Origin of the sequence: Niveispirillum sp. KHB5.9, from assembly GCF_048066115.1 — a bacterium.
Lineage (GTDB): Bacteria > Pseudomonadota > Alphaproteobacteria > Azospirillales > Azospirillaceae > Niveispirillum.
Window position 1 is genome coordinate 115,344 of the sequence record NZ_JBLTYX010000013.1, and the last position, 54,830, is coordinate 170,173.

55 protein-coding genes and 1 tRNA gene (2 of these 56 cut by a window edge) are annotated in these 54,830 nt (G+C 65.8%); 36 read left to right on the forward strand and 20 right to left on the reverse strand.

What is annotated here, in order from left to right; genetic code table 11:
• Window positions 1-200 carry the 5' portion of a polymer-forming cytoskeletal protein gene (locus ACM9HJ_RS20140; RefSeq protein ID WP_416573553.1) on the reverse strand. The gene continues 562 nt to the left of window position 1, outside the view, so only the first 200 of its 762 coding nucleotides appear in the window; it begins with the start codon at window positions 198-200; its stop codon lies beyond the left edge, outside the window.
• Window positions 201-263: 63 nt separating this feature from the next.
• The gene (locus ACM9HJ_RS20145; protein ID WP_416573554.1) at window positions 264-944 is read right to left on the reverse strand and encodes an EI24 domain-containing protein; all 681 of its coding nucleotides are present in this window, start codon (window positions 942-944) and stop codon (window positions 264-266) included.
• Between the two features lie 129 nt (window positions 945-1,073).
• Between ACM9HJ_RS20145 and ACM9HJ_RS20150 the strand changes: the two genes are divergently transcribed.
• Window positions 1,074-2,060 carry an adenosine kinase gene (locus ACM9HJ_RS20150; RefSeq protein ID WP_416573555.1) on the forward strand — a complete coding sequence of 329 codons (987 nt, stop codon included), beginning with the start codon at window positions 1,074-1,076 and terminating at the stop codon, window positions 2,058-2,060.
• A 138-nt stretch (window positions 2,061-2,198) separates the two neighbouring features.
• On the opposite strand, the gene ACM9HJ_RS20155 is transcribed toward ACM9HJ_RS20150, so the two are convergent.
• Complete coding sequence (locus tag ACM9HJ_RS20155) at window positions 2,199-2,969, reverse strand: ABC transporter ATP-binding protein (protein ID WP_416573556.1); 771 nt, start codon at window positions 2,967-2,969, stop codon at window positions 2,199-2,201.
• 80 nt (window positions 2,970-3,049) lie between these two features.
• On the opposite strand from ACM9HJ_RS20155, the gene ACM9HJ_RS20160 reads away from it, so the two are divergent.
• The 4 genes from ACM9HJ_RS20160 (at window position 3,050) to rfaE1 (ending at window position 7,694) form a co-directional block, all read left to right on the forward strand.
• Window positions 3,050-4,375: an ActS/PrrB/RegB family redox-sensitive histidine kinase gene (locus tag ACM9HJ_RS20160; RefSeq protein WP_416573557.1), complete on the forward strand. Its 1,326-nt coding sequence runs from the start codon at window positions 3,050-3,052 to the stop codon at window positions 4,373-4,375.
• Between the two features lie 55 nt (window positions 4,376-4,430).
• Window positions 4,431-5,012 (forward strand): ActR/PrrA/RegA family redox response regulator transcription factor, encoded by a 582-nt coding sequence (locus tag ACM9HJ_RS20165; RefSeq protein WP_416573558.1) that lies wholly within the window; start codon window positions 4,431-4,433, stop codon window positions 5,010-5,012.
• Between the two features lie 283 nt (window positions 5,013-5,295).
• The gene (locus ACM9HJ_RS20170) at window positions 5,296-6,171 is read left to right on the forward strand and encodes a hypothetical protein (protein ID WP_416573559.1); all 876 of its coding nucleotides are present in this window, start codon (window positions 5,296-5,298) and stop codon (window positions 6,169-6,171) included.
• Window positions 6,172-6,242: 71 nt separating this feature from the next.
• Window positions 6,243-7,694 carry a D-glycero-beta-D-manno-heptose-7-phosphate kinase gene (gene rfaE1 / locus ACM9HJ_RS20175; protein ID WP_416573560.1) on the forward strand — a complete coding sequence of 484 codons (1,452 nt, stop codon included), beginning with the start codon at window positions 6,243-6,245 and terminating at the stop codon, window positions 7,692-7,694.
• Between the two features lie 18 nt (window positions 7,695-7,712).
• Here the strand turns inward: rfaE1 and ACM9HJ_RS20180 are convergent, their stop codons facing one another.
• Both ACM9HJ_RS20180 and ACM9HJ_RS20185 read right to left on the reverse strand, forming a co-directional pair.
• Window positions 7,713-7,931, reverse strand: a complete 219-nt coding sequence (locus ACM9HJ_RS20180; protein WP_416573561.1) for a DUF1150 family protein — start codon at window positions 7,929-7,931, stop codon at window positions 7,713-7,715.
• 217 nt (window positions 7,932-8,148) lie between these two features.
• Window positions 8,149-8,634 (reverse strand): Hsp20 family protein, encoded by a 486-nt coding sequence (locus ACM9HJ_RS20185; protein WP_416573562.1) that lies wholly within the window; start codon window positions 8,632-8,634, stop codon window positions 8,149-8,151.
• A 357-nt stretch (window positions 8,635-8,991) separates the two neighbouring features.
• On the opposite strand from ACM9HJ_RS20185, the gene dapE reads away from it, so the two are divergent.
• The 16 genes from dapE to ACM9HJ_RS20265 all read left to right on the forward strand — a co-directional run bounded on the left by dapE (window position 8,992) and on the right by ACM9HJ_RS20265 (window position 23,970).
• Window positions 8,992-10,146 carry a succinyl-diaminopimelate desuccinylase gene (gene dapE, locus ACM9HJ_RS20190; protein ID WP_416573563.1) on the forward strand — a complete coding sequence of 385 codons (1,155 nt, stop codon included), beginning with the start codon at window positions 8,992-8,994 and terminating at the stop codon, window positions 10,144-10,146.
• Window positions 10,143-10,688: a hypothetical protein gene (locus ACM9HJ_RS20195; RefSeq protein ID WP_416573564.1), complete on the forward strand. Its 546-nt coding sequence runs from the start codon at window positions 10,143-10,145 to the stop codon at window positions 10,686-10,688. Before dapE ends, ACM9HJ_RS20195 begins: the two co-directional genes overlap by 4 nt.
• A 140-nt stretch (window positions 10,689-10,828) precedes the next feature.
• On the forward strand, window positions 10,829-11,992 hold the full coding sequence (locus ACM9HJ_RS20200) for an ATP phosphoribosyltransferase regulatory subunit (RefSeq protein WP_416573565.1): 1,164 nt from the start codon (window positions 10,829-10,831) through the stop codon (window positions 11,990-11,992).
• Between the two features lie 80 nt (window positions 11,993-12,072).
• On the forward strand, window positions 12,073-13,365 hold the full coding sequence (locus ACM9HJ_RS20205; protein WP_416573566.1) for an adenylosuccinate synthase: 1,293 nt from the start codon (window positions 12,073-12,075) through the stop codon (window positions 13,363-13,365).
• A gap of 259 nt (window positions 13,366-13,624) precedes the next feature.
• Window positions 13,625-13,825, forward strand: coding sequence for a 50S ribosomal protein L35 (gene rpmI, locus ACM9HJ_RS20210; protein WP_029012316.1), 201 nt, complete (start codon window positions 13,625-13,627; stop codon window positions 13,823-13,825).
• Window positions 13,826-13,837: 12 nt separating this feature from the next.
• Window positions 13,838-14,200, forward strand: coding sequence for a 50S ribosomal protein L20 (rplT, locus tag ACM9HJ_RS20215; protein ID WP_416573567.1), 363 nt, complete (start codon window positions 13,838-13,840; stop codon window positions 14,198-14,200).
• Window positions 14,201-14,327: 127 nt separating this feature from the next.
• The gene (locus ACM9HJ_RS20220; RefSeq protein WP_416573568.1) at window positions 14,328-14,570 is read left to right on the forward strand and encodes a FitA-like ribbon-helix-helix domain-containing protein; all 243 of its coding nucleotides are present in this window, start codon (window positions 14,328-14,330) and stop codon (window positions 14,568-14,570) included.
• The gene (locus ACM9HJ_RS20225) at window positions 14,567-15,019 is read left to right on the forward strand and encodes a type II toxin-antitoxin system VapC family toxin (protein WP_416573569.1); all 453 of its coding nucleotides are present in this window, start codon (window positions 14,567-14,569) and stop codon (window positions 15,017-15,019) included. The genes ACM9HJ_RS20220 and ACM9HJ_RS20225 overlap by 4 nt, the downstream gene beginning before the upstream one ends.
• 11 nt (window positions 15,020-15,030) lie before the next feature.
• The gene (gene pheS / locus ACM9HJ_RS20230; protein ID WP_416573570.1) at window positions 15,031-16,107 is read left to right on the forward strand and encodes a phenylalanine--tRNA ligase subunit alpha; all 1,077 of its coding nucleotides are present in this window, start codon (window positions 15,031-15,033) and stop codon (window positions 16,105-16,107) included.
• Window positions 16,108-16,188: 81 nt separating this feature from the next.
• On the forward strand, window positions 16,189-16,443 hold the full coding sequence (locus ACM9HJ_RS20235; protein WP_416573571.1) for a type II toxin-antitoxin system Phd/YefM family antitoxin: 255 nt from the start codon (window positions 16,189-16,191) through the stop codon (window positions 16,441-16,443).
• Between the two features lie 2 nt (window positions 16,444-16,445).
• Window positions 16,446-16,901 (forward strand): PIN domain-containing protein, encoded by a 456-nt coding sequence (locus ACM9HJ_RS20240; protein WP_416573572.1) that lies wholly within the window; start codon window positions 16,446-16,448, stop codon window positions 16,899-16,901.
• Window positions 16,902-16,988: 87 nt separating this feature from the next.
• Window positions 16,989-17,366: a GerW family sporulation protein gene (locus ACM9HJ_RS20245; RefSeq protein WP_416573573.1), complete on the forward strand. Its 378-nt coding sequence runs from the start codon at window positions 16,989-16,991 to the stop codon at window positions 17,364-17,366.
• Window positions 17,367-17,440: 74 nt separating this feature from the next.
• Complete coding sequence (locus ACM9HJ_RS20250; RefSeq protein ID WP_416573574.1) at window positions 17,441-18,445, forward strand: cupin-like domain-containing protein; 1,005 nt, start codon at window positions 17,441-17,443, stop codon at window positions 18,443-18,445.
• Between the two features lie 180 nt (window positions 18,446-18,625).
• Window positions 18,626-21,019 carry a phenylalanine--tRNA ligase subunit beta gene (gene pheT / locus ACM9HJ_RS20255; RefSeq protein ID WP_416573575.1) on the forward strand — a complete coding sequence of 798 codons (2,394 nt, stop codon included), beginning with the start codon at window positions 18,626-18,628 and terminating at the stop codon, window positions 21,017-21,019.
• A 599-nt stretch (window positions 21,020-21,618) separates the two neighbouring features.
• Window positions 21,619-23,304 carry a methyl-accepting chemotaxis protein gene (locus tag ACM9HJ_RS20260; RefSeq protein WP_416573576.1) on the forward strand — a complete coding sequence of 562 codons (1,686 nt, stop codon included), beginning with the start codon at window positions 21,619-21,621 and terminating at the stop codon, window positions 23,302-23,304.
• A gap of 81 nt (window positions 23,305-23,385) precedes the next feature.
• On the forward strand, window positions 23,386-23,970 hold the full coding sequence (locus ACM9HJ_RS20265; RefSeq protein ID WP_416573577.1) for a YceI family protein: 585 nt from the start codon (window positions 23,386-23,388) through the stop codon (window positions 23,968-23,970).
• Here the strand turns inward: ACM9HJ_RS20265 and meaB are convergent.
• Complete coding sequence (gene meaB / locus ACM9HJ_RS20270; RefSeq protein WP_416573578.1) at window positions 23,912-24,904, reverse strand: methylmalonyl Co-A mutase-associated GTPase MeaB; 993 nt, start codon at window positions 24,902-24,904, stop codon at window positions 23,912-23,914. The two genes, ACM9HJ_RS20265 and meaB, sit on opposite strands and share 59 nt — an antisense overlap.
• Before the next feature lie 181 nt (window positions 24,905-25,085).
• Here meaB and ACM9HJ_RS20275 point away from each other — a divergent pair, with 181 nt between their 5' ends.
• Complete coding sequence (locus ACM9HJ_RS20275) at window positions 25,086-25,466, forward strand: hypothetical protein (protein ID WP_416573579.1); 381 nt, start codon at window positions 25,086-25,088, stop codon at window positions 25,464-25,466.
• Between the two features lie 4 nt (window positions 25,467-25,470).
• Here ACM9HJ_RS20275 and mtgA read toward each other — a convergent pair whose 3' ends face one another.
• Window positions 25,471-26,169, reverse strand: coding sequence for a monofunctional biosynthetic peptidoglycan transglycosylase (mtgA, locus tag ACM9HJ_RS20280; protein WP_416573580.1), 699 nt, complete (start codon window positions 26,167-26,169; stop codon window positions 25,471-25,473).
• Window positions 26,170-26,271: 102 nt separating this feature from the next.
• On the opposite strand from mtgA, the gene ACM9HJ_RS20285 reads away from it, so the two are divergent.
• Window positions 26,272-26,910 carry a glutathione S-transferase family protein gene (locus ACM9HJ_RS20285; RefSeq protein ID WP_416573581.1) on the forward strand — a complete coding sequence of 213 codons (639 nt, stop codon included), beginning with the start codon at window positions 26,272-26,274 and terminating at the stop codon, window positions 26,908-26,910.
• Window positions 26,911-26,973: 63 nt separating this feature from the next.
• Here ACM9HJ_RS20285 and ACM9HJ_RS20290 read toward each other — a convergent pair whose 3' ends face one another.
• Window positions 26,974-28,176, reverse strand: a complete 1,203-nt coding sequence (locus tag ACM9HJ_RS20290) for a peptidoglycan-binding protein (protein WP_416573582.1) — start codon at window positions 28,174-28,176, stop codon at window positions 26,974-26,976.
• Between the two features lie 183 nt (window positions 28,177-28,359).
• Between ACM9HJ_RS20290 and ACM9HJ_RS20295 the strand changes: the two genes are divergently transcribed.
• From ACM9HJ_RS20295 to ACM9HJ_RS20325, 7 genes are all read left to right on the forward strand, one after another.
• Window positions 28,360-28,434: transfer RNA gene (locus ACM9HJ_RS20295), tRNA-Gln, on the forward strand.
• Window positions 28,435-28,707: 273 nt separating this feature from the next.
• Window positions 28,708-29,994, forward strand: a complete 1,287-nt coding sequence (locus ACM9HJ_RS20300) for a hypothetical protein (protein ID WP_416573583.1) — start codon at window positions 28,708-28,710, stop codon at window positions 29,992-29,994.
• Between the two features lie 301 nt (window positions 29,995-30,295).
• A complete protein-coding gene (locus tag ACM9HJ_RS20305; RefSeq protein ID WP_416573584.1) occupies window positions 30,296-31,282 on the forward strand; it encodes a hypothetical protein in 987 nt (328 codons plus the stop codon).
• Between the two features lie 446 nt (window positions 31,283-31,728).
• Complete coding sequence (locus ACM9HJ_RS20310) at window positions 31,729-32,736, forward strand: sulfate ABC transporter substrate-binding protein (protein WP_416573585.1); 1,008 nt, start codon at window positions 31,729-31,731, stop codon at window positions 32,734-32,736.
• A 195-nt stretch (window positions 32,737-32,931) separates the two neighbouring features.
• Window positions 32,932-33,786: a sulfate ABC transporter permease subunit CysT gene (gene cysT, locus ACM9HJ_RS20315; protein WP_416573586.1), complete on the forward strand. Its 855-nt coding sequence runs from the start codon at window positions 32,932-32,934 to the stop codon at window positions 33,784-33,786.
• 1 nt (window position 33,787) lies between these two features.
• Window positions 33,788-34,657: a sulfate ABC transporter permease subunit CysW gene (cysW, locus tag ACM9HJ_RS20320; RefSeq protein WP_416573587.1), complete on the forward strand. Its 870-nt coding sequence runs from the start codon at window positions 33,788-33,790 to the stop codon at window positions 34,655-34,657.
• Between the two features lie 13 nt (window positions 34,658-34,670).
• Complete coding sequence (locus tag ACM9HJ_RS20325; protein WP_416573588.1) at window positions 34,671-35,714, forward strand: sulfate/molybdate ABC transporter ATP-binding protein; 1,044 nt, start codon at window positions 34,671-34,673, stop codon at window positions 35,712-35,714.
• 58 nt (window positions 35,715-35,772) lie between these two features.
• On the opposite strand, the gene ACM9HJ_RS20330 is transcribed toward ACM9HJ_RS20325, so the two are convergent.
• Complete coding sequence (locus ACM9HJ_RS20330; protein WP_416573589.1) at window positions 35,773-36,066, reverse strand: DUF1244 domain-containing protein; 294 nt, start codon at window positions 36,064-36,066, stop codon at window positions 35,773-35,775.
• A gap of 212 nt (window positions 36,067-36,278) precedes the next feature.
• Between ACM9HJ_RS20330 and ACM9HJ_RS20335 the strand changes: the two genes are divergently transcribed.
• Window positions 36,279-36,443, forward strand: coding sequence for a hypothetical protein (locus ACM9HJ_RS20335; protein ID WP_416573590.1), 165 nt, complete (start codon window positions 36,279-36,281; stop codon window positions 36,441-36,443).
• 99 nt (window positions 36,444-36,542) lie between these two features.
• Here ACM9HJ_RS20335 and ACM9HJ_RS20340 read toward each other — a convergent pair whose 3' ends face one another.
• The 6 genes from ACM9HJ_RS20340 to ACM9HJ_RS20365 form a co-directional block, all read right to left on the reverse strand.
• Window positions 36,543-37,316 carry an N-formylglutamate amidohydrolase gene (locus tag ACM9HJ_RS20340; protein WP_416573591.1) on the reverse strand — a complete coding sequence of 258 codons (774 nt, stop codon included), beginning with the start codon at window positions 37,314-37,316 and terminating at the stop codon, window positions 36,543-36,545.
• 46 nt (window positions 37,317-37,362) lie between these two features.
• Entirely contained in the window at window positions 37,363-38,829 is a 1,467-nt protein-coding gene (locus ACM9HJ_RS20345; RefSeq protein ID WP_416573592.1) for a coniferyl aldehyde dehydrogenase, read from the reverse strand.
• A gap of 57 nt (window positions 38,830-38,886) precedes the next feature.
• The gene (locus ACM9HJ_RS20350) at window positions 38,887-39,408 is read right to left on the reverse strand and encodes a hypothetical protein (RefSeq protein ID WP_416573593.1); all 522 of its coding nucleotides are present in this window, start codon (window positions 39,406-39,408) and stop codon (window positions 38,887-38,889) included.
• A gap of 6 nt (window positions 39,409-39,414) precedes the next feature.
• Entirely contained in the window at window positions 39,415-39,945 is a 531-nt protein-coding gene (locus tag ACM9HJ_RS20355) for a hypothetical protein (protein WP_416573594.1), read from the reverse strand.
• A gap of 139 nt (window positions 39,946-40,084) precedes the next feature.
• Window positions 40,085-40,924 (reverse strand): ChbG/HpnK family deacetylase, encoded by an 840-nt coding sequence (locus ACM9HJ_RS20360; RefSeq protein WP_416573595.1) that lies wholly within the window; start codon window positions 40,922-40,924, stop codon window positions 40,085-40,087.
• A gap of 10 nt (window positions 40,925-40,934) precedes the next feature.
• Entirely contained in the window at window positions 40,935-41,921 is a 987-nt protein-coding gene (locus tag ACM9HJ_RS20365) for an ABC transporter ATP-binding protein (protein ID WP_416573596.1), read from the reverse strand.
• 205 nt (window positions 41,922-42,126) lie between these two features.
• Here ACM9HJ_RS20365 and ACM9HJ_RS20370 point away from each other — a divergent pair, with 205 nt between their 5' ends.
• Window positions 42,127-42,315: a zinc-finger domain-containing protein gene (locus ACM9HJ_RS20370; protein ID WP_416573597.1), complete on the forward strand. Its 189-nt coding sequence runs from the start codon at window positions 42,127-42,129 to the stop codon at window positions 42,313-42,315.
• Between the two features lie 110 nt (window positions 42,316-42,425).
• Here the strand turns inward: ACM9HJ_RS20370 and ACM9HJ_RS20375 are convergent, their stop codons facing one another.
• Window positions 42,426-43,265 (reverse strand): CAP domain-containing protein, encoded by an 840-nt coding sequence (locus ACM9HJ_RS20375; RefSeq protein WP_416573598.1) that lies wholly within the window; start codon window positions 43,263-43,265, stop codon window positions 42,426-42,428.
• Window positions 43,266-43,475: 210 nt separating this feature from the next.
• Between ACM9HJ_RS20375 and ACM9HJ_RS20380 the strand changes: the two genes are divergently transcribed.
• The 3 genes from ACM9HJ_RS20380 (at window position 43,476) to ACM9HJ_RS20390 (ending at window position 48,494) form a co-directional block, all read left to right on the forward strand.
• Window positions 43,476-43,805, forward strand: a complete 330-nt coding sequence (locus tag ACM9HJ_RS20380; RefSeq protein ID WP_416573599.1) for a hypothetical protein — start codon at window positions 43,476-43,478, stop codon at window positions 43,803-43,805.
• Between the two features lie 348 nt (window positions 43,806-44,153).
• Window positions 44,154-45,266 carry an efflux RND transporter periplasmic adaptor subunit gene (locus tag ACM9HJ_RS20385; protein WP_416573600.1) on the forward strand — a complete coding sequence of 371 codons (1,113 nt, stop codon included), beginning with the start codon at window positions 44,154-44,156 and terminating at the stop codon, window positions 45,264-45,266.
• Between the two features lie 84 nt (window positions 45,267-45,350).
• Entirely contained in the window at window positions 45,351-48,494 is a 3,144-nt protein-coding gene (locus ACM9HJ_RS20390) for an efflux RND transporter permease subunit (RefSeq protein ID WP_416573601.1), read from the forward strand.
• A gap of 187 nt (window positions 48,495-48,681) precedes the next feature.
• Here the strand turns inward: ACM9HJ_RS20390 and ACM9HJ_RS20395 are convergent, their stop codons facing one another.
• From ACM9HJ_RS20395 to ACM9HJ_RS20405, 3 genes are all read right to left on the reverse strand, one after another.
• Window positions 48,682-51,216, reverse strand: coding sequence for an ATP-binding protein (locus ACM9HJ_RS20395; RefSeq protein WP_416573602.1), 2,535 nt, complete (start codon window positions 51,214-51,216; stop codon window positions 48,682-48,684).
• A 254-nt stretch (window positions 51,217-51,470) separates the two neighbouring features.
• Entirely contained in the window at window positions 51,471-51,860 is a 390-nt protein-coding gene (gene irrA, locus ACM9HJ_RS20400) for an iron response transcriptional regulator IrrA (protein ID WP_416573603.1), read from the reverse strand.
• Window positions 51,861-52,030: 170 nt separating this feature from the next.
• Window positions 52,031-53,209 (reverse strand): hypothetical protein, encoded by a 1,179-nt coding sequence (locus ACM9HJ_RS20405; RefSeq protein WP_416573604.1) that lies wholly within the window; start codon window positions 53,207-53,209, stop codon window positions 52,031-52,033.
• A 118-nt stretch (window positions 53,210-53,327) separates the two neighbouring features.
• Here ACM9HJ_RS20405 and ACM9HJ_RS20410 point away from each other — a divergent pair, with 118 nt between their 5' ends.
• A complete protein-coding gene (locus ACM9HJ_RS20410; RefSeq protein WP_416573605.1) occupies window positions 53,328-53,942 on the forward strand; it encodes an alpha-ketoglutarate-dependent dioxygenase AlkB family protein in 615 nt (204 codons plus the stop codon).
• Between the two features lie 112 nt (window positions 53,943-54,054).
• Here the strand turns inward: ACM9HJ_RS20410 and ACM9HJ_RS20415 are convergent, their stop codons facing one another.
• A protein-coding gene (locus ACM9HJ_RS20415; RefSeq protein WP_416573606.1) for a GIN domain-containing protein crosses the window boundary here: on the reverse strand, window positions 54,055-54,830 show its 3' portion. Its footprint extends 436 nt past the window's final position; only the last 776 of its 1,212 coding nucleotides appear in the window; its start codon lies off the right edge, out of view; its stop codon occupies window positions 54,055-54,057.

A 54,830-nucleotide genomic window follows, 5' to 3' on the forward strand; every position in this document is an offset into this window, starting at 1 on the left:
ATCGTCGTCCTCGGGCTGGTGTCGGAACCGGTAGCGGTGCTGGGTTCAGCGGTGGGAATGGGTGTTGTCTCGACCGCCGCCGGCTCTGTCGGGTCGGGCCCGGAAGCGGTCCCCGCATCGGCCGGGGGTGCGGGCGGCACCGGCGGCTCGGGCGGGGTGGGCGTGGCCGGGGCCACGGGCGGTCTCTGGCGTCGGAACATGTCTTCTTGCCCCCAATGTCTCATCGGCTAAAGCGGGGTGTCGGCCCATATTCAGGGGCCGGTTCACGCGGGCGGGGCGACCGGCAACTCACGCCGCATCCCTTCGACGAGATGCGCCATGAAGGCCGCCGCCAGCACGGGCACCAGCAGATTGACGAGAGGAAGCGACGAAAGAAAGGCGATAATGATGCCTGCCGCAAAAAGACCCATGCGCTTCTCATTTCGGAGCAGGCGCACCCCGGCGGGGGTAAGCCGTCGCGCGGCCACCAGCTCGAAATATTCGCGGCCCACCAGATAGCCGTTGACCAGGAACCAGACGAACAGGTTGAGCACCGGGATGAAATAGAAGGGCAGGGCCAGCAGGTTCAGCAGCACGACCAGGCCCAGGAATTTCAACGCCTCCCACAGCGACCGCCAGGCCGGAATGCGGTGCGGCGGGGGCAGATGCGGATAATGCCGCCGCTCCACCGCATCGACGATACCGTCCAGCATGGTGGCGGAGACGGCGATCATCACCGCCGGGAACATCAGCCAGGCCAGCACCAGCGCCGCCAGCCCGCCCAGCAGGTCGATGCCCGTTTCCACCCAGCCGATATCGAACAGCGATGTATGGGTCAGCAGCCAACCGAAGCCGGTCAGCAGGCCGATGAACAGGGCGATGGTGCCCAGTGCGGACCAGATCAGCACGCGGGTGAAGGACGGATCGGGCAATTGCCCTACAGCGCGCGCCAGTTCCCGGATCATACGGCACATCCCCCTGATCGCCCGCACCCATGCGCGGGCCCGTTCCATATGGGGATGCATGCGCACTTGCCGCAAGACGCGGCCTGCCTATACTCCGCGCCAATTCTTATCGTTTTGTGGAGGCCATTCGTGGCGGCAGTTTATGATGTGGTGGGTCTGGGCAATGCGATCGTCGATGTGATCGCCAAGGCCGATGAGGATTTCCTGACCACCAACGGCCTGGTGAAGAACGCCATGCGCCTGATCAGCGCGGACGAGGCCGACGCGCTGTACGCCAAGATGGGGCCGGGCCTGGAAATGTCCGGCGGTTCGGCCGGCAACACCATGGCGGCCCTGGCGTCGCTGGGCGGCAAGGGTGTGTTCGTGGGCAAGGTCGCCCATGACCAGCTGGGCAAGGTCTATCGCCATGACATCCGTGCGGCCGGCGTCGTGTTCGACACGCCCGACCTGATGGATGGCAAGCCCACCGGTTCCTGCCTGATCCTGGTGACGCCCGACGGCCACCGCACCATGAACACCTTCCTGGGCGCCTGCCTGGACCTGACGCCCGACGATATCGACGAGGGCGTGATCAAGTCGTCCAAAGTCGTCTATATGGAAGGCTATCTGTGGGACCCGCCGGCCGCCAAGCAGGCCTTCCTGAAGGCCGCCGCCCTGGCCCACGCGGCCGGCCGCAAGGTCGCCCTGTCGCTGTCCGACCCGTTCTGCGTGAACCGCCATCTGGAAAGCTTCCAGGATCTGGTGAAGAACCATGTCGACATCCTGTTCGCGAACGAGAGCGAGATCGTCGCCCTGTTCGGCGGGGATTTCGACAGCGCCGCCGCCGAGGCCCGCCGCCATGTCGAGGTCGCCGTGCTGACGCGTGGCGAAGAGGGCGCCACCGTCCTGGTCGGGACCGAGACCTATTCGGTTCCGGCGGAGAAGGTGGCGAAGGTGGTGGATACCACCGGTGCCGGCGATCTGTTCGCGGCCGGCTTCCTCTATGGCTACACCCAGGGCCGTGATCCGGCCGATTGCGCCCGCCTGGGCGCCATCTGCGCCGGTGAGATCATCGGTCATTACGGCGCCCGGTCGGAAGTGAACCTGGCCGAGCTGGTGAAGTCCAAGGGTCTGTAATCGGAAGGGGCGGGTCGAGAGGCCCGCCCTATTCATGCCCCTCAATCGCCGGCGCCCACATCCGTGGGCTTGGCTACGCCGCACGTGCGGCGCCGCGCCAGTCGGCGCGGATGCCAACGGTCTCAATGACCGTTGGCATTATTCCACCCGTTCCGCCTGCCGCCGGTCGCGCGCGATGTCGAGGAACACTTCCTCCAGATCGGTGCGGCCATAGCGGGACAGCAGGTCGGCGGGCGTGCCGCGATCGACGATGCGCCCGCCCTTCATCATCAGCACCCCATCGCACAGCCGCTCCACCTCGCCCATATTGTGGCTGGCCAGCAGGATGGTGGCGCCGGTGCGGGCGCGATAGCGTTCCAGGAAGCTGCGCACCCAGTCGGCGGTGTCGGGGTCCAGGCTGGCCGTCGGTTCATCCAGCAGCAGCAGTTCCGGATCGTTCAGCAGCGCCTTGGCGAGCGTCACGCGCGTCTTCTGCCCGGCCGACAGGTTGCCCGACGGGCGCGTCAGGATGCGGGTCAGGTCCAGCTCTTCCGCCATCCGCTCGATCCGGTCCTTCAGATGCGTCAGGCCATAGAGATGGCCATAAACCGTCAGGTTCTCCCGCACGGTCAGCCGGTGCGGGAGATCGACATAGGGGCTGGAGAAATTCATGCGGGGAAGGACGCGGTAGCGTTCGGTGGCCATGTCATGGCCCAGCACCCGCACCACCCCGTCGGTGGGCAGCAGCAGGCCCAGCAGGATGGAGATGGTGGTGGTCTTGCCCGCCCCGTTGCCGCCCAGCAGTGCCACGGTCCCACCGGCCGGCACTTCGAAGCTGATCCCGTCCAGCGCGGTATGCGCGTCGAACCTCTTGGTCAGCGTTTCGACATGGATGGCGGCTGGGGTACGGCTACTGGCATCTAAGGGCATGGGAACGGCTTATGGTCTTTCTCGCTTCGGGGAACTAGATTCCCCTTTGGATGCTCAAAAAGTGATCATGGGATAAAGGCATGAGCGAGGCAATCCCCAACAGTCCCGGTAATTCCCCGTCGCGCCCCGGCCCGGCCCTGGCCGCGGCGGAGGGGCGGGTCAGTGCCCGCACCCTGATCACCATCCGCTGGATCGCGGTGGCCGGGCAGTTCGCCACCCTGACCACGGTGATGACCCTGTTCGAATTCGAACTGGCGCTGGCCCATGCGCTGGCCGGGGTCGGGGTCTCCGTCCTGGTCAATCTCTATGCCGCGCGCCGGCTGGCGGCCCATCCGTTCCTGGATGACCGGGAGGCGGCGCTTTACCTGGCCTATGACATGGTGCAGCTGACGGTGCTGCTCTATCTGACCGGCGGGTTGGATAATCCGTTCGCCGTGCTGATGCTGGCCCCGTTGACCGTGTCGGCGAGTGCGCTGGGCCGCACGGCGGTCAGTCTGCTGACGGCGCTGGCCGTCTGCTGCTTTTCCGGTCTGGCGCTGGTGGCCACACCGCTGCCCTGGCCGGGGGCGGAACCGGCGGGGTTGCCGGCACTTTACCGGTTCGGGGTGTGGGCGGCGCTGACCCTGTCGGCCGGTTTCATCGCCGCCTATCTCTATCAGGTGGCGGATGGGGCACGGCGCCTGTCGGGTGCCCTGAACGCCAGCCAGGACGCGCTGGCCCGGGCACAGCGGGCATCGGCCGTGGGGGCCTTGGCGGCGGCGGCGGCGCATGAGTTGGGCAGCCCCTTGGGCACCATCGCCGTGGTGGCCAAGGAACTGGCCCGCGATACGCCGCCCGACAGCCCGATCGCGGAGGATGTGGCCCTGCTGCAAAGCCAGGTGGCGCGCTGCCGCGACATCCTGGCCGAACTGTCGCGCCGGCCGGGTGACCGGGGCGGGGCGGAACCGATCGTGCCGCTGGCGGCGCTGATCGAGACGACGGCCGCCCCTTACGTGCGCCATGGCATCGATTTGGTGATCGACACGGTGGCGGAGCCGGAGGATGGCGCGCCGCAGGTACAGTCGGTGCCGGAAATGGTGCATGGCCTGGCCAACATTCTTCAGAACGCCATGCAGTTCGCGATCGGTCAGGTGACTGTGACGGCCGACTGGACGGGGCCGGGCCTGACCCTGACCGTGCAGGATGACGGGCCAGGCTATCCGGCGACGCTCGTTGGGCGCCTGGGTGAACCCTATGTCAGCGGCCGCAATCCGGCAGCGCGGGAGGCGGCGGGCAATATGGGCCTGGGCCTGTTCATCGCCCAGACCCTGCTGGAACGGTCGGGCGCATCCGTTCGCTATATGAATGGCAGGGCTGGCGGGGCGATGGTCGTCATTCGCTGGAAACACCCCACATTCACCGTGTAGAAACCTTTTCATCATTAAGAAGTATGCCCAGTCGAACGATAAGGGACCCTGGACCATGACGGACGCGGCGCTGGAAACCGGCGAACAGCCGAAACTGACCTTCACGGGCGATGCCTCGCGCTCGCTGCTGATCGTGGATGACGACGCGCCGTTTCGAACCCGTCTGGCCCGCGCCATGGAACGCCGCGGCTTCGATGTCGTGGCCGTGGACAGCGTCAATCTGGGGATCGAGGTGGCGCATGAAAGCGCGCCGCGCTTCGCCGTGGTGGATTTGCGGCTGGGCGACGGATCGGGCCTGGACGTGGTCAAGGCGCTGCGCGACGCGCGGCCCGAAGCGCGCGTCGTCGTGCTGACCGGGTACGGCAACATCGCCACCGCCGTGGCCGCCGTGAAGTTCGGCGCCGTCGATTACCTGCCCAAGCCGGCCGATGCCGATGCGGTGGAGGCGGCATTGCTGACCGACGGCCCGCTGCCGCCGCCGCCGGAAAGCCCGATGTCGGCCGACCGCGTCCGTTGGGAACATATCCAGCGCGTGTTCGAACAGTGCGACCGCAATGTTTCGGAAACGGCGCGCCGGCTTAAGATGCATCGGCGTACTTTGCAACGTATCCTCAACAAACACGCCCCCAAGGCGTAACAAAAACTGCGTCACCAAATGATCACAGCCCGCCGAGGGTAATTTCCGGCGGGTTTTGTTTTGTGCCGACCAGTCACCGCATGATCACAGGCCCGGAAGCGGACCTTTCACCATGGGTTTTGTTATGGTGGGGCCGGATCGCCATTTGTATAGATATCGCTAGTCATAGAGGTATTAGTTATAAAGTTGCTTATGAAGTTGGACGCTCCGGTGCTACTTTCCCCCACGCCGCGGAAGCAGATGACCTGCCGGCCCGGTGCAAGGCCAACGAACGGAGCCTATGATGCCGACGAACAATTTCGCTGCTGAGAACGAGCCCCCCTATCCGCCGATCAGCACCACCAACCCGATCATCGAAGGTGATGAGGGCAGTAACCACCTGCTGGGCACCGCATCCGGCGATATCATGATCGGCCATGCCGGCAACGACACGCTGGCCGGCGGCAACGGGTTCGACATCATGACCGGTGGTGCCGGCAATGACTGGTTTCACGGTGCCGCCGGCACCGACGTTGCCGTCTATCGCGGCAACCTGACCGATTACGACTTCCAGGTCGTGGGCGGCACGGTCACCAAGATCACCGACCTGCGCGAAGGGTCGCCCGACGGGTTCGACCAGCTGACGGGGACCGAGGTGCTGGTCTTCGGCAAGCAGGCCTATTTCGCGTCCTTCGTCACCGGCGCCTCGGCCCCGACGCCCCAAGCCGCCCGGGCCGAGGATGCCGCCAGCGTCCAGGTCAGCGTCATGGCCAGTGCCAATGGCTGGCTGCTGGATGAACAATTCTATCTGGAACAGAACCTCGACGTGGCCGCCGCGGTCTCCCGCGGCGAGACCACGGTCAAGGCGCACTGGGAAGCCTTCGGCCAGTTCGAGGGCCGCGCCCCCAACGCCCTGTTCGACGCCGACTATTACCTGTCGACCAATACCGATCTGAAGGCGGCGTTCGGTGCGGATGGCAAAGCGGCGCTGAGCCACTGGCTGGCCTATGGCCTGGAAGAGGGCCGCGACGCCAGCGCCCTGTTCAGCAGCGAGGCCTATCTGGCGGCGAATGCGGACGTGGCGGCCAGCAGCTTCACGGCGGTCGAGCATTTCCTGCTCTATGGTCATGCCGAAGGCCGCGCGTCGATCGTCGATACCGCGTGGCTGGGCATAGCGTAAGTCAGCTACTGGCGGTGGGGAGGGGGCTCGCGCTATCCTGCGGGTCCCCTCTCCGCTTGGCCGGTCCTTTGATGCCTGACCTTCACAGCCTGATCGACGCGCTTGCCGGCACCCGCATCCTGGTGGTGGGGGATGTCATGCTCGACCGGTTCACCCATGGAAGGGTCGATCGCGTGTCGCCCGAAGCGCCCATCCCCGTGCTGCGCGTGCTGTCGGAAACGGCGATGCCCGGCGGGGCCGGCAATGTCGTGGCCAATCTGGCGGCGCTGGGCGTGCCCACCGATCTGGTCTCCGCCATCGGGGATGACGCGGCGGGGCGCGAACTCACGGCGCTGGTGGCCGCGCAGACCGGTCGGGCCGGCGGGCTGCTGACCGTTCCGGGACGCCCCACCACCACCAAGACCCGCTTCATCGCCGGCGGCCAGCAGTTGCTGCGCGCCGATGGCGAGACCGATGCCGCCTTGGGTGACGCAGATGCCACGCGCCTGCTGGCCGCCGTGGCCGACCGGCTGCCGGGGACGGGCGTGCTGGTCCTGTCCGATTATGGCAAGGGCGTGCTGACGGCGGACATCGTGGCGGCGCTGATCGATCTGGCCAAGGCCGCCGATGTGCGGGTGCTGGTCGATCCCAAGGGCCGCGATTATGGCCGCTATCGCGGCGCCTTCTGCGTCACGCCCAATGGCCGCGAACTGGCGGAAGCCACGGGCATGGTGGTGCGCGACGATGCCGGCGTGGTATCGGCTGCCCGCGCGCTGGCCGCCGATTGCGGCATCGCCAACATCATCGCCACCCGCGCCGAACAGGGGATGAGCGTTGTGCCCGCCGATGGCGCCCCCACCCATCTGCGCGCCCAGGCGCGGGAGGTGTTCGACGTGTCGGGCGCCGGCGATACGGTGATGGCGGTGCTGGCCGCCGCCATCGGTGCGGGTGCCGGGCTTGCCGAGGCCGCCAACCTGGCCAATATCGCCGCCGGCATCGTCGTGGCCAAGGTGGGCACGGCCACGGTGCGGCCGGGCGAACTGCATGACGCCGCCAGCCTGGCCCTGGTCGCAGGTCCCGGGGCCAAGCGCATGTCCATGGCCAGGGCGGTGGAGCAGGTGGAGCGCTGGCGCCGCCAGGGCCTGCGCGTCGGTTTCACCAATGGCTGTTTCGACCTGCTGCATCCGGGCCATGTCAGCCTGATCGCCCAGGCGCGTGCGGCCTGCGACCGGCTGGTGCTGGGCCTGAACAGCGACGACAGTGTGCGCCGCCTGAAGGGCCCGACACGGCCCGTGCAGAACGAGGCATCGCGCGCCACGGTGCTGTCGGCGCTGGGCGATGTCGATCTGGTGGTGATCTTCGACGACGACACGCCGATGGCGCTGATCCAGGCGCTGCGCCCCGACGTGCTGGTCAAGGGGGCGGATTACAGCGTGGAAAATGTCGTGGGGGCGGGCGAGGTCATCGGCTGGGGCGGGCGCGTCGTACTGGCGACATTGACCGAAGGCCAGAGCACGACGGGCACCATCGCGCGGATGAAGTAAACCCCGCCGGCCACTCGGTCACTGCAGGCTCAGCGGTTCCATGTCGTGCTGGCGGACGGTGGCGAACGCCACGTCCTGGCGTTCCACCACGGTCAGGATGGTGCCGTCGGCGGCATGGATGGCATAGCCGGGCTTGCCTTCCGTTTCCGTGGGCTTGACATAGGCCAGATCATTGACGCCGAAATCGGCGAAATCCTTGGGGCTCAACCGGCGCAGATACAGGATGGTCTGGTTCATGTGCCCCGTAACTCCAAATCTTGCCCCGCCCGCCTGCGGCAGGGGCCAATAGGGTTGGCGTAGCCCCATTAAGGCCACCAACCGTTGAAATATGGTTTACGGCTTGTGACATTGTTTGCGCCCTCAGGCGCCGGGCGCGGCCATCCGGCCGCTTGGCTCACGGCGCACGTGCGCCGGGCCGGCGGTCGCCGGCCTGAAATTTCTCAATTCTAAACCCTTAACCCCGGCGGTCGGGGGAGACGTCGATGGTGCGGGGTGCGTCGCCGCTGCCATTCTCCCCGATACCGATCTTGATGGTGCGGACCTTGGGTTCCGGGATGGGCCGGCGCAGGTCGACATGCAGCAGGCCGTTATCCAGGTTGCAGCCCACCACCTCGATCCCTTCGGCCAGCACGAAGCTGCGCTGGAACTGGCGGGCGGCGATGCCGCGATGCAGATAGATGCGGTTCTTGTCGTCGGCCTGCTTGCCGCGGATGACCAGCTGGTTGTCCTCCATCTGGACCGCCAGGTCTTCCGAGGTGAAACCGGCCACGGCCAGGGTGATGCGCAGCCCGTCGGGGCCTGTCTGTTCGATATTGTAGGGCGGGTAGCCCTCGTTCGCGTTCTTGGCGATACGGTCGAGCGTGCGTTCGAACTGGTCGAAGCCCAGCAGGAATGGGCTGTTGAACAGCGACAGGCGGGTGGTCACGTCTGATCCCCTCATCAAAGAGCGAGTCCGGGGCCAGGCCCCGTTGGTATCGCCGGCCCTGACAGGAGGCGCCGTCGATCACCATTTTGCCCTTAAATGGGTATTGCGGGACGGCGATCAAGGCAAGGGCCAATCGCGCACAGCGCAATCCCCAGAATCTGTGGATAAGTCTGTGGGCGCGGCCGGAGTCGCGGCCGGCTTCCGGCACCCCTGTCCTGTTTGCCCAAAAAACAGGCAAATATGTGCCAAGGCATTTCCGGTCATGGCTGGTGTCGGGATGCCCGCGCCATGACCCTGGGTCCCGCCATTCGACGGGACGGCGGCGGGGTGCATCTGCTAGTAAGGATGCATCATCCCCGTACAGAGCGTTCCATGAGCATCGATCCCGTCGCCCTGACCCAGGACCTGATCCGTTGCCCCAGCGTCACCCCGGCCGATGCCGGTGCGCTGGGCGTGCTGCAAACGGTACTGGAAGGCATGGGCTTCACCTGCCGCCGCCTGGTGTTCGAGGAGGCGGGGACCGACCCGGTCGATAATCTCTATGCCCGCCTGGGCACAGCGGCGCCGAATTTCTGCTTCGCCGGCCATACGGATGTGGTGCCGGTAGGCGACGGTGCCGCCTGGACGACAAATCCTTTCGGTGCCGAAATCATCAACGGGAAGCTTTACGGTCGCGGCACATCGGACATGAAGGGTGCCATCGCCGCCTTCACGTCCGCAATCAGTTCATTCCTAAACCGTAACGGTTTACCGGACGGTTCCATCTCCCTGCTGATCACCGGGGATGAGGAGGGGCCCAGCATCAATGGCACCCGCAAGGTGCTGGACTGGATGCGGGCCAACGGAGAGGTGATCGACGCCTGCCTGGTGGGGGAACCGACCAATCCGCATGTCCTGGGCGACATGATGAAGATCGGTCGGCGCGGGTCGGTCACCGCCACGCTGACCGCCTATGGCGCGCAGGGCCATGTCGCTTATCCGCATCTGGCCGACAATCCGCTGCCGCGCCTGACCAGGGCCCTGTCGATGCTGGCCGACAGCCCGCTGGACGAGGGCACGGCGCATTTCCAACCCAGCACCCTGGCCATCACCACCATCGATGTCGGCAATCCGGCCAGCAACGTCATTCCCGCCAAGGGCACAGCGAAGTTCAATATCCGCTTCAACGATCTGCACACGCCCAAGAGCCTGGAGGCCCATATAAACGACGTGCTGGAGGAGGTGGGCGGAGCCTGGGACCTGAAGATGGCCGTGTCGGGGGAGGCGTTCCTGACCCCGCCTGGTGCCCTGGTCGCCACGGTGGCGGGGGCGGTGACGGCGGTGACGGGGCGCACGCCGGAACTGTCCACGTCGGGCGGCACGTCGGATGCCCGCTTCATCAAGAATTTCTGTCCGGTGGTGGAATTCGGCCTGGTCGGCCAGACCATGCACAAGGTCGACGAGCATGTGGATGTCGCCGATATCCGCACCCTGGCCGCCATCTATGACCGGGTGCTGGCCGATTATTTCGGCAAGGCGGCTTCGTGAGCGGGCTGCTGGGCGCCATCCGTCTGGCGGCTCTGGATGTGCGCGGCATCGGCCTGATCGACCCGTCGCCGGCGGCGGCGTGGCGCAACCTGATCCTGCTGGTGCCGTTGCTGCTGGCCGGTGCCGTGTCCGACCTGCTGCTGCTGCGGGACGGGGTGGAGGTGACGGGCTATCTGCTGCTGTCGGCTGCCGTATCGGCGATGCAGATGACAGGCTACCTGCTGGCCGTGTCGCTGATCCTGCAGAACACGGGGCGCGGTGACCGTTTCCCGCTGTTCCTGTCCACCTATGTCTGGTGCAGCGTGGTCAGCAGTGCCGCCGGGCTGCTGGCCCTGGTGGTGGCGCTACAATCGCCCGACGCGGTGGCCACGGGCATCGGCCTGGGGCTGTTGGTCTGGAGCCTTTATTACAGCTGGTTCGCTATCCGTGCGGCCCTGGCTTGCCCCGGTGCGGTGGCGGCGGGCCTGCTGGGGCTGGAGATCCTGACCGTACTGGCCACCGACGGGCTGGCCCTGCAGCTGGCCCTGGCCGCCAAGGGGTGATCCCCGCCCGCGCAAGGCAGCCCGCGCCCTTAAGCGGGGTCTTTGCATTTGCGTGAAAGGGTCCCCTGGGCTAAGACCGGTTACCGGTGTTGGGGTTCCTCCCTTCGCTTGACGGCACTCACCATCGGTAAGCCCCCCTCATGACCGATACGCCCACCAAGGCCCTGGCGGCCAAGGCGCTGCTGCCCACCGGACTGCGTGACCTGCTGCCGCCGGATGCGGAGCATGAGGCGCAGGTGACCGGCCGGCTGCTGAAGGAATTCCACCGCCATGGCTATGAGCGGGTGAAACCGCCGCTGGTGGAGTTCGAGGAGGGGCTGTTGTCCGGGTCCGCCGCGACCCTGGCCAACCAGACCTTCCGCATCATGGACCCGGTGTCGCAGCGGATGATGGGCGTGCGCTCCGACATGACGCCGCAGGTGGCCCGCATCGCCACCACCCGCCTGCGCAAGGCGCCGCGCCCGCTGCGCCTGTCCTATGCCGGTCAGGTGCTGCGCGTGAAGGGCAGCAGCCTTCGCCAGGAACGCCAGTTCGGGCAGGTCGGCGTGGAACTGATCGGCCCCGACCGGGCCGAGGCCGATGCCGAGATCATCCTGCTGGCCGCGTCGGCCCTGGCTTCCGTCGGCGCGCGCGGTATCTCCATCGACCTGACCGTGCCGACCCTGGTGCCGGCCGTTGCCCGGGCCCTGTCGCTGTCCGACGATGATTATGCCCGCCTGCGCGCGGCCCTGGATCATCGCGACGCCGCGGCGCTGGCCGAGGCGGCGGGCGCGCATGCGCCGCTGTTCCTTTCCATCCTGAATGCCAGCGGCCCGGCCCCGGCGGCGGTGCAGCGGCTGGCCGCCATCGACCTGCCCGACGTGGCGCAGGCGGCGCGCGACGAGCTGACCGCCGTCGTCCGCCTGATCGAGAAGGCGGACCCGAACCTGTCCGTCACCATTGATCCCGTGGAAATGCGCGGGTTCGAGTATCAGACGGGCGTCAGTTTCACCATCTTCGCCCGCGGCGTACGGGGCGAGCTGGGGCGTGGCGGGCGCTATCGCACCGGCGGGGCCGATCCCGTGGGGGAACCGGCGACGGGTTTCACGCTTTATACCGATACGGTGCTGCGGGCCTTGCCGGGACCTTCGCCGACAAGGCGGGTGCTGCTGCCGCTGGGCACCGACTATGCCGAGGCGCAGGCGCTGCGCGCCCAGGGCTGGCACACGGCGGCGTCCATGGAGCCGGTCGAAGATCTGGTGGCGGAGGCGAAGCGCCTGTCCTGTTCACATGTATTGACGGCGGACGGGCCACAGCCCGTCTGACCATTTCGAAATCAACCTGATGAGGTGGGGCGGGTCCTGGCGGCCATGCCCCTGAACGTCCGAACGAAGCGAGGAATATCATGGCCAATGTGGCGGTCGTCGGGTCCCAGTGGGGCGACGAGGGCAAGGGCAAGATCGTCGACTGGCTGTCCAGCCGCGCCGACGTGGTGGTCCGCTTCCAGGGCGGCCACAATGCCGGCCATACGCTGGTGATCAACGGTGTCGTCTACAAGCTGTCGCTGCTGCCGTCGGGCGTCGTGCGCCCCGGCAAGCTGTCGGTGATCGGCAATGGCGTCGTTGTCGATCCCTGGGCGCTGTTGAAGGAGATCGCGGCCATCCAGGAGAAGGGCGTGGAGATCACCCCGGAAACCCTGCTGGTGGCGGAGAACTGTGCCCTGATCCTGCCGCTGCACAGCGCCGTCGACAAGGCGCGCGAGGAAGCGCGCGGCGTCAACAAGATCGGCACCACCGGCCGCGGCATCGGCCCGGCATACGAGGACAAGGTGGCCCGCCGCGCCATCCGCGTCTGTGATCTGGCCGACGAGGCGGTGCTGGAGCACAAGGTGGAGCAGCTGCTGTTCCACCACAATGCCCTGCTGCGCGGCCTGGGTGCGGAGGAGTTGAGCAAGGACGAGGTGCTGGGCCAGCTGCGCGAGGTGGCGCCCAAGCTGCTGCCCTACAGCGCCGTCGTCTGGAAGCGTCTGGACGAGGCCCGTCGCCAGGGCAAGCGCATCCTGTTCGAAGGTGCCCAAGGCGCCATGCTGGACGTGGATCACGGCACCTACCCGTTCGTCACCTCGTCGAACACCGTGGCCGGCAACGCCGCTGCGGGTTCCGGCATGGGGCCGGGTGCCGTTGGCAATGTGCTGGGCATCACCAAGGCCTACACCACCCGCGTCGGTTCCGGCCCGTTCCCGACGGAGCTGCTGGACGAGATCGGTGAGAAGATCGGCGTGCGCGGGCATGAGTTCGGCACGGTCACCGGCCGCAAGCGCCGCTGCGGCTGGTTCGATGCCGTCATGGTCCGTCAGGCCATCAAGACCGGCGGCATCACCGGCATCGCGCTGACCAAGCTGGACGTGCTGGACGGGTTCGACGAGCTGAAGGTCTGCACCGGCTATAAGCTGAAGGGCGAGACCATTTACCACCTGCCGGCCGGCCAGACCGCCCAGGCCGAGGTGGAGCCGATCTATGAGAGCTTCGAGGGCTGGGGCGACAGCACCCAGGGTGCGCGCTCCTGGGCCCAGCTTCCCGCCGCCGCCATCAAATATGTGCGCCGCATCGAGGAACTGATCGAAGCACCGGTGACGCTGCTGTCGACCAGCCCGGAACGCGACGACACGATCCTGATGAAGGACCCGTTTGAAGATTAAGCGTCCCCTCAGGCGCCGGGCGCGGCCATCCGGCGGCTTGGCTTGCGGCGCATGAGCGCCGGGCCGGCGGTCGCCGGCCTCCAACGGTCATGGGTAATGACCATTGGCACGAATCGCCGGGTGCCTATGTGGAGTCCGCTTACCTAGGCTTCTTGCCAAGGAGAGCTGCCTCCTCTATAAGCACCCGCTCCATCGGACGGCGCGGCCGGGCGAGAAGCCCGGGGCATGCCCACCGTCCACATGTGAAGAAGGACCGAAAATGCCCAAGTTGAAGAACCATTCGGGCGCCAAGAAGCGGTTTAAGTTCACCGCTTCGGGCAAGGTGAAGGCCCAGGCCGCCGGCAAGCGCCACGGCATGAGCAAGCGCCCCCTGAAGATGAAGCGTAACGCGCGTGGCACGTTCGTTATGTTCAAGGCCGATGGCGAGAAGATCGCCGAGAATTTCCTGCGGGTTAAGTGAGAGGACTGACCTATGGCACGCGTTAAGCGGGGCGTCACCACTCACGCCCGTCACAAGAAGATCCTGAAGCTCGCCAAGGGCTATCGCGGTCGCGGTTCCACCTGCTATCGTGTTGCGATCGAGAAGGTCGAGAAGGCGCTTCGTTACGCCTATCGCGATCGTCGCAACAAGAAGCGCGATTTCCGCGGCCTGTGGATTCAGCGTATCAACGCCGGTGCGCGTCTGCACGGGCTGAAGTACAGCACCCTGATCCACGGCCTGAAGCGCGCCGGTATCGAGCTGGACCGCAAGGTCCTGTCCGACATCGCCGCCCGCGAGCCGGAGAGCTTCAAGAGCCTGTGCGATCAGGCCCAGGCTGCTCTCAAGGCCGCCTGATTTCCGGTAACGGATTTCAGAACGGTTGCAAGTTGAAGGGGGAGCAGGCCGGCAGGCCCGCTCCCCCTTTTGCTTATGTGCATGCCGTCTGTGTTATTATCGCTACCGGCAACGCCCGGAGGACGCCATGGGATCGCTGACCATCCGCAATCTTGACGATAGCCTGTTGCAGAGGCTGCGCGACCTCGCCCTGCGGTCTGGACGCACCGTTGAGGAAGAGGCGGCAGCCTTGCTGGCCGATGGCGTGCAAACCCAGGCAATGAATCGCGAGGAACTGTTCGCCCGCATGGATGCATTCCGAACCAGTCTGGCTGGTCGTATCCAGGTGCCTTCCGAGGAACTGCTTCGGCAGATGCGGGATGAACGATGAAGCTCGTCGTCGACGCCAGCGTCATTGCCAAGTGGATATTGCCGGAGCCGGGGTCCGACCTGGCGCTAGGCTTGCGTGGATATGATGTCATGGTTCCCGATCTTGCCTTTGCTGAAATCGCGAATTTGCTGGCCATGCGGGTGGTGCGCGGTGAAATGACCGCACCAGAAGCTGCCAACGCCCTAGACTTTGTCCTTGCCGCCAACCCCAAAGCGGTTTCCAGCCGCGATCTCGCCGCTGAGGCGCTCGCCATGGCCGGCGCTTTGAAACATCCCGCCTACGACCTTTTCTATGTCGCATTGGCCCGTGAACAAGGTACGCGACTAGTAACGGCGGACAAGAAGCTGGTCGCCAAGATCCGCGCACTCGACCCGCCACCGCCTTGGGCTGCCCTTGTGCTGCCGCTTGAAGAATTCCAACCGGGCGCTCCCGCCCCTGCCCTTGCCTGACCGGACTCATCATGGACACGCTCGATAATCTGCAGGCCGAAACGCTGGCCACCATCGCGTCTGCCGCCGACAGTGCCGCCCTGGAAGAGGTGCGGGTTTCCGTGCTGGGCAAGAAGGGCTCCATCACCGCCCTGATGGGCGACATGCGCAGCCTGTCGCCGGACGAGCGCAAGGCCCGTGGTGCGGCACTGAACGCCGTGAAGACCGCCCTGGAAGGTGCCATCGAGGGCCGCCGCACGGAACTGAAGGCCATCGAGTTGGACCGCCGCCTGTCGGCGGAGCGCATCGACGTCACCCTGTCGGCGCGCCCCGAAACCCAGGGCCGCATCCACCCGATCAGCCAGACGGTGGACGAGATGGTGGCGATCTTCGCCGCCATGGGTTTCACGGTCGCCGAAGGTCCGGATATCGAGACAGACTTCAACAATTTCACCGCACTCAACATCCCGCCGGAGCATCCCGCCCGGCAGATGCACGACACGTTCTACCTGCCGCCCTCAGCGGAGGGCGCGGCGCGCGTGCTGCGCACCCACACCAGCCCGGTGCAGATCCGCACCATGCTGAAGGACAAGCCGCCGATCCGCATCATCGCGCCCGGCCGCACCTATCGTTCCGACTATGACCAGACCCACACGCCGGTCTTCCATCAGATCGAGGGGCTGGTGATCGGCGAGGATATCCATATGGGGCACCTGAAGGGCTGCATCCTGGAATTCTGCCGCGCCTTCTTCCAGATCGATGATCTGCCCATCCGGTTCCGCCCCAGCTTCTTCCCCTTCACCGAGCCGTCGGCCGAGGTGGATATCGGCTGCTCGCGCAAGGGCGGGGAACTGAAGCTGGGCAACCATGGCGACTGGCTGGAGATCATGGGGTCGGGCATGGTCCATCCCAAGGTGCTGGAGAATTGCGGCATCGACAGCACCAAGTATCAGGGCTTCGCCTTCGGCATGGGGATCGAGCGCGTGGCGATGCTGAAATATGGCATCCCCGACCTGCGCTCCTTCTTCGACGCCGACCTGCGTTGGCTGCGCCATTACGGCTTCGTGCCGCTGGACCAGCCGAATCTGGCCCAGGGCCTGTCGCGGTAAGCACTTGCCAAGCTGGCGGATCACCATCAATGTAGTGACATTCACTACTATTGATGGGCTGGTGCCAGCATGGCTACGGACATGCCCCGGAAAGAGGAACGCGCCGTCACGGCGGCGGAAGCCAACCGCCGGTTCTCGCATATCCTGCGTGATGTGCGACAGGATGGTGCCCGGTTCTTGGTGACGGCCCATGGCGCCCCCGTCGCCCGCATCGTTCCCACCAATGGTGAGGATGATGGGGCGGCGGAGCGTGCCAAGGCGGCACTGTTGCGCCGACTGGAACAGCAGCCCGTCGTGGTGGGCGATCCCTGGACGCGCGACGAGCTTTACGACTGATCATGCGTGTCGCCATCGACACCAATATCCTGGTCTATGCGGAGGGCTTCGCGGACAGCGAGGCCGACCAGCACAAACCCGCCCTGGCGCGCCGTGCCCTGGCTGCGTTGCCGGCAGGCGCCATCACCATTCCGGTGCAGTGCCTGGGCGAACTGTTCCGGGTGTTGGTATCGAAGAAACGCCTGAGCGCCACCGATGCACGCGACAGGGTTCCGCAATATCGGGACCTGGGCCGCGCCGCCCCAACCAGCGACGTGGTGCTGGTCCGGGCCACCGATCTGGTCGTCGATCATCAATTGCAGTTTTGGGACGCCATTATCCTGGCGGCGGCTTCTGAGCATGGATGCAGGATGCTGCTGTCGGAGGATTACCAGGATGGCTTCACCTGGGGTGGCGTCACGGTGGTGAACCCCTTCGCCGTTACTCTCCATCCTTTGCTCACTGGCCTTTCCGGTTGATCGCCAGTCCATTCCGCGCCTTCGCGCTTGCGAAATGATAAAAATGGCATAACATTTAACTTATTCAACCAAGAGGGCGATCAAGTCATGCTGCCGGCCGTTCTGTCCGCCAATCCGCTGTTCGCGCCCTTCTTCGCCGATCCGGCGCAGCTGATGATGACCGCCACCATGACGGCGTTCGAGGAGCTGCTGGGCAAGGGCGTGCTGGGCGCGCCCGTCACGGTCGGTGATGTCACCATCATCCCCGTCACCATCACCACCTTCGGCGTGGGCAGCGGCGGCGGATCGCTGTTCGGGGAACCGGTGGGCGGCGGCGGGGGTGGCGGCATCATCCCGGTCGCCCTGATCATCATCACGCCCGAGGGTGCCCGGATCGAGCAGTTGCCAAGGGAAACCACGGCCGCCGCCCTGGAGAAGCTGACCGACATGGCCAAGGAGATGGGGGGCCGGCGGCAGGCACGCTGAGTGGACCTTGCCAGACGCACCGTGCGGCTGCATTCTGCCGCGGGGCAGGAGACGGGTGCGATCGGGAGAGGGTGATGGCGGGCAGCCTGGACGAGTATCACGGCGTCGATGCCGTGCGGTTCCAAACGGAAATCCAGCCCCGCTACCGGCCGGCCGTGCTGCGTGCTGTCGTCGCCCATTGGCCGGTGGTGCGCGAGGGGCGTACCTCCCCCCAGGCGCTGGCCCATTACCTGAAAAGCTTCGATCGCGGTGAGGGGGCGGAAAGCATGATCGGCCCGCCCGCCATCAAGGGGCGCTTCTTCTATCGCGACGATATGCGCGGCTTCAATTTCGACCGGCACCAGGAGACGCTGACGGTGGCCATTGACCGGCTGTTGGCCCATCTGGACCATCCCGACCCGCCCGTATTCTATACGGGGTCGGTGCCCACCGATGTGAACCTGCCGGATTTCGGGCGGGACAATGTTCTGGACCTGATTACCAGGTCGACGGGTGCCCGCATCTGGCTGGGCAATTCCGCCGTGGTTTCGACCCATTACGACCAGTCGGACAATATCGCCTGTGTCGTCGCCGGCCAGCGCCGCTTCACCCTGTTTCCGCCGGAACAGCTGCCCAACCTCTATGTCGGGCCGCTGGATTACACGATGGCGGGGCAGCCGACCAGCATGGTCGACCTGGCCAATCCGGATTTCACCCGCTATCCCCGCTTCCGCCAGGCGCTGGACACCGCGTTGGTCGCCGATCTGGGGCCGGGGGATGCGATCTATATCCCCAGCATGTGGTGGCACAATGTCGTGTCCACCGGCCCGTTCAATGCGCTGGTGAATTACTGGTGGACCGATGTCAAGCCCTGGGCCGGATCACCCTTCCAGGCGCTGGTCCATGCCATCATGGCCATCGGGGAGATGCCGCCGGAACGCCAGGAGGTGTGGCGTGGGGTGTTCGACCATTATGTCTTCCGCCGCAATGGCGACCCGATGGCCCATATGGCGCCGGAGCACCGGTCGATCACCGGGCCGCTGACCCCCCGGCTGGCCCAGTATATCCGCGAATGGTTGATGCGCGCCCTGGGTGGCTGATCCCGCGCGGCCCCGGGCCCATCCCTGCGGCAATGGCGGATCAGGGTTGCCGGGGCCGTCATGGCGTCAGGTCGGCCTTACCTGCGGCCCTTGGCCCGTGTTACACCCCTTTGCGATATCACCCCCACTGTCCGCCGGTTCCCCGGTGGACAGGGATGTTTGCCATCAGGACCATCTCCCATGAAGTTCACCCTTTCCTGGCTGAAGACCCATCTCGACACCGATGCCACGCTGGACCGGATCACCGATACGCTGACGGCCTTGGGGCTGGAGGTCGAGGGGGTCGAGGACCGTGGGGCGGCCTTGGCCGCCTTCCGCATCGCCCATGTCGTGTCGGCGGAGAAGCATCCCAATGCCGACAAGCTGCGCCTGTGCATGGTCGATACCGGGGCGGGGGAGCCGGTGCAGGTGGTGTGTGGCGCGCCCAACGCGCGCGCCGGCATCAAGGTGGTGTTCGCCTCTCCAGGTACGGTGATCCCGGTATCGGGCGACACGCTGTCCATCGGCACCATCCGCGGGGTGGAAAGCTGCGGCATGATGTGCTCCGAACGGGAACTGCTGCTGTCGGACGAACATAACGGCATCATCGAGTTGCCCGACGACGCGCCGCTGGGCGGCAGCTTCGCCGACTGGCGTGGCCTGTCCGACCCGGTGATCGAGATCGCGCTGACGCCCGACCGTGTCGATTGCGCCGGTGTGCGCGGCGTGGCGCGTGATCTGGCGGCTGCCGGCCTGGGCACGCTGAAGCCGCTGGCCGTGACGCCGGTGGCGCCCGCCTTCGACAATCCGTTGAAGGTCGATCTTTCCCATCCCGGCTGCCCGCAGATCGCCTTCCGCGTCATCCGTGGCGTGAAGAACGGCCCCAGCCCGAAATGGCTGGCCGATCGGCTGCTGGCCGTGGGGCTGCGCCCGATCAGCGCCCTGGTCGACGTCACCAATTATTTCAGCCTGGACCTGTGCCGGCCGCTGCATGTGTTCGACGCCGCCAAGCTGACCGGCGGCATCACCTTGAAGCCGACGGCAGAGGGCGACACGCTGCTGGCCCTGAACGGCAAGGAATATTCCACGCCGGCCGGCCTGATCGGCATCTATGACGATGCGCACATGATCTCAATGGCCGGTGTCATGGGCGGAGAGACGACGGGCGTCACGGCAGACACCACGGACGTGGTGCTGGAAGTCGCGACGTTCGAGCCGGTGCGCATCGCCGAGGCCGGCCGCGCGCTCCAGCTGGACAGCGATGCCCGCTACCGGTTCGAACGCGGGGTGGACCCGGCCAACATCGCCGAGAAGGTGGAATTGGCCACCGCGTTGATCCTGGAGCTGTGCGGCGGCAGTGCCGGTGGCATTAGCCTGTCGGGTGCGGAGCCCGCCTGGCAGCGCAGCCTGACCCTGCGCCCGGCCCGCGTTGCCCATCTGGGTGGTGTGGATGTGGCGGTGGATGAGCAGGTGCGCATCCTGACCGTCCTGGGCTTCGATGTGACCCGTCGCGATGATGGGGTGCTGGCGGCCGACGTGCCGTCCTGGCGTCGCGACGTGGAGGGTGAGGCCGATCTGGTGGAGGAGGTGCTGCGCGTCAACGGGTTCGACAAGATCCCGGCCACGCCGCTGCCGCGCGAGGTGGGCACGCCCGCCCCGGCCCTGACCGCCGAACAGCGCCGCCGTTCGAATGCCCGGCGTGCCGCCGCCGACCGTGGGCTGCTGGAGGCCGTCACCTGGTCCTTCGTGGACCCGAAGGTCGCCGCCCTGTTCGATGGCGACAAGGACGAGTTGCGTCTGCTGAACCCGATCAGCGCCGATCTGGCGGTGATGCGGCCCAGCCTGCTGGGCACCCTGGTGCCGGCCGCCGGCCGCAATGCCGCCAAGGGCTTCCAGGATATCGGCCTGTTCGAGGTCGGCCCCGCCTTCCGCGACGGGTCGGAGAAGGGCCAGGATCTGGTGGTGGCCGGCGTGCGTGCCGGCGCTGCCGTGCCGCGCAACTGGGCCAAGGGCGAGCGTCCGGTGGATGCGTTCGACGCCAAGGGCGATGCGCTGGCCATTCTGGAAGCCGCCGGTGCGCCGACCGCCAACCTGCAGGTCACCCGCGATGCGCCGCGCTGGTACCATCCGGGCCGCTCCGGGAGCTTGCGCCTGGGCCCGACGGTACTGGGCCGCTTCGGTGAGCTGCACCCGGCCCTGTTGGAGGCGCTGGATGTGTCCGGCCCGGTGGTGGCGTTCGAACTGTTCCTGGATGTGGTGCCGGCGCCCAAGAAGAAGGGCGGCACGGCCAAGCCGCTGCTGGCCCTGTCGCCGTTCCAGCCCGTGGATCGCGACTTCGCCTTCCTGGTGGCCAGCGACACGGACAGCGACAAGCTGGTGAAGGCCGCCAAGGGTGCGGACAAGGCCCTGATCAGCGATGTCAGCCTGTTCGATGTATATGAGGGCAAGGGCGTGGAGCCCGGCTTCAAGTCCATTGCCCTGTCGGTGACGCTGCAGCCGGTCGACAAGACCCTGACAGATGTGGAGATCGAAGCCGTGGCGGCCAAGGTCGTGGCCGCGGTGAGCAAGGCGACGGGGGCTTCCCTGCGCGGGTAAAGCGGTTTCCGGTTCGCCGAAATCGCTTCGGCGGCGACCGCCGCCGCGCGCCTCGTCGCGCGTAAGCCAAGACACGGATGCGGCGCCGGCGCTTGAGGAACACGAAACGTTCCTCAACTTTGGTCGATACGAGGGGCGTCACCCATGGTGGTGCCCCTTTTTTCATGCCTATTATGATGTGTCCGCATGTCAAACAGAGCGGCTTACGCAGACGACATGCTTACGTGACGTTCACGTAAGGTGGGCGAAAATGCCGACGACGATCTTAAATTTTCATGACTGCATTTGCCAGGATCGGGAAAATTCTTGACCGTCGATGGATTCAACCGTGACAATCAACTTATATCACTTCAGATCGCCTAATAATTAATCACGATATCTAAAAAGCCATTCAAATATACAGTCTGAAAGAGCAAGGACAGGACAGGGAGAGAAGCGTCACGGACTTGTCACATCCCTTGGAAAACACAGGAAAAGCGCCATGTCCCACAGGTGGCCCCTTGGCTTGACTGTCGAAAGACCGGTAGAGTGCAAGAAAAAGATAAAGGCACCCCAAGCCTGTTCAGGGTGGGTGACCAAAGAAAATTGTGGGAGGGAACATGCGTGCGCTTAAGAATCTTCCCATCGTGTGGAAGCTTGTCCTGCCATTGCTGCTGATGGGGGTGCTGACCATCGGCACCTCGCTCTATGCCCTGTCGCAGATGGAGGCCGTGGGCGATGAATACCGGGGCATGCTGGACCGGTCGGAACGGTCCAAGGCCATCCTGAATGCCCGGGAGACGGCGACCGATCTGGGTCGCCTGGGCTATACGATGGTGGCGGAGACCGATAGTTTCATCCTGGACAGCATGAAGGACGAGATCGCACTGAAGCGTGACGAGTTGTCCGGCCATCTGGAACGGGTGGAAAAGATCCTGCCGGAGCGCAAGGCCGACATCGACAAGATCCGCGACGATGTCCACCGCATGCTGGAGATTGTGGAGCAAGCCCGCCTGCTGGCGCTGGATGGAAAGGGCTCTCAGGCCGCCGCCGTCCTGGTCGACCGGTTCGACATCAAGCTGACCGATGCGCTGGATGGGCTGGAGGTCACGACGGGTGACGTGCAGGCCAAGCTGGATGCCGGCAAGGCGGCCGCCCAGGACCGGTTCGACCGGGCGCTGGCCGTGACGCTGATCGTCGGCCTGTCGGGCACGGCCATCGTGTTGGCGCTGGGCATCGCCATGGGCATGGCCGGCATTTCCTGGCCGCTGCGCCGCATCGTGCGCACCATGACAAGGCTGGCCGATGGCGACCTGTCGGTCACCGTGTCGGGTGGCGACCGCAAGGATGAGATCGGGTCCACCGCCCGCGCGCTGGCCGTGTTCCAGAAGGGCATGCGCGAGGCGGAGCGGATGCGCGACGAACAGGCGGCGATGGAGGACCGGGTGGAGGCGCAGAAGCGCCAGACCATGGTGCGTCTGGCCGATGATTTCGAAAGCAGCATGAATGCCGTGGTCAGCGCCGTAGGCGGGGCCGCCGACCGCATGCGCGGTACGGCCCAGGGCCTGAACAGCGTGGCGGACGAGACCAACCGCCAGTCCGAAGCCGTGGCCAGCGCCGCCGAACAGGCGGCGGAGAATGTGAACACCGTGGCCGCGGCGGCGGAGGAACTGACCGCCTCGATCAACGAAATCTCCCGCCGTGTGGCCGAAAGCGCGACCATCGCCACCGATGCGGTGGCGGAGGCTGAACGGTCCAACCACACCGTGGCCGGGCTGGTCGACGCCGCCCAGCGTATCGGGGAGATCGTGCGCTTGATCGGCGATATCGCCAGCCAGACCAACCTGTTGGCGCTGAACGCCACGATCGAGGCGGCACGGGCCGGTGATGCCGGCAAGGGCTTCGCCGTGGTGGCGTCGGAGGTGAAACTGCTGGCCACCCAGACGGCCAAGGCCACGGAGGAGATCGGCAACCAGATTTCCTCTATGCAGCTGGCGGCCGGCAACGCGGCCGATGCCATCCGCGGCGTCGGCGGAACCATCGACAAGATCAGCGGCATCGTCGCCACCATCGCCGCGGCGGTGGAGGAACAGGGGGCGGCAACGCGGGAGATCGCCAATTCCGTGGCCCAGGCCGCCACCGGTACCCAGAATGTCAGTTCCACCATCGGCGAGGTGACACGCGCCGCCGCCGAGACGGGCAGCATGGCCGGCGACGTGCTGAGTGCCGCCAACGACTTGGTCGGTGAGAGCGACGCGCTGAACCGCCAGGTGGCGCAATTCGTGGCCAAGGTGCGGGCGGGTTAACCCATAATCCCGCCCCAATCCCCGGTGATGATACGACCCGGCACCCGGTTCAGCCGGGTTGGGTCACGTCAGGGGTGATCCATGTCCCGTCTGGCCGCATTTTTCCTGGCTTTCCTGTTTATCTGGCAACCCGCACAGGCGATGCCGGCACCGCATATGGTGACGCCGGACAATGTCGGTGTGGGCTTTTCCATCCGCTATATGCTGGTGGCCAAGGCGTCGGGCCGCTTCAACGACATCACCGGCAGCTACAGCTTCGATCCGGAAGCCGACGAGCTGGGCGCCATCGACGTCACCATCGGCACGGGCAGCGTCGATACCGGTAGTCCCGGACGTGACCGCGATCTGGCAGGGGAGGATTTCTTCTGGACCGACCGCTATCCGACCATGCATTTCATCAGCCGCCACGCTGTGCGCACTGGTCCGCATGCCGGCAGGGTGGAGGGCGACCTGACCCTGCGCGGTGTGACCCGGCCCGTGGTGCTGATGGTGGCGCTCGGTGATCACATGGCCACGGCCACCACCAGCGTGAAGCGCAGCGAATTCGGCATGCGGCCGGGCCTTGCTGGGCTGGTCATCGCCGACAAGGTGGATATCCGGATCGAGATCAGGGACCTGCCCGGCGGAACAGCTCCAGCAACCGGCGCGCCGCCGCCCCCGGCGTGACACTGCTGCTGGCGGCTGCCTGTTCCAGCCCCGCCAGTTCGGCCCGCACGGCCGGATCGGCCTGGAAGGCGGCGATCAGGCTTTCGCGGATCTCGTTCCACATCCAGGCCTGGGCCTGATCGGCCCGGCGCCTTGTGATGGACCCGTCGCCGCCCAGGATGCGGCGGTAGTCGCCGATCCGGTTCCAGATCGCGTCGATGCCGCGGTTATGCAGGGCCGAACAGGACAGGACCGGCACCCGCCATTCCGCATTGGCCGGACGCAGCAGGGACAGAGCGTGGCGATATTCCGCTTCGGCATGGCGGGCGGCATTGGCCAGATCGCCGTCGGCCTTGTTGACAACGATCATGTCGGCCAACTCCACGATGCCCTTCTTGATGCCCTGCAGTTCGTCCCCGCCGGCCGGCGGCAGCAGCAGCAGGAACAGGTCCACCATGTCGGACACCGCCGTTTCCGACTGGCCCACCCCCACCGTTTCCACGATCACCACGTCGAAGCCGGCGGCTTCCACCAGCAGCATGGCCTCGCGCGTACGCCGTGCCACGCCGCCCAGGGTGGCACCGGCGGGCGAGGGGCGGATGAAGGCGCGGGTGTCGCGGGTCAGCATCTCCATCCGCGTCTTGTCGCCCAGGATGGAACCGCCGGTGCGCTGGCTGGTCGGGTCGATGGCCAGCACCGCAACCTTGTGCCGCTGGCCGATGACATGCAGGCCGAAAGCCTCGATGAAGGTGGACTTGCCAACGCCCGGCACACCGGAAATGCCCACACGCACGCCCTGGCCCGTGTGCGGCAGCAGGGCGGCCAGCAGCGCCTCGGCCCGTTCGCGATGGTCGGGGCGGGTGCTTTCCACCAGGGTGATGGCCTGGGCCAGCGCACGCCGGTCGCCACCGCGCACGCGGTCGGCCAAGTCGGCGATGGGCAGGGCGTCGGGCATGGAAACTCTCCGGACGGCGTCAGGGGCGCTACTGTGGGACAGGGGCGCGGCCTAGTCAAATCGCCAGGGGTGGGGGCAGAACCCTACTTCTTTGGTGTGTGACCATTGGCACCGCTTTGCAAGTGCCTGGAATCCGTGCGATTCTGCAGAAGTTCCCCGAAAGTCCCGACAGGCCGACGCCATGACCGCGACCGCCCAGACCAGCACCATCCAGCGGCCCATGGCGGCAATGCCTCCGCTGCGTCGCTGGCTGACGCGGCTGTTCCGCCGCCGGCCGCAGGCCTATCCGCCGCTGGATGGCGTCTCGGCCCTGGTCAATGAGCAGGCCCTGGCCGTGACGGAGGTGAACGGAGCGGGCATGTGCGTCGTGGGCTATCGCGGTCTGCTGAACCCGCAGGACCGGTTCAGCTTCGTCCTGTCGTTGGACGGGATCGACATCGCGGGCGACGCTGTGGTGGCCTGGCGTCGCCATGGCGGGCTGGGCGTGGCCTTCTACGATCTTTCTGGGGCGGAGCGTGACCGGCTGGGCCAATGGCTGGCCGCGCGCATCCAGCCGCTTTGATCCTTCACTTCACGCAGGCATCCAGCGCGTCGCGCCGCACGATCTCCATGCGCTGCTGCAACACTCCGGCGCGGGATGCGACATAGCGGCCGGGCGGATTGGCCTTCCATTTCTGCGGGCTGGGCAGGATGGCGGCCAGCAGGGCCGCCTCCCGCGCCGACAGGTCGGCAGCCCCCTTGTTGAACCAGAAGCGTGATGCGGCTTCGGCCCCATAGGCACCGGGGGCCCATTCGACGATGTTGAGATAGACCTCCAGGATGCGGCGCTTGGACCAGATGGTTTCCACCAGCAGGGTGAACCACAGTTCCACCCCCTTGCGCAGCCAGGACCGGTCGGGCCAGAGAAAGGCGTTCTTCGCCACCTGCTGGCTGATCGTGCTGCCGCCGCGCACACGGGTGCTGGTCTGGTTGCGCTGCATGGCCTTTTCCACGGCGTCCAGGTCCACGCCCATATGGTCGCAGAAACGGCTGTCCTCCGCCGCGATGACGGCGCGGGCCAGATGCGGGCTGATCCGTTCCATCGACCGCCATTCATGGCGCCAGCCGGCCCCGTCCAGGGCGCGGATGGCCATCAGCGGTGTGGCCGGCACCGGCAGGACGGCATAGGCCAGTACCCAGAGAATGGAGAAGCCGAACAGCCCGGCCGCGGTCAGGCCCGTGACCAGCAAAATCCGCCGCGCGTTCCACCGTCCGCCCTTTGCCATGCCGCTCCCGTCCGAAACCGTCCGCATCTTGGCGCAGACGCGGGCGCCAAAGCACCGTAAATAAGGTGCCGTCCGCCTATTCAATGAAGGAACGATCCGGCGATGTACATTCTTTATGGCAATCCCGGCATGGCCAACCTGGCCCCGCACATGGCGCTGGAAGCCATCGGCGCCCCCTATCGGATGGTCCGCATCGACCCGCGCGCCGGTGAGCACCAGACGCCGGACTATCTGCGCCTGAACCCCACGGGCCGCGTGCCGACCCTGGTGGATGGTGACCAGCCGATCTTCGAAACGGTGGCCATCCTGCTGCATCTGGCCGACCGGCATCCCGACGCCGGGCTGCTGCCGCCCATCGGTACCATGGAACGCGGGCTGGCCTATCAATGGCTGATCCACCTGACCAATTCCGTGCAGGCGGCGTACGTCGCCTATTACTACCCGGAACGGCAGGTGGCCGACCCCGCCCATGCCGACAGCGCCAAGCAGGCGGCGGAGGCACGGCTGAACGACCTGTTCGACGTGATCGAAAAGGCGCTGGAGGGTCGGGAATGGTTGTCCGGCGACAAGCCGGGTGTGGTGGATTTCATGCTGCTGCTGATGGTGCGCTGGGGCCGCAACTTCGCCGGCCGACCACCGCGCACCCTGCCCAACCTGGGCGCCCATGCCGCCCGTACGGCGGCGCTACCGGCCGTTGCTCGCGCGTTTGAGCAAGAGGGTTTGGCCCAGCCCCGGTATTGAGTCTTTTTTTGTTCCCTCAGGCGCCGGGCGCCGCCGGAGTGGTTTGCGGTACCCGCAATCACCCTACCCCTGCCGCATCCGGCGCAGCAGGGCCTGGGTGGGTTTGCCATCGACGGGCAAGCCCACCGATTTCTGATAGGCGCGGATGGCGGCCACCGTGCGCTTGCCCAGGAAGCCGTCGGCCTTGCCCTTGTGGAAGCCCAGCTTGACCAGCCTGGTCTGGATCTCGCGCACGCCGGCCTGGTCCACGGGCACGGGCCGGTTGCCGGCGGCACCGGCGCTGATGATGGTGGGACGCTTGGGTGCTGCGGGGGCGGCGGCATCGTCATCCTCGCCCTCGTCCGCGTCATTGTCGGGCAGGGTTCCGGACGCCGTGGAGCGGCGGATGGTGGCGCTGCCCGGCGGGCCGCCCAGCATGCCGGCCGGCGGGCCGCTGGCCACCTCCACATTGCGCCCGCCCGTTTCCAGCCGGCGCAGGGCCTGGCTGCCGCCGGTGTCGCCTGCATCGGCCGCCTGCCGGTACCAGGCACGCGCCGCCTCCAGGTCGGGTGCGCCATCCACGCCCTGTTCATAGAGCGTGCCCAGCATATAGAGCGCGCGGGCCACGCCTGCATCGGCCGCCTGCTGGAACCAGCGTGCGGCTTCGCCCGTATCGCGTTCCACCCCATAGCCCTCGGTATAGAGCAGGCCCAGGTCGAAGGCGGCTTCGGCATGGCCCAGTTCGGCACCCTTGCGGTACCAGCCCGCCGCCTCCGCCATATCGTCGGGAAGGCCCAGATCGCCGCGGAACAGTTCAGCCAGCGTCCAGCAGGCATCCGCGTCGCCCTGCGCCGCCGCGCGCCCGTACCAGTAGAGCGCACGGCGCATGTCCTGCTGGCTGGTCGGCGTGGTGGAGGTCAGGTTGTCGGCCAGCCCCATCTGCGATTCGACATCGCCGGCCTTGGCTTTCTCCTCCATCGCCTTCAGTTCCGGGGTGGCATTGGCGGGTAGGGCTGGCGGCACCTGAGTGCCCGCTGCCAGGGCGGCCGCACCGCCCGCGGCCGCGGCGGCACCCGCGGTGGCGGCCGTACCCTTGCGCCGCGGCTTGGCGGGTGCCGCGGGCTTGCTGGCCATGGGCTTCTTCACCGACGGCTTCACCGGCTTCTGCACCGCGGGCTTCTTCGGCTCGGTACCCTGGGCCCCGACGGGCACCGCCATTCCCGCCAGGGGCAGCAGCAGGGCAAGGGCGAATCGGCAGAGGACGCGGGGTACGGCTTTCTTCGGCATTCTCGATATTTCCGGCACCGGGCCGGTCTTTCCGACGGGAAGGGGGCTGGCGCACACTAACATGATCGCTTGTGTTCGCCAGTCCCAAGGCGCCGCAGGCGGGCGCAGTAGCGGCCGCGAGAGCCTATTGCACCGGGAGGTCAAACTGACTATGGTGCGCGCCGCCCGTGAACGGGCCGGTGTTGGGGCGTCGCCAAGCGGTAAGGCAGCGGTTTTTGGTACCGCCATTCCCAGGTTCGAATCCTGGCGCCCCAGCCACCCCGTTTGATTTTCCCGCCAAATCAAACCGATGCACGCCGGACGCTGGCCTTTGCGCATATATGCGACGGGTCATCTTGCGGTCCAAAAGGATCGGTTGGAAAATGGCGGTAGGAGCAATAGATAAAATTTTGTATACTTGTCCGATGGTGGATAGTCGAACCTATGCCTTTGGGGTATAAAGTCCGGTAAAAGGCACGGGCAAGCGCACCATCGTATGGGCGGAGACCGGCTGGAACCGGTTCTCCAACGGAAGGGCGCAAGGGCAGCTTCATGAATCGCCAACCGAATGCACCGAAACGCGACTGGGTCCGGGTGAAGCCGGGCGAGCGTTCGTCTGCGAATTCGATGAATGAAAAGCCCGAATATGACGACCAGAAGCTGCTGACGCTGCTGCAAAGCGCCAAGCGCGAGGTCCAGGGGCTGCGCCTGATCCATCTGCATATGTCGCTGCTGAAGGACAAGAGCCAGCTCGACCTGATCTCCATCAAGCGGGCGATGCAGGAGACGGCGGACCAGTCGGCCTATCTCCAGCTTTTCTCGCTGTCCAATGACGACGTCATCGTCCTGTACAAGGGCATCAAGTTCTCTCTGATCTCCGACGTCTGTTCCAAGATCGAAAAGCTGATGCTGTCGCGCACCTCCATGGTGAAGCGCAATCCCTATGGGGAAGACAGCCTCTATTCCATCATGGAATTGTCGCTGAACTTCGTGAATGTCATCCGCTTCATCGAGGGGCTGGCGCGGGAAAGCAACGCGGACGCCGCCAAGGCGGAGACGAAGCCACCGATCACGCTGGAGGAACTGGGTAAGATCGAACGTGCCGTGCAGATGTTCGACCTGTCGCCCTTTATGCTGAACCAGCCGGTCGTCGACATCACCAATGGCGAGCAGAACCAGTTCGAATATTTCGAGCTCTATATCGCCATCAAGGCGCTTGAAGAACGGCTGTCGCCCAATTACGACATCACCGCCAACAAGTGGCTGTTCAGCTATTTCACGGCCAACCTGGATAATTCGGTGCTGAAGGCACTGAATTACGGCGTGGATTTCCTGCGCGGCCGCCGCATCGGCCTGAACCTGAACCTGTCGACCATCATGTCGGCGGCTTTCGTGAAGTTCGATGAGCGGTTGACGGCCGACCTGCGCGGCAATGTCATCCTGGAGATCAACAAGGCCGATCTGGTGGAGAATATCGATACCTACAAGGAAGTGGTCGATTTCGCCTCCTCCAAGGGTTACCAGATCTGCATCGACGGGCTGAACGATTTCTGGGTCACGCACATGGACCTGGAATATATGGCCTGCGACTATGCCAAGATTTTCTGGACCGACGAGATGGACATGATGTCGGACCATGAGTACGAGGTGTTCGCCGAAAAGGTGCGGGCGCAGAGCAATTGTCGCTTCATCCTGGCCCGCTGCGGCTCCGTTTCCGGGCTGATGTTCGCGGAAAAGGCCGGAATCCAGCTGGTCCAGGGCCGTATCGTGGACAATATCCTGCGCAAGGGCGTGCTGCTGCGCGACGCCATCAAGAGCGCCAAGATGATGAATGACTGAACGGTTGGTACCGGTAAAGGTTACGACTGTCTGTCCATTTCATGTCTCTTTATCGCAAGCGTCCATATAAGGTTCGTCAACCTATCCTCAGGATGATATGGTCCTTGTCGTATAAAGGGACGGGGCGGCTATACTGGCAGTTCTATCGTGTTCCCTCACGCGCCGGGCGGGCGCGTCCGCACCCTTGGCTTCCGCGCCATGAGGTGTGGGCTGGCAGTCGCCGGCCTCCATGGGTCATTTCCATGATCCATGGCTTCAATCGTTGCGGACCGTGGAAACGGACCGCCCGGAGATGGTGGCAGTGTCTGAGAAGAGCGTGACAGAAGCACAAGGCAAGGAAACCGGTGAACAGAAGGGTGATACCAGCACCCATTTCATGTTCACCAGCAAGGTTTTCCAGCTGCCCGGCGGCTATTTCGCCCTGTCCAAGGACAATAACGACGCCGTCTTCAACGTCCATCTGGGTGAGGTCTGGGGCAAGATTCCCTTCCGCACCCTGCGCGAGAGTTTCCAGATCGAGGATAAGAGCGACGATGCACGCCTGCTGTCCATCGTCGAGAAGGGCCTGAAATACGTCAAGGAGATCAGGCCCGGCGACAGCATCCCGCGCGAGCTGCTGGATGGTTCGGCCTCCTGGCGGGTGGATGAACGCCACCTGACCATTGCGCGTGGCCGCCTGACCCTGCAGCTGGTGTCCTGGATCACCGGCCGGGAAGAGGCGATCACCGACCGCTACAAACTTGAACAGATCGTCGACGACCCGCTGACCAAGAGCCGGGCGCAGGAAGCTTTCTCCAAGTTGGCCAAGCAGTTCGGCCTGCCGGAGGAGCGCAAGCAGGAGATGGTCGACAAGGTAGACTATCTAGCGCGCGAGCTGTCTTATATTGAGGCGCTGCGCGACCGGTATGGTCATGTGCAGAAGATCATGGCCAAGCTGTCCCAGGCCAAGCGCAGCTTCAAGGGCGACGGGCAGATCGTGTCCGATGTCTCGCGCATGCAGGCGCTGGCCAAGACGCCCGTCGCCAATTTCGATGATATCTTCGAACAGGTGGATGCCCAGACATCGGAAGTGATGGCCATGCTGCGCACCTTCGACGCGCAGGTCGCCTTCATCCGCCGCATGCGTGACGAGTTGCACACTATGCTGATGGTCTGGGATGAGATGATCGATATGTGGGACGGCCACGATATCGACAAGGAGCCGGAGACCGAATCCCGGCTGAAGCGCACCTACCAGTTCCTGGCCAAGAACTTCCTGATCAGCAAGGTCTGGCAGCGCGGCGGTTGAACAGGGAAGGGGTAACCCATCCTCCCTGTTGCCCAGCACTCTATTTTCCGATACATTCATGTAAAATGACGTCCGGGTGGGAAATCCCGGCGGGCGGCGCATGCCGCCAATTCATGCATGTTGGGCTGAATGACAGCTGCATGTGGCCCTAGGATGGGGCGGATCGACTTTGAGATAAATTACCATAGCACTGAAATTATTGGATATTTTTGATTTCACATATTTTTCCAGGAAAAATGTGCTGTTGATTTATAAACAACATGCATTTGGCGTGGTAAATTCTTATTGACAGTCAAATCGGGTGGGTACAAAGTCCATATTGCCGATAGGGATTACCCCTTCGGCCGCGGCAATTTGATCGCGCAGCTTGCGCCGCGTCACCAAACGCTAAAGCGCCACGAACCAGCTTCGTGGCAGCCGCCTTTAGAAAAGAGGGAGTTTCCACGATGAAATGGTTCAAGCGGGTTGCCGTCACCACCGCCGCCCTGGCCACGCTCGCCGTGTCGCCCGTGTGGGGCAGCGGGCAGATCCTGAACGTCTCCTACGACCCGACGCGTGAACTCTATAAGGAGTTCAACGACGCCTTCGCCAAGCACTGGAAGGCCACGACGGGCGAGGAGATCGAGATCAAGGCTTCGCATGGCGGTTCCGGCAAGCAGGCCCGCTCCGTCATCGACGGTCTGGACGCGGATGTCGTGACCCTGGCACTGGCGTCCGATATCGACGCCATCGCGGAGAACACCGACCTGCTGTCCAAGGAATGGCAGGCCAAGCTGCCCTACAATTCCACGCCCTATACCAGCACCATCGTGTTCCTGGTCCGCAAGGGCAACCCCAAGGGCATCAAGGATTGGGATGACCTGATCAAGCCCGGCATCCAGGTGATCACGCCGAACCCCAAGACCTCGGGCGGTGCGCGTTGGAATTACCTGGCTGCCTGGGGTTATGCCGCCGATAAGAACGGTGGCAGCCAGGAAGCCGCCAAGGATTTTGTGGGTAAGCTGTTCAAGAATGTGCCGGTCCTGGATACCGGTGCCCGCGGCTCTACCACCACCTTCGTCCAGCGCGGTATCGGCGACGTGCTGCTGGCCTGGGAGAATGAGGCGTTCCTGGCCATCAACGAGCTGGGTGCCGACAAGCTGGAGATCGTGGTCCCGTCGGTTTCCATCCTGGCGGAACCGCCGGTGGCCGTTCTGGACAAGAATGTCGACCGCAAGGGTACGCGCAAGGTGGCCGAGGCCTACCTGACCTATCTCTACACGCCGGAGGGTCAGGAACTGGCGGCCAAGCATTACTATCGCCCCCGCCTGCCGCAGCTGGCCCAGAAATATGCCGACCGTTTCCCCAAGGTGAAGCTGTTCGACATCACCAAGTTCGGCGGCTGGCCGGTGGCCCAGAAGGCGCACTTCGCCGATGGTGGCGTGTTCGACCAGATCTACAAGCCCGGTCAGTAATGTTCCGGTAGGGCCGCCCGGCTCTTGGAGCTGGCGCCGGAGTGAATTACCCTGACCCCCTGATGGCACCCCGCCGCGGCCCCTGGCCCGGCGGGGCATCCTTGTCGATAAGGGGGCGGATTTGGACAGGAACCTCACCTTGCGTTCATTTCCTTCCCCGCGGTCCCGGCCGGTGGCCGCAAAGGGGGCCGCGATATGACGGCACCCTCCTTCTTCCCGCTTTTCCGTCGGCGCAACCGTTCCATCATTCCGGGCTTCGGCCTGACGATGGGCATCACGCTGACCCACCTGACACTGATCGTGTTGATCCCGCTGGCGGCCTTGCTGATCCGCCCGTGGGATATCGGCCTGTCCGGCTTTTTCGCGCAGGTGACGGAACCGCGCGTGCTGGCCTCGCTGCGCCTGTCCTTCGGCGCATCCTTCGTGGCTGCCGCCATCAATGCCGTCTTCGGCTTGGCTGTGGCCTGGATGCTGGTGCGGTATGATTTCCCGGGCAAGCGGGTGGTGGATGCTATCGTCGACCTGCCGTTTGCCCTGCCCACCGCCGTGGCCGGCATCGCGCTCACCTCGCTTTACGCTCCCAATGGCTGGGTGGGCCAGTATCTGGACCCGCTGGGCATCAAGGTCGCCTATACGCCGCTGGGCATTGTCGTGGCGCTGACCTTCATCGGCCTGCCCTTCGTGGTGCGCACGGTGCAGCCGGTGCTGGAGGAGTTGGATACGGAGCTGGAGGAGGCGGCGGCCTGCCTGGGCGCCACGCGGTTCGAAACCTTCATCCGCGTCATCTTCCCTGTGATCTTCCCGGCCCTGCTGACCGGTTTCGCCCTGGCGCTGGCCCGCGCGGTGGGCGAGTACGGGTCCGTCATCTTCATCGCCGGCAACATGCCGATGGTGTCGGAGATCGCGCCGCTGCTGATCGTGATCAAGCTGGAACAGTTCAATTATGCAGGCGCCGCGTCGGTGGGCATCGCCATGCTGCTGCTGTCGTTTGCCATGCTGCTGGTGATCAATCTGCTGCAGCGCTGGTCGCGGCGCTGGGCGGGAGTGTGACATGGCCGGATATTCGCAATCCCCCAAATCCCGCGTCACCCTGGCGGAGCCGGTCTGGGTCAAGGCGCTGGTGCTGCTGGCCGCCCTGGGCTTTCTGGGCTTCTTCATCCTGCTGCCGCTGGCCGCCGTGTTCACGGAGGCTTTGCGCCGCGGGGTCGGCACCTATCTGGAAGCCATGGTGGAACCCGATGCCTGGGCCGCCATCCGTCTGACCCTGCTGGTCGCGGTCATCGCCGTGCCGGTCAATGTGGTGTTCGGCATCGCCGCCGCCTGGGCCATCACCAAGCACAAGTTCCCGGGTAAGTCGCTGCTGCTGACCCTGATCGACCTGCCCTTTTCGGTCAGCCCGGTGATTTCCGGTCTGGTCTATGTGCTGCTGTTCGGCGCGCATGGGCTGATGGGGCCGTTCCTGCGGGAGCATGGCATCCAGATCGTCTTCGCCGTGCCGGGGCTGGTGCTGGCCACCATGTTCATCACCTTCCCCTTCGTGGCGCGCGAGCTGATCCCGCTGATGCAGGCGCAGGGCGTGGATGAGGAGGAGGCGGCCATCACCCTGGGCGCTTCCGGCTGGCAGACCTTCCGCCGCGTGACCCTGCCCAATATCCGCTGGGGTCTGCTGTACGGGGTCCTGCTTTGTAACGCCCGCGCCATGGGGGAGTTCGGCGCCGTGTCGGTGGTGTCCGGCCATATCAGGGGTGAGACCAACACCATGCCCCTGCATGTGGAGATTCTCTACAACGAGTATAATTTCGTGGCGGCCTTCGCCGTCGCCTCGCTGCTGGCCATCCTGGCCCTGGTGACCCTGGTCGCCAAGTCGCTGCTGGAATGGCGCCATGGCGCCGAACTGGCCGCATCCGCCCGCCGTCATTGATGGGAACGTCCCCATGAGCATCAATATCAAGAACTTGACCAAGCGGTTCGGCGGCTTCGCGGCTGTGGACGGGATCGATCTGGATATCCAGCATGGCGAGCTGATGGCCCTGCTGGGCCCGTCCGGGTCGGGCAAGACCACCTTGCTGCGCATGATCGGCGGCCTGGACTATGCCGATGAGGGCACGCTGCTGATCGAGGGGCAGGACGCCACCGTGTCGGAGCCGCATGCACGGCGCGTGGGTTTCGTCTTCCAGCATTACGCCCTGTTCCGGCACATGAGCGTGTTCGAGAATGTGGCCTTCGGCCTGCGCGTCGCGCGGCGCAAGCCCAAGCTGGCCGAGGATGCGATCCGCACCCGCGTGCATGATCTGCTGGAGCTGGTGCAACTGCGCCCGCTGGCCGGCCGTTATCCCAACCAGCTGTCGGGCGGGCAGCGGCAGCGCGTGGCCCTGGCAAGGGCGCTGGCCACCGAACCGCGTGTGCTGCTGCTGGATGAACCGTTCGGGGCACTGGATGCCAAGGTGCGCAAGGAACTGCGCCGCTGGCTGCGCGACATCCACAAGGGCATGGGCGTGACGACGGTGTTCGTCACCCATGACCAGGAGGAGGCGCTGGAACTGGCCGACCGGGTGGCCATCCTGAACAAGGGCCGGATCGAACAGGTGGGCACCCCGGCGGAGGTCTATGACCAGCCGGCCTCGGCTTTCGTCTGCGATTTCCTGGGGGGCGGTACCAAGCTGGACTGCGTGGTGACCGACGGGGCGGCGGTCATCGCCGGCACGCGGGTGCCCGTGGTCAACACTCTGCCGCCGCCGGGTCCGGCCACGGCCTATGTCCGTGCCCATGACATCGACTTGGCGGAACCGGGGGAGGTGGGCACCCTGTCGGCCACCATCCGCCTGATCCAGCCGGTGGGGCCGCAGCTGCGCCTGGACCTGCTGCTGAATGACAAACTGGTGGAAGCGGTCCTGGACCGCCATGCCACCACCGCGTCGCTGGAACCTGGGCAGACCGTGTCACTGCGCCTACGCCGCGCCAATGTCTATGCCAGCTGATCCGGCTGATCAGTGGTGAGTGAGAAGGCGGCCGTCCCGGGGATGGCCGCCTTTTTTATCAATGCGCGCTGGCCTGCTGGAAGGCGGCTTGCTGTTCGGGCGAGGCTTCGCGCTGGTGCCTGGCCTTCCATTCCTCATAGGGCATGCCATAGATCAGCTCCCGCGCCGCGGCGTCGCTGATCTCCACCCCGCGATCACCTGCCTCCGCCCGGTACCATTTGGACAGGCAGTTGCGGCAGAAGCCGGCCAGATTCATCAGGTCGATATTCTGCACATCGGTGCGCGCCTGCAGATGCGCCACCAGGCGGCGGAAAGCGGCGGCCTCAAGCTCGATACGGGTCTGGTCGTCCATGGTCGGGTTTCCTCGGGCGGGAGTGGCAAATGTTGGCGTTGCATGTGGTTTATCCCAACCGGGATTTAAAGGAAACCTTCTAAAATTTTAGGTGATTACAGACGATTACTTTTGCTGTTGCCGACCTCGCCGAAGCATGCATCAATGGAGATAAGATCAAAGTATGTAGACTTAAGTATCGGCTTCGGAGGGGATTAAGTATGATTATTGATATGCGCACCCGTCTGCCCCACGGGCACATCGCCACTCACGCCGCCAATATCAGCTTCCATGCACAGCGGCTGAACCGCTGCGCGGCGGAACTGAGCGCGGCACTGGCGGAACTCCAGGCGCTGGATGTGCGGGCGCTGCTGGCGGAATTCGAAGCGGCACGCTGAAGATTCGTAGGTCAGGTCGAGCCGGAGGCGAGCCCTGACATTCATCGGCACCGTAGGTCAGGGCTCGCCTCCGGCTCGACCTGACCTACGGTCGTTGCATCAGACTGATGCCAGGATCGGCGGCAGCAGCCTTGCCAGGCGCGTCGCCCATTCCTGCGCACCTGCCGCATCGGCAATCAGATCCTGGCGGATTTCCAGCATCAGCACGGGCAACCCCGCCTCTTCCCCATGATGGATGATGGTGAAGTCGGTGCCGGTACGCGCACTATAGGGTTCGTTGTCGCCGACCGTCAGGTCGCCCTCCGCCCGCAGCGCCTCCAGCATCGGCAGGGCCATGCGGCCGTCGCGGTTCCACAGCACCCCCACCTGCCATGGCCGGCGGAATCCGTTCATCTGCGGCGTGAAACTGTGGATCGACACCAGCACCGGCATCTGGCCGCGCGTCCGGATGGCGGCGCGCTGTGTGGTGATGGCATCGTGATAGGGCTTATAGAGCGCTTCCATGCGCAGGGCGCGGGCGGTTTCCGACAGATCCTGGTTGGCGGGCACGGGCGTGCCGTCGCTGACCGGCGGCATCAGGGTCGGGCTGTCGGGCCAGCGGTTGCAATCCACCACCAGCCTTGAATAGACCGATAGTACGGCGCGCGCATCCAGCAACCGCACCAGTTCTTCGGTCACTGCCGCCGCCCCGATATCCCAACCGATATGCCGGTCCAGTTCCGTCGGCGATACGCCCAGCCCGTGCAGGCCGGCGGGCACCGCCCGGCCGGCATGGTCGCAGACCAGCAGCAGGCGGCTGGTGCTGTCGGGGTTGAGGATGCGGACAGGTACCGGATCGGCTTCGGTCAGCAGAGAGGGCGGGGCGATATCCATGCCTTCCTGATTATCGCAATTGCCGGAGCGATAAAAGTGCCGCCCATCATCTTCCGATCAGCCAGCGCAGCATCCGGTCGATCCGTTCCCCATAAGGTGGGCGGACCAGCCGGGCGGGGCTGAAGCGGCTGGCGCGGAACAGGGGGCGGGCCTGGCTGAAGGTACGGAACCCCGCCTCTCCATGATAGGAACCCATGCCGCTTTCCCCGACGCCACCGAAGGGCAATCCATCCTGGGCGGCGTGCAGCAATGTGTCGTTCAGCGTCACCCCGCCCGCCCGGGTGCGGCCCAGGATGAAATCCACATCCGCCTTCCGCCGGCTGAACAGATAGAGCGCCAGGGGCCGTGGCCGGCTGTTGACCAGGGCCACCGCCTCCTCCACCGTCAGATAGGACAGGATGGGCAGGACAGGCCCGAAAATCTCCTGTGTCAGTACCGCCGACCCCTCCGGCACCTGCCAGAGCAGGGTTGGGGCCAGCTTGCGTTTGGCCGGTTCCAGCGCTTCCCCGGCGGGATTGATGAACCGGGCATTGGCCCCACGTCGCCGCGCATCGTCGATCAGGCCCAACAGCCGTTCGTAATGCTTATCTGTTACGATTGCGGAATAGTCTGCATTGTCGCCCAGCCGGGGATAGAGTCTGGATGTTGCTTTCTCGAAATGATCGATGAATTCCGCTTCCCGCCCACGGGGTACCAGAGCGTAATCGGGGGCGATGCAGGTCTGGCCGGCATTGAACAGTTTGCCGATGGCGATGCGTTCGGCGGCCAGCGCCATGTCGAAGCCGGGTCCGATGATGGCGGGCGACTTGCCGCCCAGTTCCAACGTGACGGGGACCAGCGCATCCGATGCGGCGCGCATCACCTGTCGCCCCACCGATGTGGAGCCGGTGAACAGCAGATGGTCCAGGGGCAGGTGACTGACGGCCTGGGCCATGTCCACCCCGCCGGTGACCACCGCCACCTCCGTGGGATCGAACACTTCCGCCAGCAGCCGTTCCAACAGGGCGGCCGTGTGCGGGGTCAGTTCCGACGGTTTCAGCAGCACCCGGTTGCCGGCGGCGATGGCGGCCGTCAGCGGCACCAGGGCCAGTTGGATGGGATAGTTCCAGGGGCTGATGATGCCGACCACACCCAGCGGCACCATCTCCACCCTGGCCCGGCCGGGCAGGAAGGGCAGCGCAACGCCCACGCGTTGCGGGCGTATCCAGCGGGAAAGATGCTTGCGGGCGTAACGGATGGCGGACAGGCTCGCCTGGATGTCGGCCAGCCGTGTCTCATGCGGGGACCGGTGGCCGAAATCCCGGGATACGGCCTCCACCAGGGCCGCCTGGTATTTCACGATCACACGGGCAAGATGGTCCAGAGCCTCGTCACGGCGGTCGGCGGTCAGGCCGCCATCATGGCGCCAGCCGGTGCGCAGCTGGGTGAAGGCACCGGACAGGCGCTTGTCGGCGGCGCTGGCCAGTTTCTGGCGCACCTGGCCCGATGGGAATTCGATGACGGCATCCACCATGGCGCCCTCCCTGCCCCGTATCCGGTCGGGCCCGGCGTTCCCGTGGCGGTCGGGTCGTCAGGCGCGCCGGAACCGTTCAACCTTCATGATGCGATAGCCCATCGATTGCAGGAACTTGGGTTCCGCCCGGAATTTGGCATCGCGATCGGTCGTTCCAGGTACAATATAGGTACGGCCATTGGCCCATTCCACGGCCTGATCCGCAGGGATGATGCTGCCCGGCCCCCCGGCATTGGCGATGGTCACTTCCCACAGCTTGCCATGACCCAGCGTGGCGCGGTCGAACATGAACAGGCGCTGCTTCGGCGCCTCGCCCAATGCCGCGATCTCCGCGTCGATCTGGGCCCGCGCCTCGGTCAGTTCGCCGATGTCGCCGCGGATCTTTGACAATTCACCATCCACCTGCCCGCACAGGGAACGCAGGGTATTGCAGGCCACTTCCAGCTTGTGCTGGTCCTCCTCCACGGCGCGCAGGTTGCGCTGATACTCGGCCACATCGCCTTCGATCCGGCGCATGACGGCGGCGGCATAGGCGATGGAGACGAGCATCAGAAGGACGAGACCGACCTGGATCAGCATGGTGCCTCACTCCGCCGCGATGGCGGACGATGCCGCCGGCACCGCCTTGGACAGGACGAAGCCGCTGTCGGGTGGGAAGTTCGTACGGGCGATGCGGTTGGCATCATCGGCATTGTCAGCCCAGATCTCGACGAAATGGCGGGCCGCGCGGAACTTGCTGTCCTTCACCACATTCTGGCCCAGCGTCAGGGTGCTGCCCAGGGTCATGGGCACGGTGAACAATCGGCGGGAACCCGACGCCTCGCCCAACTCGTGGATGACGACGTAATTGTCTTCCTTGGCCAGTTTCAGGCGGCGCTGGGCATCGGCCAGCTGTGTGGTTGCGGCTTTGCGGTCGACCTCCCCCTGGCGGATGGCTTCCTGCCCGTCGCGATAGGCCTTGGTCAGTTCCTCCTGCTTGCGGTGCAGGTCGCGATTCTGTTCGGTGATGCGGGTGATCTGGGCGCGGCGGGAATAATAGAGGATCTGCCGGATCAGCGCGATGGAGACCGCACCGATGGCCGACAGGATGCCCATAACGAAAAGGACGGTGTTCATTTCCAAGCTGGCAATCCTGCGCTCTCGTGCCCTGCACCGTTCCCCCGTGCTGCCCGAACCAGGGGAATCATCCGATAGGGTACCACCTCAGGCTGGGCCTGTCGCGGCCAAGAACCTATCCCAAAGCTGTAAGGGGGCGTTATCCCAGGAAAATCCCGGCATGTGAGAGCGCATCAGGCCAGGTCGGGCCGGCCAGATAGTCCATTTCGGCCAAGCGTGCGCCCACCACCGGGTCCAATGAAGCCAGTTCCGTATCGCGCCGGGCGGGGTGGACCATGATCACGCCACCGGCCGGCGATCCATCCAGGAAACGCGCCATCAGGGCGGGAAAATCGCCTATGAAGCCATAGATGCCGGCAAATCCCCGGTTGGTCGGGATGGCGCGGGCGGCGGCCTGTGCCGCCAATCCGCGTGCCAGGGCGGCGATGAACAGGGCCTTACCCACCGTTACCCCGCGATGCAGGATGCGGCCCGCCGGTTCCGCACAATCCCGCAGCCAGACGGTGCCGGGTGCATAGCGACGGGTGATGGCGTCCAGCAGCAGCGGACGGATGCCGGGCAGCAGGTGCAGATGCTGGTGCCCGTCCACGAAATGCGGGGCTCGGCCCATCGCATCCTCGAACGCGTCCAACTGCCGGCCGATCTCCGCCGCCAGCTCGGCTTTGGCTGCCCCGCTGGACAGTAGCCCGGCATGCGACAGAGCCAGCCAGCGGCTCAGCGTGGGGAAGCGCCCGCCGGGACAGAGGCTTGGCATCGGGCCCAGCGGTGACAGCGCCCCCGTCAGGGTCAAATGCAGGCCAGTCGCGAACCCGTCCGGCGTGTCGAGCAACCGCACCGCATCCGCCTTCCAGCGCGGGGACGGCACCATGGCGCCGGTACCCGACAGGCGGCCCGCCCGCGCCAGGTCCAGGATGCCGTCCGACACGCCCGGCGACAGGGCGTAATCATCGGCGATGACGCGGATGGGCCGCAGCGTCACGGAACCGGCCTCAGGCGGCGGGCGCGCGGGTCATCTGCAGGAACACGTCCTCCAGGTCGCTTTCCACCATCGATAAATCCTTCACCGCCAGACCGGCGGCGGCCATGGCGCCCAGCAGGTCTGCCACGGGGGTCTGGCTGGGCTTGTAATGGATGGTCAGGCGGCGCGGCCCGTCCAGCTTGGCATCGAAAGCGGCGAAGGCGTCGGGCACGGCCGCCAGATCGGCGTCCAGCGTCACCACCATCTCCTTGCTGTCGATGCGGCCCAGCAGCTTCTCCGTCGATTCGCAGGCCACGACCTGGCCATGATTGACGATGGCGATGGTGTCGCAGAGCTCCTGCGCCTCCTCCAGATAGTGCGTGGTCAGGACGATGGTGGTGCCGGCCTTGTTCAGTTCCCGTACATGGGCCCACAGGCTCTGGCGCAGTTCCACGTCCACGCCGGCCGTCGGTTCGTCCAGCACCAGCACCGGCGGGGCGTGCACCATGGCCTTGGCCACCATCAGGCGGCGGCGCATGCCACCCGACAGGGTGCGGGCATAGGCATTGGCCTTGTCCTTCAAACCGACGGCCTCCAGCAGCGCCTCGGTCTGGCGCTGCGCCCTGGGCACGCCATAGAGGCCGGCCTGCAGATCCAGGATCTCGCGCGGGGTGAAGAACGGGTCCAGGTTCAATTCCTGCGGCACAACGCCGATGGCGGCGCGGGCGGAGCGGGGATGGGCATCGATATCGATGCCCCAGATCCTGGCCGTGCCGCTGGTCTTGTTCACCAGCCCGGCCAGGATATTGATGGTCGTGCTCTTGCCCGCCCCGTTGGGGCCTAGCAGCCCATAGATCGACCCTCTGGGGATGGAGAGCGACACGCCCTTCAGCGCCTCCTTCGGCGGGGCCTTGGCTGTGCCGCGATAGGTCTTGCGCAGATCCTTGATCTCGATGGCGGCGGCGGGGGCATTGCCGCTATCGGCGATGTCGGCGGAACGGTTCAGGCTGTCGGGCATGGGGATCGGTTCCCGGGGGCTGGACGACGCGTCGCGTCGGGACATGGCTCTGGCGTACACCGGCGGCCATGGGCGGTCAATTTGCCGAAGGGCAGGGGCGCCCGCTGTGATGGCCGCCCGACCTTGCGCAAACCGCGCGCCGGAGTATGATGCGCCGCACCCGACATATCGGGTCCCAGTTCGAACGCTTCAAGGAACGAGAGACATGCAGCCGGCCGAGACCATCTATATCGACGAAAGCGACGTCGGCTGCGATGGCGGCGGCGGGGCCCTGGGCCATCCGCGCGTGTATCTGTCTCTGGCCCCGCATGGTCATGTCGATTGCCCCTATTGCGGCCGCCACTATATCCAGACCGAAGCCGGCAAGGCCGCCGGCGGTGGCCACGGGCACTGATTTTGTTCCCTCAGGCGCCGGGTGCCGCCATCCGGCGGCTTGGCTTACGCCGCATGAGCGGCGCGGCGGCAGTCGCCGCCGTGGTGGTTTTCGGATATCCGAAAACCACTCTATGTAACCAGGATCATCGGCCCCGGATGGATGGTGAATTTCGCCGTCCGTTCCGTCTTCTCCTGTGTGCGGGCGAAGAAGCTGCGGTGCAGGCCTTTGCCGGCCGGTGCCTGCAATGATCCCGGACGGGCGAAATCATCCGCCGATACCTGTCGGGCCAGGGGCACCAGCGCCAGGCCGCTGAAGGCGCCATCGGCCGCCTGCTGGCTGCCGGCCGGCAGGGGGGCGCCGGCGGGAACGGTCACCGGCATGTCCGCCATCAGCAGGGCGGCGCGTTCGGCGAAAAGCTGCACCAGCATGAACCCCTCCTGCCCGACGGCGGCGCCGAAGCCGGCATGGGTCCAGCGCGGGTCCAGGATGTTGGACCGGTGCCCCGGCGACTGCATCAGATTGTCGACCGCCAGCCTTCCCGCCGCCTCCGGCCGATCGGGATCGAAGGCGCTGCTGGCATAGAGATTCTCCCCATTCACCCCCACCATCCGGCGATGCAGCAGGGCGATGCGGTCGGCCGCGTGCCGCCCGCCCGCATCCTGGTGCCCGAACGGCGCGCCCGCCGCCAGCTGTGCCGCGTAGTGGCGGGCGATCCAGCCCAGGTCGGCATCGTCACGCAGGAAGGAGGCGCCTTCACCCAGGCGGATTTCCCCCGTGGCTTTCAGTGCCGCCATTTCCGCCGTTGTCAGCAAGGACCGTTCCCCCGCCTGCCGACGGAAATCCGCGAAGGTGGCGGCGTAGGGACCGACCCGGTCCAGGGGCAGGGAATTGGCACGCAACAGCGGGACCGAATCCCCATCGGCGGCCTGCACAGGCCTGGTCGCCAGCAGTGCCAGGGCCGTCAGCATTAGGCCGCGACGCCCCACCCCATCCCTTTGGTCATGACCGTCCGCGCCTGTGACAATTCGCGGGGACTTACCTATTGTTGAGGGGCATTGCATCCCGAATCGCACCGTATATAGTAGTTCGAAGTAGTTTTCGGACGATTACTTGTAAACGACGTATTAACACACCCCTATCCCGCCCGTTAAGCAGAACCTGATCCAAGCCTCGAAACCATGTCCAACAGCCACAACCATAGCCAGAACAGCTCCCGTGCCGGTGCCATGCGCCTGCCCGTGACGAAGCTGCCCTTTGTAGGGGAACGGTCGGACGGCCGTTTCGGCTATTGGGTATTGCCTGAACAGGCGGAAGAGGCTGACCCGCGTATCGCCGGCCGTACCTATGCCGCCTGGTTCCTGCTGTTCGAGGAATATAACGGGCAGGCCGCTGCCGACGATCTGATGGACCGGATCGAACGGGAAATGCCGTCCCGCTATCCGTCCGTCGATCGCGCCTTCCTGCGCGAACTGACCAGCCGGCAGTCGCGCAGCAGCAGCGCCGCCTGATCACCCGCCTCCCATGTGAAATGCAATGCCGGACCACAGAAAACGGCCCGCGCCCTGCCGTCCGCGCATGGCTTTTCCTTCAAATGTAAAAGTTTGTCCCCTATCGCTCCCAGTTACCATTGCGTAACAATTGCAGGGTTGGATGGCGGGCTTTGGCGCTCTAGTTGGAAAGCGTCGGCATCCAATTACGGGATTTTCTCTGTCGGCCGCTCCTGCAAGCGGCTGCGGATGGCAGGCATAGGGATTTACCGGAGGCTCCTTTCCCGCCAATGGGATAGAGTGGCTTCGCTTTCGATATGGATCATGCCCGCGCCACCGGCGGGGCGAAACAGAACAGCGGACAGGAAAATGCGCCTGCCACTTCAAATCGCCACGGTCGTTGCCCTCGTCGCCGTCGGCGGCGGTATCTGGTATATGACCGGGCGCGGCGGTGGCCATGGGGCCAACCAGCAGCATGCCAACCAGGCGCGCCCCGTACCCGTCCTGGCCGCTCATGTCACGCGCGGCGACATCGCCGTCACCTTCGACGCCATCGGCACCCTGCGCGCGAATGAGGCGGTGACGGTGACGGCCAAGACCGCCGGTCTGGTCCGGTCCATCAATTTCACCGAAGGCCAGTTGGTGGAGGCCGGATCCGTGCTGATCGCGCTGGATGACAACGAAGTGCGGGCCAACCTCGCGGTGGCCGAATCCGCGCGCCGCAACTCGGCCCAGCTGCTGGAGCGCGCCCGCACGCTGTTGCAGCGCCAGAACGTGTCGCAGGCCCGCGTGGATGAGCTGTCCTTGCAACTGGCCGGCAACGAGGCGGAAGTGCGTGCCGTGCAGGCCCGCCTTCAGGACCTGACCATCCGCGCACCCTTCACCGGCTATACCGGCCTGCGTCAGGTCAGCCCCGGCGCCCTCGTGCGTCCGGCCGACGTGGTGACGACGCTGGACGACACCCGCACCGTGAAGCTGGAATTCACCGTGCCGGAGGCGTCACTGCGCAACCTGCGCCAGGGCATGGAGATTGCAGCCCTGTCGTCCGTCTATCCGGGCCAGACCTTCGTGGGCACGGTGACGGCCATCGATACCCGTGTGGACGCCATCACCCGCACGGTGGCCGCCGTGGCCCGTATCGACAATGAAGATGGCCGCCTGCGGCCCGGCATGTTCATGACGGTGCAGCTGACGCTCGATAACCGCGCCAATGTGGTGCTGGTGCCGGAGGAATCGCTGGTGCCCGTGGGCGACCGCCAGTTCGTGTTCCTGGTGGTTTCCGGCAAGGTGGAGCGCCGGCCGGTGACCATCGGTGCGCGTTCGCGCGGCGTGGTGGAAATCGCCGAAGGGCTGCAGGGCGGTGAGCTGGTCATTACCCGCGGCATCCAGAAGGTACGCGACGGCGTCTCGGTGGAGGCGGAGGTCGTGAACGGGGCCTCGGCTGGCGGCGCTTCGCAATCGGCGGCCCGCCCCACCCTTTGAGGTTTCGCCCCGCCCCCTTTCAATGACGGTCCGCCGCGGCGGTGGTGACATGGACATGACAGCGATACGCGTGGGAAGCCCGCCATGGTGATCTCCGACATCTCGATCCAGCGCCCGGTTCTCGCCTTCGTGATCAGCGCCATGCTGGTCGTGTTCGGCGTGCTGGGCTACGAAAAGCTGCCGGTGCGCGAGCTGCCGAAGATCGACTATCCCATCGTATCCATCTCCGTGAGCTATCCCGGTGCCTCCGCCGAAGTGGTGGATAACGAGATCACGGAGCGCATCGAGGGCGTGATCAACGGCATCGAGGGCGTGAAGACCATCCGGTCCCGCTCGCGCGAGGGCGGTTCCTCGGTGTCGGTGGAATTCGAGATCGACCGCGATATCGACGCCGCCTCCAACGATGTGCGCGACCGCGTGGGCCGCTTGTCCGACAATCTGCCCGAAGAGGCGGACCTGCCGGAGATCAGCAAGGTCGATGCCGACAGCAATCCCATCATGTGGATCACCCTGTCGTCCGACCGCATGAACCAGCTGGAGCTGACGGATTTCGTCCGCCGCTATTATCTGGACGCGCTGGGCACGGTGCCGGGCGTGGCGCAGGTGCGCATCGGCGGGCGCCGCGACTTCGCCATGCGCGTCTGGCTGGACCGCAACGCGCTCGCCGCCCGCCAGGTGACGGTGCAGGACGTGGAAGCCGCGATCCGGCGTGAGAATGCCGAACTGCCGGCCGGCCGCATCGAAAGCGCCCAGCGTGAATTCACCGTGCGCACCGACACTCGCCTGAATCGCCCGGAACAGTTCGCCGCCATCCTGGTCCGCCAGGACGGGGCCAACTGGATCCGGCTGGGCGACGTGGCGCGGGTGGAGGTTGCGGCCCGCGACGATCGCGGTGATTTCCGCATCAATGGCGGCAGCGCCATCGGCATCGGCATCATCCGCCAGTCCACCGCCAACACGATGGAAGTGTCGCAGGGCGTGCGCGTGCTGCTGGAGCAGTTCCGCGCCAACCTGTCGACCGGCATGTCTCTGGAGATCCGCCAGGATGACGCCACCTTCGTGGGCCAGTCGATCTATGAGGTGTTCCATGCCATCGCCGTGGCCGTCGGCTTGGTGGTGCTGGTGGTCTGGGTATTCCTGCGCACCTTCCGCGCCACGCTGATCCCCGTGGTCGCCATCCCGGTGTCGCTGGTGGCGGCTTTCGGCATCATGGCGGCGCTGGGTTTTTCCATCAATGTGCTGACGCTGCTGGCCTTCGTGCTGGCCGTGGGTCTGGTGGTGGACGACGCCATCATCGTGGTGGAGAACATTTCCCGCCGGATCGAGGAGGGAGAGCCGCCGCTGTTGGCAGCCTATCGCGGGGCGCGGCAGATCGGTTTCGCGGTGATCGCCACCACGGCCGTGCTGATCGCGGTGATCGCGCCCCTGTCCATGCTGCCCGGGGACCAGGGCCGCCTGTTCCGGGAATTCGCCATCGCCCTGATGGCCGCCATCTTCTTCTCTTGCATCGTGGCGCTGACCCTGTCGCCCATGCTGTCATCGAAGCTGCTGAAGGGCCATCAGGAGGCGCGCGGCCTGTTCCGCTACAGCGAGGCCTTCCTGGACGGGGTCACCCGCGCCTATGTGGCGCTGCTGCGCTTCATGCTGAATGCCCGCGTGCTGCTGCTGGCCGGTATGGCCGGGGCGCTGGCATTGACCGGCCTGGTGGCGATGAGCCTGCCCAGCGAACTGGCGCCGGTGGAGGATCGCGGCGTGGCCCGCATCTCCATCGCCGCCCCGGAAGGGGCCAGCATGGATTACACCATGCAGGAGATCGGCCGGGTCGAGGCGCTGATGCAGCCCTATCTGAAGTCCGGCGAACTGGACAGCGTACTCACCATCGTCAATCCCGGCTGGGGTGGCAATTCCGGCGTCAATCGCGCCATGGTGGTCATCCGCACGCCGATGTGGTCGGAGCGGGTGAGTGACCGGACGGTGCCGCAGATCATCGATGAACTGCGCCCGCAACTCTCGGCGATTCCCGGCTCGCGCATCGTGCCCTCGCTGCCCTCGGGCCTGGGTGGCGGCGGTGCCTCGGCCAACCAGGTGCAGGTGGTCATTGGCGGCAATACGTTCGAGGAACTGGCCGAATGGCGCGACACGCTGATCCAGCGGCTGGAGCAGTATCCCGGCCTGACCGGCTTCGCCGCCGACTATGACGAGACCAAGCCGCAGCTTTACGTGACCGTGGACCGCAACCGTGCCGCCGACCTGGGCGTGCCCGTGACCGTTGTCGGCGGCACGCTGGAAACGCTGCTGGGCGAGAAGCTGGTGACCCGCTATCTCGACCGCGGCGAGGAATATGACGTGGTACTGCGCGCGGAGGCGCAGGATCGGTCCAACCCCCGCGACCTGTCCAACATCTTCGTGCGCTCCACCACGGGCGGCGGTACCGGCCAGTTGATCCCGCTCGCCAACCTTTTGCACGTGCGCGACGTGGCCGGCCCGACGGAGCTGAACCGTTACAACCGCCTGCGCTCCATCACCATCACCGCCAACCTGAACCAGGGGGCCGTGATGGGTGACGCCATCAAGGAAATCCGCCAGGCCGCAGCCGAAGTGCTGCCGCCCGAGGCGCGCCTGAATTTCGAAGGGGCTGCGCGCTTGCAGCTGGAAGCCAGCAGCGCCATCTGGTTCGCCTTCGGCATGGCCATGCTGGTTGCCTTCCTGGTGCTGGCGGCACAGTTCGAGAATTTCCGCCTGCCGGCCATGATCCTGGGATCGGTGCTGCCCGCCGGCCTGGGCGGCATCCTCGCCATCGCCGTCACCGGCATGTCGCTGAACACCTATACCCAGATCGGCCTGATCATGCTGATCGGCCTGATCGCCAAGAACGCCATCATGATCGTGGAGTTCGCCAACCAGCTGCGCGAGGAAGGAAGGGAGCTGCTGGATGCGGTGGTGGAGGCCTCGCAGCTGCGCCTGCGCCCGATCCTGATGACCTCCATCGCCACGGTGTTTGGCGCCATGCCGCTGGCGCTCGCCCATGGGGCGGGTGCGGAGAGCCGCATGGCCATCGGCTGGGTGATCGTGGGCGGTGTGACGGTGGGTACGGCCCTGTCGCTGTTCATCACGCCCGTGCTCTACAGCATGTTCGCCCGCGGGGTCCAGCCCATCGGCATCATCCGCCGCAGGATCGAGGAAGAGGAACGCCGCCACGACGCTCCGCCGCAGGTGCCGGCGGAGTGACGTTGGGTTTAGCCCTTATGCGCGAAATATTCGGGCACCTTCATCGAGGTTCTCTCAACCGTCACCTCGGCGAAGGCCGGGGCCCAAGTGACAAGCGCTTCGCTCTACGACTTGGGCCCCGGCCTTCGCCGGGGTGACGGTTGATATTGCGAAAAGCCGAACAGCCCAAAAGCTTTCTGCAGACTCCTCACCGCATTGGCAGTGGGAAGGGCAGGCCGGCACTCTCCGTCCAGACGATGCGGGCGGGCGGCAGGGTCAGGGTGACCGTGGTACCTTCGCCGAACACGCTTTCGATCGACAGGCGGCCGCCATGCAGCTCCGCCAGGCCCTTGGACAGGGTCAGACCCAGGCCGGTGCCGGGATTGCTGCGGGCATAGACATTGTCGACCTGGTGGAAAGGCACGAAGACCTTGGCCAGGTCCTCCGGCTTGATGCCGATGCCGGTATCGCTGACCGCCACCGAAACACCGCGCGCCGGATCGACGCTGGCCGTCAGTTTCACCGTGCCGCCGGGGGAGGTGAACTTGATGGCGTTGGACATCAGGTTCAGCAGGATCTGCTTGAACTTCACATCATCGACCAGGATGGGCGGCACGCCGTCCGCCACCTCCACCACCAGGTTCAGGCGGCGTTCCATGGCGCGGGCGCGGACGATGCGCTCCGACCCGCGCACCAGTTCCTCCATGCCGCAGATGCGCTCACGCAGCTCCACCCGGCCGGCTTCCATCTTGGAGACGTCCAGGATGTCGTTGATCAGGGTCAGCAGATGGCGGCCGGACGCGATGATGTCGCCGGCATAGGCCACGGAGCTGTTGTTCTGCCCGGCCTTGTCGCCGACCTTCAGCTCGCTCTCCAGCACCTCGGCGAAGCCGATGATGGCGTTCAAGGGCGTGCGCAGCTCATGGCTCATATTGGCCAGGAACTCCGACTTGGTGCGGCTGCCCAGTTCGGCTTCGGCCTTGGCCTGTTCCAGCTGGTCGGCGGCACGCCGGCTGGTGACGGCCAGGGCCGCCAGCTGCACGGCGCGGCGGGCCCGCTCCATCTCCCAGTCATGGGGTTCGCGTACGCTGTCGCCATAGATGGCGAAGGCGCCCAGCGGCTCCCCGTCGCCCGACAGGATGGGCAGCGACCAGCAGGATTTCGCCCCTTCCGCCAGCATCAGGTCGCGGTACAGGTGCCAGCGTGCATCCTTGGCGATATCGGCCACGATGACGGGCGCGCGGCGATAGATGGCGGCCCCGCAGGACCCGACATCGGGGCCGATGGCCACGCCCTCATAGGCTTCCTTGACCCGCGCCGCGAAGCTGGGGGCAGCGGCCACCGACATATGCACTCCGTCCTCGCGCAGCAGCATGATGGTGCAGCGGGCATTGTCCAGCTGCTCCTCCATGCCGCGGCAGAGGGCATCCAGCACCTCGCCCAATGGGGAACCGGCGGCGGCCATTTCCAGGATGCCGCGTTCCACGGTCAGCAGCCGTTCCATGCGGCCGCGCTCCCGGTTCTCCTTGCGCAGCTGGCGGGCATTCTCCTTGAACACGCGCACGGCGGCGGCCATAGCCGCCACCTCCACCCCCACGCCCCTGAATTCCGGCAGGGTCACGGCATGGTCGCCACCGGCCAGGGCCCGCATGGCATCGGTCATCTGCTGGATGGGCCGCAGTACGCGGGTGCGTACCAGCCAGGCCGCGAAGACCAGGGCCACCATGGAGATCAGCAGTTCGAACGCATCGACCCACAGTTTCTGCCGGGCCAGCAGGCGATTGCGCTCCGTCGCCTCCGAAGCGACGGCGACGGCGGCCCCCACCAAGTCGCTGGCCGCATTCAGCAGGCTGGTGCCGTTGCGCAGCAGTTCCGGCAGGCGCCCGCGCGCCTCCCCCCGCGTTGCGGCATCCAGGATGGCGGCGCGCAGCGGCAGGTAGCGCTGATAGAAGGCGGCTTCCATCTGGCGCAGGGTGGCCTGGGTGCTTTCCGGGAACATGGCCGGGTCACCGACATTGCGCACCAGCTGCCAGACCAGCTCCACTTCCGCCAGGGACACGGTCATGGCCGTCAGATCCGCCTGGCCGCCCGCGGCGACGCGGTAGAGCAGGCCCATGTCCGTGCCCACCTGGCTGCGCAGGTGGATGGCCTCGCGCGTCAGCATCTCCGCGGCACCGGCATCGCCGCCGATGGACAGGGCCGGGTTGTTGACCTCTCGCAGCAGGGTCAGCAACGCCGTCAGGTAGGAGCGCGAGGCATCGCGCCATTCGGCGATCAGCATCGTGTTGTCGACGGGGCTGGGCCCGGTGGCGTCCAGCGACCGCCCATCGGCCAGCTGCGCCAGCAGCCCCTCCACCCCGCCGCGCAGTTCGCGCATGCGGGCCAGCGCCACCCGCAGCGACCCGATATCCTCCGTCAGCGAATTTTCCACCGGCATCTGGGCCAGCTGGTCCAATGCTGCCAGGGCGGCGCGGTCGGTCTCGTTGCGGTGGCGGTCGATCTGCGGGCGCAGGGCCGCTTCCGGCGTGCCCGGCGTGCGCGCCGCCTCCAGCACCAGATTGATCATGCCGGCTTCGATGCCGTGATCGCGGGCTGCGACCAGCAGGTTGCGGCTGACCAGTTTCAGGTTGGCGATGTCCACGGCCTGGCGATAGGCGCGCCAGCCCGCCTGCATGTCGATGGCCGTTCCGGCAAGCTGGACGCCGGCAACCAGGGCCAGGCCGCCCATCAACACTCTGCGCATAGAGCCCCCCGCCACGCCGGCTTTTCCACCGGTTGGGCATTGACACGAAGGTCACACTCTACGTTCGCGGGGCGGCGCCTGCAATGCTGGCGAACGGGGTCTAGGCGATTGAAAATCGTTGAGGATTCCTACCCACGGCGACCAGTGGTAGAAGTTCCGGCGCTTCATGTGACCTCAGGTGCCGGACGCCGCCATCCCCCGGCTCGGCGGTCGCCGGCCTCCAGCGTCATGGGTAAAGACCCACGATGTTGGTGTCACTCCGCATCGCGTAGGCGGATGATCACGTCGACCCGCGCCAGCTTGGTGCCCGACGGCAGGCAGGGCAGGTCCGGCAGGTTCAGCTGCGTGCAGCAGATATCCTGCAAGTGCCGGCTGTTCTCATGGAAGAAATGGTGGTGGTCGTCGATATTGGTGTCGAACCAGGTGCTGCCCGCCTCCACCACCACTTCGCGCAGCAAGCCGACATCGCGGAACTGGTTCAGGGTATTGTACACGGTGGCCAGCGATACCCGCATGTCGGCGGCCAGCGCCTCGGCATGCAGCTGTTCGGCCGTCACGTGCCGGTTGCCGCATCTGAATAGCAGCGAGGCCAGATCCAGCCGCTGGCGTGTCGGGCGCAGGCCGGCCTTGGCGAGCCGGGCCATCAACCGGCAGGGCTCCGCGGCCTCGCGGGCCGGAACGGGATCGAAAGGGTGTTGGCTGTCAGGCATCGCGGGGGACGGGGCCGTGGAGAGGAAAACGACAGCCGTCATGTGGGGTAGACGCACCCCCTTTGGCAAGGGGCAATGACGAAGATCACAGCGGGAAACTTTTATCACGCCCGGCCCAGGGGGCCGTGGCCGCCCTCGCCGGTTTCCCCATCATCATCGTCGTCGTCCAGATCGTCATCATCCAGGGACAGGTCGTCGGCATCCAGCAGGTCGGCCAGGCTGAACCCATCCTCCGAATCCTCCTCCACCTCCGTGCTGTCGGTGATGCCGACGACGGCGCGGCGCACTTCCTGCTCCAGCATGGCAAGCGTCGTGCGCTCCAGATCGCCGCCGCGCGACGCCTGGGGGAAGGCGAAGCTGAACAGGGCAACGGTGGTCTGCCCCTCGATGGCGGCACCACGCAGCCACAGGAAGAAGCGCAGCGGCACCCCATCCTCCTCACCGTCGGTGACGAAGCGGGCCATCACCTCCCCACCTGGCACCTCTCCATCGGGAAGCCATTCGAGGGATCCTTCGCCCTCGCGCCCGTCGGGGCCGTCGGCGAACTGTTCGGCCGTCTGGCGCAGGATGGCGCGGGCCAGGATCTCGGCCTCGTCGCCCTCATGGTTGAACTGGTGCACGGCGACGCGCAGGGTGCCCGCCCCCTCCACCTCGCGGTAGAACAGGGACAGTTCGTCATCCTGGGAGATGTTCCAGTCCCAGGGCAGGCGGAAGCGCACGCTTTCCCCATGCCAGACATTGCGCATGGTGACGCGCTGCACCGGGCCCTGCACGGGGCCGGGGCTGAACCTGATACGCGCCGCCTCTTCCCCCAGCCGGTCGATCAGGTCGGACAGTTCCGGGTCTTCGGCACTGTCATTGGGCACCAGCAATTGCAGGGTGACGACACGGACATGGTCGGGCGGCTGGAAATCCGCCACCTTCCAGACGAAGACCTGACGGTCGGGCGGCTGGGCAACGGCATAGGCGATCCAGTGGCGTTCATCCACCTCGTCCGGGCCGTCGGCCGTCTCCATCGATGGCAGGATGCCGCGCGGCAGCACATTCTCGCGGTCCAGATACTGGATCGCCTCTTCCGCGCGGGCGCCATAGGGATTGCGGTAGGTGACGACGGAGACCAGCAGGTCGACCGGATGCGCGCCCGGCGACTGATAGGCCAGGCCGCCATCGTCGCGCGACAGGCGCTGCCAACTGGATGGCACCCGCAGGCTGGCCACGCCGCCACGCAGGGCGACGGGATTCCAGTCCGCGGTCAGCTCGCTGTCTAGGGTCTCGTCTCTCATAAGACCGAATCTAGGCGTCTTGGCCGCCTGAGTCCATGATTGGCGCGTGACACTGTCATGTCGTGGGCGCTTTTTTTAGGGTAAAGCGACCTGGACGACACGGGATGGGCAGGGGATCATGATCCGGGATGCGCAGGGTTTCAGCCTGTTGCCGGACCATCTGGACCGGGATGGGCAGCAGGCGATGGTGGAGTTGGTGGCGGCCCTGGCCGCCGATGCCCCCTTCACCCGCTATGTCATGCCCCGCACGGGAAGGCCCTTTTCCATCGACATGACCAATGCCGGCAGCCAGGGTTGGATCGCCGACCGGCAGAGCTACCGCTATTCCGCCTTGCATCCGGGGACCGGCCGACCCTGGCCCGCCATCCCGCCGGTGCTGCTGGAACTGTGGCGCGGGCTGACGGGTTACCCCCATGACCCGGAATGCTGCCTGATCAACCATTACCAGGGGGAAGGGGCGAAACTGTCCCTGCATCGCGACGAGGATGAGCAGGCGAAGGACGCCCCCATCCTGAACATCTCCCTGGGTGACACGGCGATCTTCCGCCTGGGCGGGCCGGGGCGGAAGGACCCGACGCGGTCGTTCGCGGTGACCAGCGGCACGGTGATGGTGTTCGCCGGACCGTCGCGGATGTTCTATCACGGGGTTGACCGGCTGCGCGTCGGCTCCTCCCGGCTGCTGCCCGGTGGGGGGCGGCTGAACCTGACCCTGCGGCGGGTGACGAGGCCGTAGAGCGGTTTTCCTTTGCCTGGAAAATGGCTCCGGCGGCGACTACTGCCGCGGCGCACGTGCGCCGTGTCACCCAAGCCGCGGATGCGGCGCCGGTGCTTGGACGAACTGAAAGCTAGCGCGACAGGTCCACCTTGCCGGGGCCGACATGATAGACCTTGGGCGTGCCGTCATGGCCGGCCAGGCTGACGCGGCCCGGCCCGGTCATCAGCACGCGCGGGTCCTTGGCCTTGCCGTTGAAATCCACCGTGCCGGGGCCGGTGACGCCCACGGCCAAGCTGTCGGCCTGACCGCCGCCGATGGTCAGCGTGCCGGGGCCGGGGATGGCGGCGGCCAGATCGCCGGCCAGCATGCCCACGCGGATGTCGCCCGGCCCGGCCATGGAAACCGACAGCCCGGCGGCCACCGTGCCCAGGCTCACGGCGCCGTTACCGTTCAGTTCCACCGCCGCGGTGCCGACATTGCCCATCCGCACCTCCCCGTCACCGGCCAACTGCACGCCGGCCAGTCCCTTGACGTCGCCAATGGAGACGGTGCCGGAGCGGGTGATGCGCACGCGGGCCGATTCCAGCCCGCCCAGCTTCATCTCACCCTCGGCCAGTTCCAGCCGGGCGGGTGCACCCAGATTGCCGTCCACGGTCAGGTCGCCGGTGAAATTGTTGACCAGCAGTGGCGTGCCGCGCGGGACGGAGATATCCAGGGTCACGGCGGGCTGGCTCTGCGGGCCGGGGCCGGTGATCCACAGGATGCCGTCATCGATGGACAGGTTGTAGCGCTTGCGGCTGTTCTCCATGCTGAACAGCACCTCCTGCGCGTCATCCACCACCTTGATGCGCACGGTGCCCATCACGCCCGCCAGGCGCAGGCCGGCCGGCGCCTCGGCCGTGGCGG

What these genes read in the sequence shown, in the direction of transcription:
- ACM9HJ_RS20260 (WP_416573576.1), top strand. Translation starts at nt 21,619, where the DNA reads ATGCGTGCGCTTAAGAATCTTCCCATCGTGTGGAAGCTTGTCCTGCCA.
- cysW (WP_416573587.1), top strand. Translation starts at nt 33,788, where the DNA reads ATGGCCGGATATTCGCAATCCCCCAAATCCCGCGTCACCCTGGCGGAG.
- ACM9HJ_RS20245 (WP_416573573.1), top strand. Translation starts at nt 16,989, where the DNA reads ATGCTGCCGGCCGTTCTGTCCGCCAATCCGCTGTTCGCGCCCTTCTTC.
- ACM9HJ_RS20250 (WP_416573574.1), top strand. Translation starts at nt 17,441, where the DNA reads ATGGCGGGCAGCCTGGACGAGTATCACGGCGTCGATGCCGTGCGGTTC.
- pheT (WP_416573575.1), top strand. Translation starts at nt 18,626, where the DNA reads ATGAAGTTCACCCTTTCCTGGCTGAAGACCCATCTCGACACCGATGCC.
- ACM9HJ_RS20390 (WP_416573601.1), top strand. Translation starts at nt 45,351, where the DNA reads ATGGTGATCTCCGACATCTCGATCCAGCGCCCGGTTCTCGCCTTCGTG.
- ACM9HJ_RS20155 (WP_416573556.1), bottom strand. Translation starts at nt 2,969, where the DNA reads ATGCCCTTAGATGCCAGTAGCCGTACCCCAGCCGCCATCCATGTCGAA.
- cysT (WP_416573586.1), top strand. Translation starts at nt 32,932, where the DNA reads ATGACGGCACCCTCCTTCTTCCCGCTTTTCCGTCGGCGCAACCGTTCC.
- ACM9HJ_RS20205 (WP_416573566.1), top strand. Translation starts at nt 12,073, where the DNA reads ATGGCCAATGTGGCGGTCGTCGGGTCCCAGTGGGGCGACGAGGGCAAG.
- ACM9HJ_RS20355 (WP_416573594.1), bottom strand. Translation starts at nt 39,945, where the DNA reads ATGAACACCGTCCTTTTCGTTATGGGCATCCTGTCGGCCATCGGTGCG.
- rpmI (WP_029012316.1), top strand. Translation starts at nt 13,625, where the DNA reads ATGCCCAAGTTGAAGAACCATTCGGGCGCCAAGAAGCGGTTTAAGTTC.
- ACM9HJ_RS20225 (WP_416573569.1), top strand. Translation starts at nt 14,567, where the DNA reads ATGAAGCTCGTCGTCGACGCCAGCGTCATTGCCAAGTGGATATTGCCG.
- ACM9HJ_RS20370 (WP_416573597.1), top strand. Translation starts at nt 42,127, where the DNA reads ATGCAGCCGGCCGAGACCATCTATATCGACGAAAGCGACGTCGGCTGC.
- rfaE1 (WP_416573560.1), top strand. Translation starts at nt 6,243, where the DNA reads ATGCCTGACCTTCACAGCCTGATCGACGCGCTTGCCGGCACCCGCATC.
- ACM9HJ_RS20170 (WP_416573559.1), top strand. Translation starts at nt 5,296, where the DNA reads ATGCCGACGAACAATTTCGCTGCTGAGAACGAGCCCCCCTATCCGCCG.
- ACM9HJ_RS20145 (WP_416573554.1), bottom strand. Translation starts at nt 944, where the DNA reads ATGATCCGGGAACTGGCGCGCGCTGTAGGGCAATTGCCCGATCCGTCC.
- ACM9HJ_RS20380 (WP_416573599.1), top strand. Translation starts at nt 43,476, where the DNA reads ATGTCCAACAGCCACAACCATAGCCAGAACAGCTCCCGTGCCGGTGCC.
- meaB (WP_416573578.1), bottom strand. Translation starts at nt 24,904, where the DNA reads ATGCCCGACGCCCTGCCCATCGCCGACTTGGCCGACCGCGTGCGCGGT.
- ACM9HJ_RS20185 (WP_416573562.1), bottom strand. Translation starts at nt 8,634, where the DNA reads ATGAGGGGATCAGACGTGACCACCCGCCTGTCGCTGTTCAACAGCCCA.
- ACM9HJ_RS20220 (WP_416573568.1), top strand. Translation starts at nt 14,328, where the DNA reads ATGGGATCGCTGACCATCCGCAATCTTGACGATAGCCTGTTGCAGAGG.
- ACM9HJ_RS20235 (WP_416573571.1), top strand. Translation starts at nt 16,189, where the DNA reads ATGCCCCGGAAAGAGGAACGCGCCGTCACGGCGGCGGAAGCCAACCGC.
- ACM9HJ_RS20290 (WP_416573582.1), bottom strand. Translation starts at nt 28,176, where the DNA reads ATGCCGAAGAAAGCCGTACCCCGCGTCCTCTGCCGATTCGCCCTTGCC.
- irrA (WP_416573603.1), bottom strand. Translation starts at nt 51,860, where the DNA reads ATGGCCCGGCTCGCCAAGGCCGGCCTGCGCCCGACACGCCAGCGGCTG.
- ACM9HJ_RS20395 (WP_416573602.1), bottom strand. Translation starts at nt 51,216, where the DNA reads ATGCGCAGAGTGTTGATGGGCGGCCTGGCCCTGGTTGCCGGCGTCCAG.
- ACM9HJ_RS20350 (WP_416573593.1), bottom strand. Translation starts at nt 39,408, where the DNA reads ATGCTGATCCAGGTCGGTCTCGTCCTTCTGATGCTCGTCTCCATCGCC.
- ACM9HJ_RS20200 (WP_416573565.1), top strand. Translation starts at nt 10,829, where the DNA reads ATGACCGATACGCCCACCAAGGCCCTGGCGGCCAAGGCGCTGCTGCCC.
- ACM9HJ_RS20275 (WP_416573579.1), top strand. Translation starts at nt 25,086, where the DNA reads ATGACCGCGACCGCCCAGACCAGCACCATCCAGCGGCCCATGGCGGCA.
- ACM9HJ_RS20310 (WP_416573585.1), top strand. Translation starts at nt 31,729, where the DNA reads ATGAAATGGTTCAAGCGGGTTGCCGTCACCACCGCCGCCCTGGCCACG.
- dapE (WP_416573563.1), top strand. Translation starts at nt 8,992, where the DNA reads ATGAGCATCGATCCCGTCGCCCTGACCCAGGACCTGATCCGTTGCCCC.
- rplT (WP_416573567.1), top strand. Translation starts at nt 13,838, where the DNA reads ATGGCACGCGTTAAGCGGGGCGTCACCACTCACGCCCGTCACAAGAAG.
- ACM9HJ_RS20405 (WP_416573604.1), bottom strand. Translation starts at nt 53,209, where the DNA reads ATGAGAGACGAGACCCTAGACAGCGAGCTGACCGCGGACTGGAATCCC.
- ACM9HJ_RS20240 (WP_416573572.1), top strand. Translation starts at nt 16,446, where the DNA reads ATGCGTGTCGCCATCGACACCAATATCCTGGTCTATGCGGAGGGCTTC.
- ACM9HJ_RS20385 (WP_416573600.1), top strand. Translation starts at nt 44,154, where the DNA reads ATGCGCCTGCCACTTCAAATCGCCACGGTCGTTGCCCTCGTCGCCGTC.
- ACM9HJ_RS20330 (WP_416573589.1), bottom strand. Translation starts at nt 36,066, where the DNA reads ATGGACGACCAGACCCGTATCGAGCTTGAGGCCGCCGCTTTCCGCCGC.
- mtgA (WP_416573580.1), bottom strand. Translation starts at nt 26,169, where the DNA reads ATGGCAAAGGGCGGACGGTGGAACGCGCGGCGGATTTTGCTGGTCACG.
- ACM9HJ_RS20410 (WP_416573605.1), top strand. Translation starts at nt 53,328, where the DNA reads ATGATCCGGGATGCGCAGGGTTTCAGCCTGTTGCCGGACCATCTGGAC.
- ACM9HJ_RS20375 (WP_416573598.1), bottom strand. Translation starts at nt 43,265, where the DNA reads ATGCTGACGGCCCTGGCACTGCTGGCGACCAGGCCTGTGCAGGCCGCC.
- ACM9HJ_RS20325 (WP_416573588.1), top strand. Translation starts at nt 34,671, where the DNA reads ATGAGCATCAATATCAAGAACTTGACCAAGCGGTTCGGCGGCTTCGCG.
- ACM9HJ_RS20365 (WP_416573596.1), bottom strand. Translation starts at nt 41,921, where the DNA reads ATGCCCGACAGCCTGAACCGTTCCGCCGACATCGCCGATAGCGGCAAT.
- ACM9HJ_RS20165 (WP_416573558.1), top strand. Translation starts at nt 4,431, where the DNA reads ATGACGGACGCGGCGCTGGAAACCGGCGAACAGCCGAAACTGACCTTC.
- ACM9HJ_RS20300 (WP_416573583.1), top strand. Translation starts at nt 28,708, where the DNA reads ATGAATCGCCAACCGAATGCACCGAAACGCGACTGGGTCCGGGTGAAG.
- ACM9HJ_RS20285 (WP_416573581.1), top strand. Translation starts at nt 26,272, where the DNA reads ATGTACATTCTTTATGGCAATCCCGGCATGGCCAACCTGGCCCCGCAC.
- ACM9HJ_RS20340 (WP_416573591.1), bottom strand. Translation starts at nt 37,316, where the DNA reads ATGGATATCGCCCCGCCCTCTCTGCTGACCGAAGCCGATCCGGTACCT.
- ACM9HJ_RS20160 (WP_416573557.1), top strand. Translation starts at nt 3,050, where the DNA reads ATGAGCGAGGCAATCCCCAACAGTCCCGGTAATTCCCCGTCGCGCCCC.
- pheS (WP_416573570.1), top strand. Translation starts at nt 15,031, where the DNA reads ATGGACACGCTCGATAATCTGCAGGCCGAAACGCTGGCCACCATCGCG.
- ACM9HJ_RS20265 (WP_416573577.1), top strand. Translation starts at nt 23,386, where the DNA reads ATGTCCCGTCTGGCCGCATTTTTCCTGGCTTTCCTGTTTATCTGGCAA.
- ACM9HJ_RS20345 (WP_416573592.1), bottom strand. Translation starts at nt 38,829, where the DNA reads ATGGTGGATGCCGTCATCGAATTCCCATCGGGCCAGGTGCGCCAGAAA.
- ACM9HJ_RS20335 (WP_416573590.1), top strand. Translation starts at nt 36,279, where the DNA reads ATGCGCACCCGTCTGCCCCACGGGCACATCGCCACTCACGCCGCCAAT.
- ACM9HJ_RS20180 (WP_416573561.1), bottom strand. Translation starts at nt 7,931, where the DNA reads ATGAACCAGACCATCCTGTATCTGCGCCGGTTGAGCCCCAAGGATTTC.